Source organism: Mycoplasmopsis agassizii, from assembly GCF_002276225.1.
In the GTDB taxonomy this organism is placed as follows: Bacteria; Bacillota_I; Bacilli_A; order Mycoplasmatales; family Metamycoplasmataceae; genus Mycoplasmopsis_B; species Mycoplasmopsis_B agassizii_A.
Window position 1 is genome coordinate 1 of record NZ_NQNY01000003.1, and the last position, 57,671, is coordinate 57,671.

At 26.6% G+C, this 57,671-nt stretch carries 46 protein-coding genes and 1 pseudogene (1 of these 47 running past the window's edge); 27 read left to right on the forward strand and 20 right to left on the reverse strand.

Annotated features, from left to right (window positions below; all coding sequences use genetic code 4):
* The first annotated feature begins 342 nt into the window (after positions 1–342).
* The 8 genes from CJJ23_RS01095 to CJJ23_RS01130 all read left to right on the forward strand — a co-directional run bounded on the left by CJJ23_RS01095 (position 343) and on the right by CJJ23_RS01130 (position 10,711).
* Positions 343–948 (forward strand): DapH/DapD/GlmU-related protein, encoded by a 606-nt coding sequence (locus tag CJJ23_RS01095; protein WP_095334548.1) that lies wholly within the window; start codon positions 343–345, stop codon positions 946–948.
* A gap of 80 nt (positions 949–1,028) precedes the next feature.
* Positions 1,029–1,319, forward strand: coding sequence for a hypothetical protein (locus tag CJJ23_RS01100; RefSeq protein WP_095334549.1), 291 nt, complete (start codon positions 1,029–1,031; stop codon positions 1,317–1,319).
* An 80-nt stretch (positions 1,320–1,399) separates the two neighbouring features.
* Positions 1,400–2,800 carry a site-specific DNA-methyltransferase gene (locus CJJ23_RS01105; RefSeq protein WP_272937917.1) on the forward strand — a complete coding sequence of 467 codons (1,401 nt, stop codon included), beginning with the start codon at positions 1,400–1,402 and terminating at the stop codon, positions 2,798–2,800.
* Between the two features lie 3 nt (positions 2,801–2,803).
* Positions 2,804–5,161, forward strand: coding sequence for a DEAD/DEAH box helicase family protein (locus tag CJJ23_RS01110; protein ID WP_095334551.1), 2,358 nt, complete (start codon positions 2,804–2,806; stop codon positions 5,159–5,161).
* Positions 5,162–5,253: 92 nt separating this feature from the next.
* Complete coding sequence (locus tag CJJ23_RS01115) at positions 5,254–5,667, forward strand: CinA family protein (RefSeq protein WP_095334552.1); 414 nt, start codon at positions 5,254–5,256, stop codon at positions 5,665–5,667.
* A 419-nt stretch (positions 5,668–6,086) separates the two neighbouring features.
* Positions 6,087–8,438 (forward strand): DUF262 domain-containing protein, encoded by a 2,352-nt coding sequence (locus tag CJJ23_RS01120; RefSeq protein ID WP_095334553.1) that lies wholly within the window; start codon positions 6,087–6,089, stop codon positions 8,436–8,438.
* A gap of 35 nt (positions 8,439–8,473) precedes the next feature.
* Complete coding sequence (locus CJJ23_RS01125; protein ID WP_143823598.1) at positions 8,474–8,821, forward strand: DUF4357 domain-containing protein; 348 nt, start codon at positions 8,474–8,476, stop codon at positions 8,819–8,821.
* Positions 8,822–9,070: 249 nt separating this feature from the next.
* A complete protein-coding gene (locus CJJ23_RS01130) occupies positions 9,071–10,711 on the forward strand; it encodes a hypothetical protein (RefSeq protein WP_095334555.1) in 1,641 nt (546 codons plus the stop codon).
* A gap of 36 nt (positions 10,712–10,747) precedes the next feature.
* Here CJJ23_RS01130 and CJJ23_RS01135 read toward each other — a convergent pair whose 3' ends face one another.
* On the reverse strand, positions 10,748–11,434 hold the full coding sequence (locus CJJ23_RS01135; RefSeq protein WP_095334556.1) for a hypothetical protein: 687 nt from the start codon (positions 11,432–11,434) through the stop codon (positions 10,748–10,750).
* A gap of 187 nt (positions 11,435–11,621) precedes the next feature.
* Here CJJ23_RS01135 and CJJ23_RS01140 point away from each other — a divergent pair, with 187 nt between their 5' ends.
* The 7 genes from CJJ23_RS01140 (at position 11,622) to CJJ23_RS01170 (ending at position 18,934) form a co-directional block, all read left to right on the forward strand.
* Complete coding sequence (locus tag CJJ23_RS01140) at positions 11,622–12,272, forward strand: hypothetical protein (RefSeq protein ID WP_095334557.1); 651 nt, start codon at positions 11,622–11,624, stop codon at positions 12,270–12,272.
* The gene (locus CJJ23_RS01145) at positions 12,272–12,703 is read left to right on the forward strand and encodes a PTS sugar transporter subunit IIA (RefSeq protein ID WP_095334558.1); all 432 of its coding nucleotides are present in this window, start codon (positions 12,272–12,274) and stop codon (positions 12,701–12,703) included. Before CJJ23_RS01140 ends, CJJ23_RS01145 begins: the two co-directional genes overlap by 1 nt.
* A 3-nt stretch (positions 12,704–12,706) precedes the next feature.
* Positions 12,707–14,668, forward strand: coding sequence for a transketolase family protein (locus CJJ23_RS01150; protein ID WP_095334559.1), 1,962 nt, complete (start codon positions 12,707–12,709; stop codon positions 14,666–14,668).
* Between the two features lie 10 nt (positions 14,669–14,678).
* Complete coding sequence (locus tag CJJ23_RS01155; RefSeq protein ID WP_095334560.1) at positions 14,679–14,957, forward strand: PTS sugar transporter subunit IIB; 279 nt, start codon at positions 14,679–14,681, stop codon at positions 14,955–14,957.
* 21 nt (positions 14,958–14,978) lie between these two features.
* Positions 14,979–16,604 (forward strand): PTS ascorbate transporter subunit IIC, encoded by a 1,626-nt coding sequence (locus tag CJJ23_RS01160; protein ID WP_234805540.1) that lies wholly within the window; start codon positions 14,979–14,981, stop codon positions 16,602–16,604.
* Positions 16,605–16,929: 325 nt separating this feature from the next.
* Positions 16,930–17,589 (forward strand): hypothetical protein, encoded by a 660-nt coding sequence (locus CJJ23_RS01165; RefSeq protein ID WP_095334561.1) that lies wholly within the window; start codon positions 16,930–16,932, stop codon positions 17,587–17,589.
* Between the two features lie 115 nt (positions 17,590–17,704).
* Positions 17,705–18,934, forward strand: a complete 1,230-nt coding sequence (locus tag CJJ23_RS01170; protein WP_095334562.1) for a YbhB/YbcL family Raf kinase inhibitor-like protein — start codon at positions 17,705–17,707, stop codon at positions 18,932–18,934.
* A gap of 50 nt (positions 18,935–18,984) precedes the next feature.
* Here the strand turns inward: CJJ23_RS01170 and CJJ23_RS01175 are convergent, their stop codons facing one another.
* The 13 genes from CJJ23_RS01175 to CJJ23_RS01235 all read right to left on the reverse strand — a co-directional run bounded on the left by CJJ23_RS01175 (position 18,985) and on the right by CJJ23_RS01235 (position 37,449).
* The gene (locus tag CJJ23_RS01175) at positions 18,985–25,509 is read right to left on the reverse strand and encodes an MGA_1079 family surface serine endopeptidase (RefSeq protein WP_095334563.1); all 6,525 of its coding nucleotides are present in this window, start codon (positions 25,507–25,509) and stop codon (positions 18,985–18,987) included.
* A 199-nt stretch (positions 25,510–25,708) separates the two neighbouring features.
* Entirely contained in the window at positions 25,709–26,833 is a 1,125-nt protein-coding gene (locus CJJ23_RS01180) for a YhjD/YihY/BrkB family envelope integrity protein (RefSeq protein WP_095334564.1), read from the reverse strand.
* A 251-nt stretch (positions 26,834–27,084) separates the two neighbouring features.
* Positions 27,085–28,206, reverse strand: coding sequence for a YhjD/YihY/BrkB family envelope integrity protein (locus tag CJJ23_RS01185; RefSeq protein ID WP_095334565.1), 1,122 nt, complete (start codon positions 28,204–28,206; stop codon positions 27,085–27,087).
* Between the two features lie 2 nt (positions 28,207–28,208).
* On the reverse strand, positions 28,209–29,633 hold the full coding sequence (gene gatB, locus CJJ23_RS01190) for an Asp-tRNA(Asn)/Glu-tRNA(Gln) amidotransferase subunit GatB (protein ID WP_095334566.1): 1,425 nt from the start codon (positions 29,631–29,633) through the stop codon (positions 28,209–28,211).
* Complete coding sequence (locus CJJ23_RS01195) at positions 29,626–30,954, reverse strand: amidase family protein (RefSeq protein ID WP_095334567.1); 1,329 nt, start codon at positions 30,952–30,954, stop codon at positions 29,626–29,628. The genes gatB and CJJ23_RS01195 overlap by 8 nt, the downstream gene beginning before the upstream one ends.
* The gene (locus tag CJJ23_RS01200) at positions 30,944–31,255 is read right to left on the reverse strand and encodes a hypothetical protein (RefSeq protein ID WP_095334568.1); all 312 of its coding nucleotides are present in this window, start codon (positions 31,253–31,255) and stop codon (positions 30,944–30,946) included. The genes CJJ23_RS01195 and CJJ23_RS01200 overlap by 11 nt, the downstream gene beginning before the upstream one ends.
* A gap of 9 nt (positions 31,256–31,264) precedes the next feature.
* A complete protein-coding gene (locus CJJ23_RS01205) occupies positions 31,265–32,119 on the reverse strand; it encodes an RluA family pseudouridine synthase (protein WP_095334569.1) in 855 nt (284 codons plus the stop codon).
* A complete protein-coding gene (scpB, locus tag CJJ23_RS01210; RefSeq protein ID WP_084232360.1) occupies positions 32,119–32,730 on the reverse strand; it encodes an SMC-Scp complex subunit ScpB in 612 nt (203 codons plus the stop codon). Before scpB ends, CJJ23_RS01205 begins: the two co-directional genes overlap by 1 nt.
* Positions 32,714–33,472, reverse strand: coding sequence for a segregation/condensation protein A (locus CJJ23_RS01215; RefSeq protein ID WP_084232359.1), 759 nt, complete (start codon positions 33,470–33,472; stop codon positions 32,714–32,716). Before CJJ23_RS01215 ends, scpB begins: the two co-directional genes overlap by 17 nt.
* Entirely contained in the window at positions 33,465–34,217 is a 753-nt protein-coding gene (locus tag CJJ23_RS01220) for a lysophospholipid acyltransferase family protein (RefSeq protein WP_084232358.1), read from the reverse strand. Before CJJ23_RS01220 ends, CJJ23_RS01215 begins: the two co-directional genes overlap by 8 nt.
* A gap of 1 nt (position 34,218) precedes the next feature.
* Positions 34,219–34,515, reverse strand: a complete 297-nt coding sequence (locus CJJ23_RS01225; protein WP_095334570.1) for a holo-ACP synthase — start codon at positions 34,513–34,515, stop codon at positions 34,219–34,221.
* Positions 34,516–34,684: 169 nt separating this feature from the next.
* Positions 34,685–36,070: a M17 family metallopeptidase gene (locus CJJ23_RS01230; RefSeq protein ID WP_095334571.1), complete on the reverse strand. Its 1,386-nt coding sequence runs from the start codon at positions 36,068–36,070 to the stop codon at positions 34,685–34,687.
* Positions 36,070–37,449: a M17 family metallopeptidase gene (locus CJJ23_RS01235; protein ID WP_095334572.1), complete on the reverse strand. Its 1,380-nt coding sequence runs from the start codon at positions 37,447–37,449 to the stop codon at positions 36,070–36,072. The genes CJJ23_RS01230 and CJJ23_RS01235 overlap by 1 nt, the downstream gene beginning before the upstream one ends.
* Before the next feature lie 235 nt (positions 37,450–37,684).
* Between CJJ23_RS01235 and ftsY the strand changes: the two genes are divergently transcribed.
* The 5 genes and pseudogenes from ftsY (at position 37,685) to pepF (ending at position 42,551) form a co-directional block, all read left to right on the forward strand.
* Positions 37,685–38,827, forward strand: a complete 1,143-nt coding sequence (gene ftsY, locus CJJ23_RS01240; protein WP_095334573.1) for a signal recognition particle-docking protein FtsY — start codon at positions 37,685–37,687, stop codon at positions 38,825–38,827.
* Positions 38,828–38,932: 105 nt separating this feature from the next.
* Positions 38,933–39,190 (forward strand): annotated as a pseudogene (locus CJJ23_RS05320) (sigma factor-like helix-turn-helix DNA-binding protein); the annotation flags it as partial.
* A gap of 93 nt (positions 39,191–39,283) precedes the next feature.
* On the forward strand, positions 39,284–40,006 hold the full coding sequence (pyrH, locus tag CJJ23_RS01250; protein WP_095279134.1) for a UMP kinase: 723 nt from the start codon (positions 39,284–39,286) through the stop codon (positions 40,004–40,006).
* Between the two features lies 1 nt (position 40,007).
* Entirely contained in the window at positions 40,008–40,565 is a 558-nt protein-coding gene (locus CJJ23_RS01255; protein ID WP_095334574.1) for a ribosome-recycling factor, read from the forward strand.
* 156 nt (positions 40,566–40,721) lie between these two features.
* A complete protein-coding gene (gene pepF, locus CJJ23_RS01260; protein WP_095334575.1) occupies positions 40,722–42,551 on the forward strand; it encodes an oligoendopeptidase F in 1,830 nt (609 codons plus the stop codon).
* A 337-nt stretch (positions 42,552–42,888) separates the two neighbouring features.
* Here the strand turns inward: pepF and CJJ23_RS01265 are convergent, their stop codons facing one another.
* The gene (locus CJJ23_RS01265) at positions 42,889–43,089 is read right to left on the reverse strand and encodes a hypothetical protein (protein WP_143823599.1); all 201 of its coding nucleotides are present in this window, start codon (positions 43,087–43,089) and stop codon (positions 42,889–42,891) included.
* Between the two features lie 413 nt (positions 43,090–43,502).
* Here CJJ23_RS01265 and CJJ23_RS01270 point away from each other — a divergent pair, with 413 nt between their 5' ends.
* The 6 genes from CJJ23_RS01270 to CJJ23_RS01295 all read left to right on the forward strand — a co-directional run bounded on the left by CJJ23_RS01270 (position 43,503) and on the right by CJJ23_RS01295 (position 51,737).
* Complete coding sequence (locus tag CJJ23_RS01270; RefSeq protein ID WP_180737998.1) at positions 43,503–45,194, forward strand: protein kinase domain-containing protein; 1,692 nt, start codon at positions 43,503–43,505, stop codon at positions 45,192–45,194.
* A gap of 36 nt (positions 45,195–45,230) precedes the next feature.
* Positions 45,231–46,799 (forward strand): ABC transporter ATP-binding protein, encoded by a 1,569-nt coding sequence (locus CJJ23_RS01275; RefSeq protein WP_095334578.1) that lies wholly within the window; start codon positions 45,231–45,233, stop codon positions 46,797–46,799.
* Positions 46,777–48,417, forward strand: coding sequence for an ATP-binding cassette domain-containing protein (locus tag CJJ23_RS01280; RefSeq protein ID WP_095334579.1), 1,641 nt, complete (start codon positions 46,777–46,779; stop codon positions 48,415–48,417). Before CJJ23_RS01275 ends, CJJ23_RS01280 begins: the two co-directional genes overlap by 23 nt.
* Before the next feature lie 133 nt (positions 48,418–48,550).
* On the forward strand, positions 48,551–49,240 hold the full coding sequence (locus CJJ23_RS01285) for an ABC transporter ATP-binding protein (RefSeq protein ID WP_095334580.1): 690 nt from the start codon (positions 48,551–48,553) through the stop codon (positions 49,238–49,240).
* 30 nt (positions 49,241–49,270) lie between these two features.
* Positions 49,271–50,119 (forward strand): ATP-binding cassette domain-containing protein, encoded by an 849-nt coding sequence (locus tag CJJ23_RS01290; protein WP_180737999.1) that lies wholly within the window; start codon positions 49,271–49,273, stop codon positions 50,117–50,119.
* Complete coding sequence (locus tag CJJ23_RS01295) at positions 50,097–51,737, forward strand: ATP-binding cassette domain-containing protein (protein WP_095334582.1); 1,641 nt, start codon at positions 50,097–50,099, stop codon at positions 51,735–51,737. Before CJJ23_RS01290 ends, CJJ23_RS01295 begins: the two co-directional genes overlap by 23 nt.
* Before the next feature lie 51 nt (positions 51,738–51,788).
* Here CJJ23_RS01295 and CJJ23_RS01300 read toward each other — a convergent pair whose 3' ends face one another.
* The 3 genes from CJJ23_RS01300 to CJJ23_RS01310 all read right to left on the reverse strand — a co-directional run bounded on the left by CJJ23_RS01300 (position 51,789) and on the right by CJJ23_RS01310 (position 54,423).
* On the reverse strand, positions 51,789–52,160 hold the full coding sequence (locus CJJ23_RS01300) for a hypothetical protein (protein ID WP_095334583.1): 372 nt from the start codon (positions 52,158–52,160) through the stop codon (positions 51,789–51,791).
* A gap of 119 nt (positions 52,161–52,279) precedes the next feature.
* Positions 52,280–53,461 carry an acetate/propionate family kinase gene (locus CJJ23_RS01305; protein WP_095334584.1) on the reverse strand — a complete coding sequence of 394 codons (1,182 nt, stop codon included), beginning with the start codon at positions 53,459–53,461 and terminating at the stop codon, positions 52,280–52,282.
* Entirely contained in the window at positions 53,461–54,423 is a 963-nt protein-coding gene (locus CJJ23_RS01310) for a phosphotransacetylase (protein WP_095334585.1), read from the reverse strand. The genes CJJ23_RS01305 and CJJ23_RS01310 overlap by 1 nt, the downstream gene beginning before the upstream one ends.
* 349 nt (positions 54,424–54,772) lie before the next feature.
* Between CJJ23_RS01310 and CJJ23_RS01315 the strand changes: the two genes are divergently transcribed.
* Positions 54,773–55,273, forward strand: coding sequence for a hypothetical protein (locus CJJ23_RS01315; RefSeq protein ID WP_095334586.1), 501 nt, complete (start codon positions 54,773–54,775; stop codon positions 55,271–55,273).
* Positions 55,274–55,391: 118 nt separating this feature from the next.
* Here the strand turns inward: CJJ23_RS01315 and CJJ23_RS01320 are convergent, their stop codons facing one another.
* Positions 55,392–57,647 carry an MMOB1670 family gliding motility ATPase complex subunit gene (locus CJJ23_RS01320; protein WP_234805541.1) on the reverse strand — a complete coding sequence of 752 codons (2,256 nt, stop codon included), beginning with the start codon at positions 57,645–57,647 and terminating at the stop codon, positions 55,392–55,394.
* On the reverse strand, positions 57,634–57,671 hold the end of the coding sequence (locus CJJ23_RS01325; RefSeq protein WP_095334587.1) for an MMOB1660 family gliding motility ATPase complex subunit. It continues 1,552 nt past the right edge of the window; 38 of the gene's 1,590 nt are visible here — the last part of the coding sequence; its start codon lies beyond the right edge, outside the window; the stop codon is at positions 57,634–57,636. The genes CJJ23_RS01320 and CJJ23_RS01325 overlap by 14 nt, the downstream gene beginning before the upstream one ends.

Consider the following 57,671-nt stretch of genomic DNA (forward strand, 5'->3'; position numbering starts at 1 on the left):
AATAATAAAAATGAACTTTCGAATGAAAGTCCATTAAAATAAAAATGTAAGAGTTGCAGTTATTAGAACACTCTAGGAACTGCTTTCTTAAGCAGTTTTTTATTAACTTAAATTTTGAAGTTTTAAAAAATGGATAAACGAAAAAATTTATAAATTTTAGAATTGAAAATTTTATTTGCTTTTTATTTATAATTTAATTAACACAAGTTAGGAATATAATCATTGATATTGAAAAACATTTTTCAATATCTAAAAATAGTTTTAACCAGCTAGTATCTTGAAATTCTAAACAATATTTAAAACTAAATTTATTAGATTAATTTAAAAACAAAAAGGAAAATTATGAGAGTAACAATTGAAGATGTAATTAATAGTTTTAAAACGGATCAACCTAGTGATTCTAAAATAGAATCATATTTAAGAAAACTACGTAGAGATGCATATATCTTAACTAATGAAATCAATAATAATTATCATACACCTAAAGAATTACAAAATTTAATGAGTCAATTAATAGGTAAAGATATCGATGACAACTTTAGAATTTTTGCACCTTTTTATACAGATTTTGGCAAAAACATTACAATTTATAAGAATGTCTTTATTGATGCAAATTGTCGTTTTCAAGATCAAGGAGGAATCACTATAGGAAGAGGCTCTTATATCGGTAATAATGTTGTTTTAACTACACTTAGTCAAGGTTCATATTCTAAAGATCATAGCAAACATAAATATGCACCAATTGTTTTAAAAGAACACGTTAAAATTGGTGCTAATTCGGTGATTTCAGCAGGTGTTACTTTAGGTAAATGATCAATTGTTGAAGAAGGTTCAGTTGTTACTAAAGATGTTGCTGATTATACAGTTGTTGCAGGTATACCTGCAAGTGTAGTTAGAGTGATTGAACATGATGTAGAAGATTATATTCTTGATGAAGAACAAGAATAAAATAATAGACAAAACTGCTTTTTAAGCAGTTTTTTTAATATACTTAAAGTAATCTAAATCAATGTAAAGAGGTAATTTAAATGACAGTTGAAGAACAAAAACAAATCTATAAAAATAAGATAGATGAAATCGCAAAATCATCTTTTAACAACGAACAAAAAGCAATCGCTAAAGAAATAATTGATAATGCTAGCGCAAAATCACTTGATAAAATTTATCAACTTATTATTCAAAGAGTAAGAACAGGTTTTGTTTTTGATGCAGCACCTGAAATTAATCATAATGCAATTTCAATTATTGAACATAATCCAAATTTATCCATAAATTTGGAAAATAGTATTACTCCACACACACACACACACACAGTTTAATCATTGGCGAAAACTATGATGCCTTAAAAAATCTTTTAATCACCCACGTAGATAATAGCGGTGAAGGATTAATTGACTTAATTTATATTGACCCTCCTTACAATACAGAATCATCTAAAAAAGATGGTAATGATTATAAAGATGATTTTGATTCAAAGCCAAGTAAATTTATTTATAGAGATAAATTTTCAAGAGATGGCTGATTAAATATGATGAACGAAAGATTAAAATTAGCTAAGCAACTTCTTTCCCAAGAAGGGCTAATTTTTATTTCAATCGATGATAATGAACAAGCATATTTAAAAGTTTTAATGGATGAAATTTTTGGTGAAGATAATTTTGTCGAGAATTTCATTTGATATAAAAGCGAACATAAAGGATTATCAAAAACAACTTCAAATATTCATGAATACATTTTATGTTATGCAAAAAATAAATATGTTATTCAGCAACTTAATTATTTTAGAATTAGTAAAAATGGTTATCAGGAAATAAATGATTTTTTAGAAAAGTTAAATCATAAATATTTAAAAGATGATTCTGATCATCAATCATCTTTGAAAAATGCAACTAAAGAATTTAAAGAATATTTAAGATCTAACAAAAATCTTTTGTCAGGAGTTTTAAATTTTAATAACTTTGAAATTGATTCTGAAACTAATAAATTTGTTGTCTATAGTAGAGGTGATGTTGGGGGATTAAAAAGTGAAAATTCTAACTTAATTAAAAATTATGATGTGCTTCATCCTGTTACAAAAAAACCTGTAAGAGTTCCCGAAAATGGTTGGCGCTATAACGAAGAAACTATGCAAGAACATATTAAAAAAGGTAATTTAATTTTTGGAGTCGATGAAACAACTACTCCAAATTTTAAAAGATATTTAAATGAATTTAAAAATGTGACACAAGATTCAGTTTTAAAATTTAAAAGCACAGGAAGTGACACATTAAAGAAAATTCTCACTCCCAAAAATTCAAAAAGTGAAAACTTATTTCCTTATCCAAAACCAGTATCATTAATTAAAAATTTAATTAAACTAATAAGTCGTAAAGATATAACTATTCTAGATTTTTTTGCAGGTTCAGGAACAACTGCACAAGCTGTAATGGAACTTAATCAAGAAGATGATGGTAATCGTAAATTTATTTTAGTAACTAATAATCAAAATAATATAGGTGAAGATATTACTCGAGAAAGAATATATCGAATTATTAAAGGAAAAGGCTCTAATGGTGAAACTATCAAATGAGAATTTAATAAGCAAACTAAATATTTAGAAAATAATTTAGTTAATGTTTTTGAAGTAAAAACTTCAAAATTAACTGTCAATGATTTTGATAAAGCAAGGGAATTAAAAATTAATGCAGAAGAAAATTTTATTAAACTTAACCCTGAATGAAAAAAGAAAAATAATTGAAATATATATTATGAACTATCTTCATTATCTCCTTATAAAGATGAAAATGAAGGAAACGATTAAGCAATGGAATTAACTAGAATTCAAGAAAAAGCAGTTAACCAAATTGTCGATTATTTTAAAATAGATGAAAAAATAAAAGTTGATTTTAAAGCACCTACAGGTAGTGGTAAAACATTAATGGCTGGTCACATAGTTTCTAAAATTTTAGAAAAATATAATTCAACTAATAATTTTACTTTTATTATTGCCACTGTTTCTAGTGGAGATTTACCTGCTGCTTTTGAAAAGAAATTAAGAATATATAAAAAGAATTTTTCTTATTCAAAATTTGAAATAGAACACATACTTTCACCTTCAAAAAATAAAAATTCTGATGCAAATTACAATATCAAACTTGTTGACAACAAGCTATATATTTTTGGAAAAGCATCCTTTGGGAATAATACTTTATTTCAAGATCAGGAAATATTTAAAGACTTTATTAATCAAGTGAAAAACAAAGGTAATAAATTAATTTATATTAGAGATGAGGCACACATTGGTTCAAAAACTAATGCTCAATATAATAAAGAGTTAAAAAAGTTTGAAGAAATAATGGAGCATGATGCTGATTTTATTTTAAAAATGACAGCAACACCAAATAGATCACCAGATGTAAAATTTGTAGAAATAAAACCTTCAGATTTAAATGATATAAATCAAAATGATGGAAAATTTTTACTTAAAAATAATCCACAGTTTATTATTAATCCTAATAAAAATTATGAACAACAAAATCTTTTAATTGAATCACTTTCAAAATTTAAAAAAATTCAAAAAGAATATAAATCTTTAAAAGATGATTTTGGAGAAATCAGACCTGCTTTATTAATTCAAGTTGAAAATGAACCTAATTTAAAAAGTAAACCATTGGAAAATAAAAAACATCATGAAGCAATAGCAAATATTATTAAAACAATTGAAGATTATAATTTGACATGAGTTAAATATTTTGGAGAAAGTAATGTAGATTCAAACGTTAACTTAAAAGCCAATTTTAAGTTAACAGATTTATCAATTCCTAATAGTGAAATAGATGTCATTATTTTCAAAGTAGGAGCAGCAACTGGCTGAGATATACCTAGAGCCTGTATGCTAACTCAATTAAGAGAAGTTATTTCAGAAAAATTAACTATTCAAACAATAGGTAGAATAAAGCGCAATCCTTTAAGTGATCTTTCAAATAATGAAATAACAAATAAATATTATATTTATTCAAATAAGGAAAATGATAAATCAGATTTTGATTATTATCAATATGAAGTAAAAGATCAATTTAAAAATGAAGTTTTACCTGTAATTAAAATTACTAATTATGAAGCACTTGAAAAATCTGGATCATTAAAATTAAAAACTGTTTTAGAAAAAATAAAAATATTTTTAAAAGATAATAAACGCAGAATAATTGCTTATGCAAGTAAGTACTTTTTAGAAAATGAATTTAGAAAATTTTCTAGTTCCTCATCTCATATTTATAATTCTATCAAAAGCCCTTTTCTAGTTCTAAGAGAAATTGAAAGATTAGCAAATTCAAAAAAAGACAAATTTAATTTAATTAGTAAAACTATTTTTGAATCATATGATGAATTTTATAAAACTGATTATTTAAGTAAAGAACTTAAATTTAAATTAGAACATTTACAGTGGGTTATTCTAAATGATTTTTGAAATGAAATTAAAGATATTTTTAAACATCATCAAAAATTTGAGCCCAATTTTAATGTTGAATATAAAACATATGAACCAAATAAGATTTTAGAAGTTAGTGAAAAAAGTAATAATAATTTAGATGTAAAAATTTTTCATGATTCAAAATATTTTTTTAATATTGAATTAAACGGAGAAATGAATAAGGAATTACATTTAGATTCAAAACCCGAAAAAGCAATATTTTATGAAGTTTTAGAAGCTATTGATAAAATAAATAGCAGTAATGAAGACGGCAAAAACAATATTACTTTTTGAGGTAAGAACTTAACAAGTGCAAATATATCGGGTGAATATTTAGATAACGATTATAAAATTAGATATAGTTATTTTGACTTTATGATCAAATGTCCTAACAACATTATTTGATACATTGAAGTTAAATCTGAAAATGATATTAATAAAGATAAAACTAAATTACTACAAAAATATTATAAGAAAATGTTTGAAAATGAATCATCTAGAAATAACAAAAGATTTTCTCATATCATGATTAGCATTGCAAAGACCACTAATTCAAATGAACCAATTAATTACGAACATTTTGCAAATTTTAATAATGGTTATATACCTAAAAAAATACAAAACACAGTAACTAATACTTCATCAATTTTAAAACAACTTTTAGAAATAGATACAAATGGATTAAGTTTTGAAGAAGAAAATTTAATTTAATTTTCTAATAAGAAAACAATTAAATAATTTCAGTTCTAAAAATTATTTAATTGAAACTGATTAAATCAGTCAATTAATTGTATTATAAAGTAATGACCAAAACTAAATATAACTTTACAATTGCCACAATTGAATCAATGACAGGTGGACTTTTAGCTGCTAGAATTACACAAATACCTGGAGCTAGTAAATATTATAAAGGTGGTTTAATTACCTATCAAAATGAAATAAAAGAATTATTTAATATTGATACTTCTAAAGGTGTAATCAATAAAGATGTTGCTTTACAAATGGCAATGGTTACAAAAACAAAATTTAAAGTAGATTTAGCAATTGCAATTACAGGTAATGCTGGACCTTCTGCATTAGATAATCAAAAAGTAGGAAAGGTCTTTATTGCTTTTAATAAAGAAGTTTTTGAAATAGATTTTGAAGGCACAAGAGATTCAATTAGAGAACAAGCTGTAGATTTTGTATTGGATAAATTAAATAGTTGAAATATATAAAATATCTATATTTTTTTCGAAATAGAAATAGAACTTAAAAATATTAATTAAAAATCAAGTTTTCTGAATTTGGTTTTTTTAATTCATCACTATTGATTATCAATATGTGTAGTAAAAACTGAAATTAAAAATTATAAATCTTTTTCGATATAATTCACAAAGTGTAAACTTTTGTAAATTACAAAATATTAATGCAACAAAAGTTATATACAAAATTAAGAGAATAATTTGCAGGGTTTAGTTTTTAGTAATTTTAAAAAAATAATAAGTTGAAATTGCCTAACATTAAGATGTCACCTTGCAAACGAGAATTAAGCTGTTCAATTTAAAAATTTGTTTTTTATAATGCTGTGCACAAATCAGTCAAAAAATCTTGCTTTCTTAAATAAAATTTAAATAAAAAAGGAATTGATAATTATATGAATGCAGAATCAAGAACAATAATGGAATTTATAAAAAATGTAGGTGAACAATTTGTTATACCAGTTTTTCAAAGAAAATATGAGTGGGATAAGAAACAACTAGAACCACTTATGGAAAATCTTAAATCCTTGATTGATGACGAAAGTAATACAAAGACTCATTATTTAGGTACCATAGTTTATTCAAAAAGCGAAGATGGTAAAAAACTTTTTATCGTGGATGGGCAGCAAAGGCTTATAACGTTATTTTTAATCATTCATGCACTATACAAAATTTCGGGTGATAAGAATCTAACATCTTATCTATTAAATAAAATAGATGAGTATCGTGGAGATGATAAGACAAGCAGGTTATCTCTTTATGATCCTGATATCAAGGCGTATGAAACCTTAATGTGAAGAGAGTATGATCAAAGAAATACTGATAACCAAAGTAAAATAATTAGAAATTTTAATTATTTTAAAAACGAGTTGCAAACTCTAATTGAAAAAGTAGGAAGCACTACTAATGTTTTAAATGCATTGAAGCGATTTGTAATTGTTAATATCGAACTAGAAAAAAATAAAGACAACGAACAACAAATATATGAGAGTATCAATGCAAGAGGAAGAAAATTAAGTCAGTCAGACTTATTTCGAAATTTTATTATGATGGACAAGGATAAAGAAGGGCAGGTGGAGATATATAAAAAATATTGAGAAAAATTAGATGAACACTTTACTAACAATTCAAAAGAAATGGAAAAATTTTTAAGATATTATCTTGCTTCAGTTAACTATAGATATCCAAAACAGGATGATGAATTGTACAGCGAGCTTAAAAAATATTGAGAAAAAGAAACTCGATTTGAAAGAGAAAAAGAACACTATGCTTTACGCAAAATCACTAAGTACCTAGATTTATATAAACAATTATATTATGATGATAAATCAAATATTTTAGGCAATATGAAAAGTAAAAAATATAATGAAAGGGAACAGATAATTGAAGACATAAGAAAATTTCAGAATGGAAATTCAGCACCTCTTATTTTATATTTTTATGATTTATACCACAATACAAAAATAAATGATGATTACTTTTATGGAGTTTTAAGCGTAATAAATACCTATCAAATTAGAAGGCATTTTAATGGAAATCATGGTGGTGACAGAGATGCATTTCCTCTTTTTTTAGAAAAAATAAAGAATGTAGTTAAACAAAGAGGAGATGATTACAAAAACATTATAGACATAGTAACTTATGTATTAATCAATAATAACATTGGCACTGCAAAAGCTATTCCTAATAATGATCAAATAATTGGTGTATTAAAAAACAAGTCTTTCAATGTTAATGACGAAAACGATGCAAAATGATTACTTTGAAAGATCGAAAAAATGTTTTACAAAAATCTAAATATATCTTCTCTTGATAAGTGGCAATTAGAGCACTTTGCACCTGTAAAACCAACCGAAGATTGAAAAAAAGAACTTAATGATGGCTTTGAATACATGAACATAATTAGAACAATAGGTAATTTAACACTTTTGGATCCTGAAAAAAATACTATTGCAAGTAATTTAATTTGAAAAGATAAAATTGAAAAATATCAATCAAATGATGATAAGACATTACTTAATATAACAAAAGATTTAGTGTTATCGGTGGAAAAAGATAAAAAATGAAATAAAGACAAAATCAAAGAACGTAGCAATGAACTGATAGCAAGATTTTTGGATATTTATCCATATGTAAAATCAAAGAATAGTTATGAAGTTAACACTATTAGTGACAAAAATAATGTAAAAAATATATTTCGACAAAGTTTGCAAACTAGTCAAGAAAAAAATGTCCAGAAAAGCGTTGTCGAATCATATGATACTAATTTAATTAAAAAACAAACAGAATCAAAAAGTAATATAGTTGATAAGAAGTTATTAATACACGAAGATAGAGTTATTTATTTAAAAAGGAATAATGAGACTATTATAGGTTATTTAACAGATGAAAAAACCCAAAAAATTATAATATTTAGAGGTGCGACAATAGATGAAAACACAGTAATTGAGATTCATAAAAAAGATGATTTAAAAGATTACATAATGTGGACTAAAAATATTTGAAATAAATTACTTAGTGAGAATAAAATTGAAAATAAGAATGGTAAATGGGAATTTGTTGAAGATAGTTTTGCATTGTCTGTCACTCAGGCAACTGTATTAATTAATGGATTTTCATCTCGCGGTGATGGTTGATTTTTATGAAAAGATAAAGATGATGAAACAATAGATAATAAATTTAGAAATAAAAAAATATTAATAATGGATTCCAAACTTGAATTAAAAAAGACAATTTTAAAAATGTAAAAAATAATGAATCATATGTTTTTGACAATAATACTTTGCAAAGTGATGATAGAAAAGTTTATCTAAAGGGTGCATTCGGTTGTTTTACGAAAGAAAAAATGATTATAATTTTAAAAAATTCAGTAATTGATGAGAGTGTGATTAGTAAATTACAGGACCCAAAAGTTAAAAATAAAGCACGAGTTAGAAATATTATTAAAAAAATATATAATTTAATCAGTGATAACAGAATTGCATTAAAAAATGGCAAATATGTATTTTTAGAAAATAGTGTTACACTTGATCCATCAACCTCTGGAGAATTGATACTTGGTAGGGTAAATAACGGAAAAGTAGAATGAAAAAATAATGAAAATAAAACAATAAAGGAACTTTTTTATTAAGATTTTAAAAAGTAAAGAACATATCTAATTAAAAAACTTTTTGAACACTGAAATATCTTATAATGTTTTTTTATTGCATTTATATTCAAAAGTTTCTGACTAGCAGAAACTTTTTTTAATACGATCAGTTGGTTATAAAACTTTTTTCAAATAAATTACAATCTCTACAAACAAATTAAAAAATCTTTTTGGTTTATCCATGTATAATCAAAAAGAAAAAATTTTATTAACTTTTAAAGGAAATAGATTATGAACAACAATCAAAAAGGATACCTATATATACTAAAGAATAAGGGTTGACAAAAAGATTATTTAAAAATTGAATCAGGAAAAACACTACCAGATTTAAAAAGTGAAAAATATTTAAACACTGATAACCCATCAGAATTTTATTTATTTATTACTTTAAGGACAGCAGAATATAAAGATATTGAGTTATTTTTATCAATTTTATTAAGCTTATTCAGAACGAGTCAAAATTCAAATATTTATAAAGTCACAAATGAAACAATTTTAAAAACAATAGATATTCTTTCACAATCTTACCCAAATATTGAATTTCATTTTAGTGATGAATTTTTAACAATGAAAGAAGAATGCCAAAATCAAACTGATTTAATAGAAAATAGTGAAGATGATGAGGATGATGATCAAGAAGAACAAAATTCTGTAGGTACTAAAGCAATAGAAAGAAGTGAACGTTTTGATTTTCATTCAAAAGGTATAAAAACTTGCGATAAAATTCAATATATTTATGATGAATCACTGGAAATAATTGTAGTCTCAGATAGAAAAGTCTATTACAATAATCAACTCTGAACAACATCAGGACTTGCTAAAAAATTATTGAAGAAAAAATCAGCAGATGGTCCTGCCTATTTTAAATTCAACGGAAAAATTTTAAGAGAAATACCAAATAACAATCAAGCAGGCTTATTTAAGAGAACTACTACCAAAGAAATTGAAATTACATATGATAAAACTGATGAATTTGAACAAAATTCAAATAGATTCAATTTTTATTCAAGGGGATTAAAAAATGGTGATTTAATATCTTTTTTACATAACGAATCTATTCAACCAATAGTTATCTCTGAACATCGAGTTAGTTATGAGGAAAATAATTATACTTTAACAGGATTAGTAAGAAAACTATTAAATAATCAAACACAAAAAGGACCAGAATATTTCAAATATAAAGGTGTTTTACTAAATGATTTAGAACAAGTATCTACTAATAAAAATACTAACTATGATTTTTCAAGTACAAGTAGTGATGAAAAAAGTTCATTAAAAGGGGAACAAAGTAATTCGAGTATAAATGCAATAAATACTCAGGCAACAGCCGGACCAAATAATATCAGATCTACAGAATTTGATCTTTATGCAAGAGGTTTAAAAAATGGTGATATCATCACCTTCAAATTTGATGAAAGTAAAAAAGCAAAAGTTGTTTCACAATATCATGTTGAACATGAAAATAGAATAGCAACACCTTCTACGTTTGCAAGAATTTTTCTAACATTAAATGGTTGACAAAACGTTGAAAGAAATGGTTCAGCATATTTTCTTTATAACGGTAAATTTTTAAAAGATCTTGATTTTGTCAGTAACAAAAATAAGAAACCCAAGATAGTATTGAAAGAGAGAATTAATTTTTATATTTTAGGATTAAAAAACGGTGATTTAATAACATTTGTAAAAGATGAAAATATCAAACCAAAAATAGTTTCTTCATTCGAGGTAGAGTGAGATAACAAAATTTGATCAACATCTGGTTTGGCAAAAGAATTATTACCAAGATATGGATATAAAAGATCAGAAAGACAAGGTCCTGCTTATTTTAAAGTAAAAGGTGTATTGCTTTCAGAAATGAAACCAATAAAATAAAGAAAATACGGAGATTTCAACATACCGTATTTTTTCTTACATTCCCCACTTATTTTTAAATGTTATAAATAAGTGGGTTTTTAAAAACTTAATACTTCTACTTAGTTGTTCATGAATGTCTTTAACCACTTCATAATCATCTACACTAGGATCCTTTTCAATATCTAAAATATATTTAGATAAATTATGCTCAGCAATGAACTCTATATTACGAAGTTTTTTAGAATTCATACTAGCATTTGTAAAAGGTATAATAACTTTAACTTGTTCATTTACTTTAAAAGCACTTTTAAATTCATTTGCTGCCTTAATAAATAAATCTAACTCAGGATGAATTAATTTTTCACCCTTTTTTGACATTGTTATAAATGAGCCACTTTTAGTTAAAACATCATGAATGTTTTTTTCTAAAGGATTAGCAATTAAATAAATAGCATTTTTGCCAATTGCTATTTTTTTAATAGCTGCTAAATATGTATAGTTACCAGTGATTACAAAGTTAGTATAGTAACTAGTTAAGACATGTTCTTTAGTTAGTCTAATTAGCATTCTATGTCTTTTATATCTTTTAATTAAATTAGAAGAAGTATAAGAAAATTTAGTCTTTTTAATTACCTTAGTTCAAAGAATTAAAGCAGCAATTATGACAACGAATAAAGCCATAAAAAAATAGACTGCAATATCTCCTGGACTAGTATTATTTGTAAAAATTGTTGTTCCCATATGTGGATAAAATTATAAATTTTTTGTAGTTAAAAGTTTAAAAATTACTAAAATCGGTTAAAAATGTGAGTGTTTTTTCACATTTTTAAGATTTGCAAACAAAAAAAAAAAAAAACGCCCAACCTCTATAATTTGATTATATTAGGAGGGCTTTTGGGCTTATTTTAAGGCTTAATTAGCAAGTTAAATGATTCTTATACCAAGTGTTTCAGCTGCAAAAAACAAGACAAATTTAGATTATCCAAAGGAGCTTGTTGATAGGTTAATCGATTCAGGCTTTAATCATTTTCATCTTGATTTAACCGATGGAACAATCACTTCAGAAAATGACTTATCACTTATAAATTTAAACTATGATGCAGAAGATATAACTTTTGATTACCACATTATGAGTGCTAATCCACTAGCTATTATTATGCAAATTAATGAACGTAAAAACACTTATGTTAATGCGCATTATAAATATTTAAATAATATTCAAAAATACATTGCTTTGCTCAAGTCTAAGAATTTATTTGTAGGAATAACAGTTGAACTAGACGATGACTTTTCAAAAATTAGTAATCATATTGATCAAATAAATTTAATAAATTTTATGTCAGTATCTAAACTAGGTAAAACAAATTTAACATTTGATGAAAATGTTTTTAAAAAAGTTCAGGACTTTAAAAAACATTATCAAAACTATCAAGGCAAAATTATGGTTGATGGCTCGGTTAGAAATATTCATCTAAAAAAATTAAGTGCATTGATTGATTTTTGTATTGTTGGTAGTATCTTGCTTAAAAATGATGATTTTAAAAACAACCTAAAAAATTTAAGAAAGGAATTTATCTAATGGAAAAAGATCTGATCAAAATTTCAGAGCAAAAATTAAATTGAATTGATGCACTAAAAGAAGGAGTTCAACTCTTAGAAAATAAAAAATATTGTCAAATGACATACGCTGATTCAATTATTGATGCAACAAATAAATATGGACCTTACTATGTAATAGCACCACTTTTAGCATTAGCACATGCATTGCCACAAGAAAATGTAAGTAAAGTAGGTTTATCTTTAGTAGTGTACAAAAATATTGTTAATTTTAGTGACAAAACTGAGCACCAAGTAAAACTATTATTCACTCTTTGCACAACAAGACCTAATGATCATATTGATATGCTTCAAAAATTTGTAACAGTATTTAACGAAAACAAAAACTTGACCTCTCAAATAATTAACGCAACTACAGTTGATGAAATTCATCAACTTTTAAAGGAAATTTAAAATATGAAATCAAATAAAAATTTATCAGATAAAAGTATTTCTGCTATTAGAGTCTTATCTGCTCAAATGGTAAATAAAGCCAAAAGTGGACATACAGGAATGCCACTTGGAGCAGCACCAATTATGTATGCTTTATTTAAAAATCATTTTGTTGCGGAACCTTCAACTCCAGATTTTTTAAATCGTGATCGTTTAATTTTAAGTGCAGGACACGGCAGTGCTTTGCTTTACGCAACAATGCATTTAGCAGGATTTGAAGATGCTAATATTGAACAACTAAAAAGATTTAGACAAATAGATTCAACTACTGCAGGACATCCTGAAAATGTTATTTTTAAAGGTATAGATGCATCAACAGGTCCTCTTGGTCAAGGTGTAGCAATAGCTACAGGTATGGCTATAAGTGAATCTAAATTAAATACTCATTTTAAAGATGAAAATTTAATTGATCATCATATTTATTGTATTTTTGGTGATGCATGTTTACAAGAAGGAATTTCTTTTGAAGCATTTTCTTTGGCAGGTAGATATAAATTAAATAAGCTAATTTATATTTATGATAGTAATGATATTCAATCAGATTCAAATGTAGAAAGTTCAACGAACTTTAAAACAAAAGAATATTTTGAAGCTCTTGGATTTAATTATTTTCTTGTAAAAGATGGTGAAGATTATGAACTAATTTCTGAAACAATTAGTCTAGCAAAACAATCAAAAGATAAACCTTCAATTATTGAAGTGAAAACAACTATTGGTTTTAAAACTAAATATGCAGGAACAAATAAAAGTCACTCATTAGTTTTAAATGATGAAGAATTAAGACAACTTGAAAAATATTTAAATTGAAATTATGATCCTTTTAAAATTCCTGAAGAAGTTTATAATGATTTTGAAGATCTAAAAATTCGAGGAAAAAATAAATTAAAAATCTATCAAGAAAATCTTAAAAAATTAAGTTCAGAAAAGCAACATAATTTAAGTCTTTTAGAATCTAAGAAAATTAATTTCAAAGAAGAATGGTTTAGTAAATTAAAGTACGAAAAAGCCCCAATTCGGGGCGTTTCAGGTGATGTTTTACAAATTATAGCAGAGCATAATCAACTAATGTTTGTCTCTTCAGCAGACCTTGCTTCATCTACTAAAATGTGAGTAAATAAAGGCTCTATTTATGATGTTAATAATCGTTTAGGAATTAACTTAAATATGGGTGTTAGAGAATTTGCTATGACTGCAATTAATTCGGGAATTACTTTACATAGTAATATGAAAACAATTAATTCAACCTTTTTAGTATTTAGTGATTATTCAAAAGCAGCACTAAGATTAGCAGCAATTTCTTATTCACCAATTACATCTATTTTCTCTCATGATACAGTTACAGTTGGTTATGATGGTCCAACTCATCAGGCAGTTGAACAACTATGAAGTTTAAGATTAATACCTAATCATGTTTTATTTAGACCTGCTAATTTAACTGAAACAATTCATAGTTTTAACTATGCTTTAAATTCAAAAATTACACCTGTAACAATCGTTACTTCCAGAGCAGATTTTTTACAAAGAGAATTTGGAAATAAAGATGAAATTTATAAAGGTGCTTATTTAATTGAAAAAGATCCTAATTATGATTTGACAATTTTAGCTAGTGGTAGTGAAGTTGATATTACTTTTCAATTAAAAGATTTACTAAAAGATGAAGGTTATATTACTAACATAATTTCAATTCCTTCATGAAATTTATTTAAGCAACAAAGTGTTGAATATCAAAAACAAATTCTAGGAAATAAAAAAGTAATTGCAGTTGAATTTGGCTCGTCTCAGCCTTGATATAAACATGCTGATTTAGTGTTAGGTGTTAATAACTTTGGTTTTAGTGCTTCGCCTAATGATGTAATTAATAAATTGAAACTGCAAGCAAAAGATCTAGTAAAAGAAATTTTAGAATTTCTTAGACTAAAAAAATAAAAGGAGTATTATGAAAAAAATCGTAACAGTTTGTGGCATGGGTTTAGGTTCATCTTTAATAGTTGAGATGAACACTAAAAAAGCCATTAAAACTTTAAATTTAGATGAATCTAAATTTCAAGTAACACATCAAAACTTAAATTCTTATTCACCAAGTCAAGGTTTTGATATTATCATTTGTGGACAGGATCTTTCAGATAGCATTGATCCAGGAAATGGTAAAAAAATAGTTTTAAAGAACTTAATGGATTCTGAAGAATTGATCCAAAAGTTGAAAGAAAATCTTTAAGACATTAATTAGGATATAAAAATGAATCAATCTTTACAAATTGATGCAGGTACGTGATTTTTAACTTTCTTTAAAGATTTCATTGGTACACCTGCAATTTTAATCGGACTATTTGCCTTAATAGGTTCACTACTATTAAGGAAAAAAGGTACAGAAATTATTCTTACTTTATTTAAAACTATCGCTGGCTTTCTAATCCTAGGTGGAGGTGCTGGTGTTTTAGTAGGAAGTTTATCTAACTTTCAAGTTTTATTTGTTGACTTATTCCAAGTCCAAGGTGTGATTCCTAATAATGATGCTTTTGCAGGACAATTATTTGAAATTGCCCCTGCAATTGCTCAACTAGGATCAATCATCATGGTTGTTTCGATGCTCTTTAACTTGTTATTAGCATATACTAGTCGTTATAAATACATTTTCTTAAGTGGTCACGTGTTATTTTACATGTCTTTAATGTTAGCAGGCGTGATGGTTTTAAGTGGTTTTGACTTAAATGTTGCTTCTGATTATGCAACTGCTTTAGTTGCTTCATCAGTAATTATGGCAACCTACATGGTAATTTCTTGTGCAGCAACTTCTAAATATGTACAAAGAATTACAGGTGCTAAAGATATTTCAATGGCACATACAGGAAGTATTGGTTATGTAATGTCAGGGCTAATTGGCGACATGATTTATCGTTCTAAAAAAGGTAAAGTAAAATCAACTGAAGAAATTAAGTTTCCAAAATGATTATCATTTTTTAGAAATACTTTTGCTTCAATGGCAATTACAATGTTAATTGTCTTTGCCATTGTTTACATTCCTCAAGGGATTATGTATCAAACAGGTGTTAAAACTATTACAGCTGCAACTAATGAAGCAACAGCAGCAACTTTAACAAATCTTTTTGGAGCAAGTGCTTCCAAAAACTGATTAGTGCAAAACATTTTAGATGCTTTCACTTTTGCAGCAGGAGTAGAAATCATGCTTTTTGGTGTACGCATGATTATTGGTGAATTAGTGCCTGCTTTCAAAGGAATTTCTGATAAGTGAATCAAGAATTCTAAAGCAGGACTAGATTGCCCAATTGTCTTTCCTTATGCACCAAATGCTGTTTTAATAGGCTTTTTATCCTCGTTTGGAGCAGGTTTAGTCGGCATTGGAATTACAATTGGTTTTGCAGCAGGATCAAGAGTAGTTAATAACGGAGCAATTATCATTGCCCCTGTGATTATTCCAGGGATAGTTGCCCACTTTTTCTTAGGGGCAACATCAGGAGTTTTTGGTAATTCAAAAGGTGGTATTTTAGGAGCAATCATTGGTCCATTTATTCATGGTTTAATAATTACTTTCGTACCAATAATCTTTGTCATGACTGCTTGAAGCCCTTCTTCAACATTAGGTTGAGGAGATAGTGATTATTTAATCGGAATTGTTCCAGGAGTTTTAGGTTATCGAACTTTAGTTGCTTCAAATACCAATATGGCAAGAGGTTTAGTCTTAGGAATACCAATTACAATTTATGTTTTATTATCTTTAGAAGGCTTATTCAAACGCTTTTACATGGATAAAAAAGATTTAACTTATAGAAAAATCTTTTTTAAAAATTCTAAGCTAGTTTCAGCAAATGAAGCACCAACTGAACCTTCAGATTCAGTTGAATAAATTGAACAAAAATCAGCAAATTTACTTGCTGATTTTCTTTTGCCTTAACTTATAAAAACCAAGTAGAATGCAAATTTTTTTGAAAAAAGTTTTTTATGCTTAATTTTATCTAGCAAGAAAAAACTATTAATTATGTTTTAAATAGTTATAAAATATTTATATTTTTATTATTAATATCAAATTTAAACAGATTTTAAAGAAGACAAATTTTTAGGAAAATATTTGAAAAATATTTTCCAAAACTAGTCAAAAATTTTATTGCTATAGAGAAGGGATAAACCTTTTCAAATAATAATCAAATTTAGCAAACTAGTAAAGGAAAGATATGGAAGAAATAATCCTTGTCAAAACCATTAAAGAAGCACAAAAAATCATGACTACCTTCTTCAAAAATCATGAAGATTTTGAAATTGTTAAAAAAGTTTATGAAAATAACGAACACTACTTTATAATAAAATCAAAGACTGAGAAAGATAAAGGAGGAACTATGACTGATGGCAAAATCATAATGAAAATGATTAGTGATTTAACAATAGCGGTTAATGGAATATCAGCAAGATTAGATAAGGTGGAAGAAAGATTAGATAATTTAGAATCTAGGTTAGATAAAGTTGAAAAAAGGATAGATAATTTAGAAGAAACGGTAAATGGCTTAATTAAAAACTTCGAAACATTATCTAATGTTGTTTCAGGATTAATCACAACTGTTACTCAACTATCAAATACTGTCGCTATCTTATCAGATAAGGTTGAAAAGTTAGATAAACGTGTAGATGATCTAACGATTAAAACCGAAGAAGGCTTTAAAAAAGTTTGAAAAGAAATTAACTTTATAAAAATTGAACTAAGTTCTTTAAGAAGTGATTTTAACCTTCATGTACAAGACTTTAATGAATTTAGAATTTCAGTTAATGATCGCCTTGACAGACTTGAAGATGACATGAAATATGTAAAAGGTGTTTTAGTAAGAAACAACCTAAAATAGTTTTTACATTTTAACTACAGATAAATTATTTAAATCATCAGCAAAATATTGTTGATGCTTTTTTTAATTATGTTATAATTACTTTGTCAAGAAAATTGACATAGGAGTTTAATAAATGAAATTAAAAAAATATTTAACTGAATTAACTGTTTATTGAAATAGTGAAAAAGATGAAAGTAGTTGTGGATGTGCCCTTAAAAAGGCTTTAAATAATTGACAACTACCAAGAAGAACTAATTTAAACATTAGTTCTTCATCGATTGAAAATGGTTATTGAAAACCTGAAGCAATTGCTGAATATTTGCATGAGCTTTATCCTAATAGTGAAGGTAAAAGCCCTCATTTAAAATGGGATAAAGTAGATAGTGCAAAAGCATATGCAGTCTTAATTAATGACTGAGAAGCTGCTAATGTAATTGGTACACCTTTTCTACATTGGCTAGTTGCTAATGTAGAAACTAATGAATTAGAACTTAATTCTTCTAAGTTAAATCCTAATTTAGAGCAAGGATTTAATTCGTTAGCTTCATCTAAATTAACAAGAATAACTGATAAAGAAAAAGCAAAAAAAGAAGCCTTAAAGCATGCTAATTATACTGGTCCAGGTGCACCTGATAAAAGCCATAATTATGAAATTAGCGTTTATGCTTTAAGTGAGAAATTAGACCTACCTAAACCTTTTTACTATGCTGATTTGCATCAAGCAATGCACGGTAAAGTTATTGCTTGAGATAGTGTTAGTGCTAAATTAAAACACCCTAATGATATGATAAATTATCATTATTATGAATTTTTTGCACCTAGCAAAAAATATAATTCTGAACAGATAATTATTAAGTCAAAAAGTGTTGATGATGCTAATTATTTAAATTCTATAAACGCTTATAAGGATGATGCACCTAGCTTAGAACTGACTTGAAATAAAATAAAAGATGCTAATTATTATTCATTAGTTTTAATGAATAATGAAGCAAAAGAAGTAACAGATGGTAATCCTTTTATAAACTGATTAGTAACAAATATTGATGAAAATAATCTAGAAGAAAACGCTGGTTTATTAAATAAAAAAATTATTCAAGGTCATTCTAGTGCAACAAGAAATTTTGACTTTAAAGCTTATAATCCACCTTATTTAGATGTTAAAGATTTAGTAAATCATGAAGGTGATCGCTATCATGGACCTACTTCAGAATCTGATGAAACCACTTATACAATTTATCTTTATGCACATCAAGATAAATTAAATCTAAAGCAAGAATTTAAATTAGGGGACTTATCTAGAGAACTTCATGGCAAAGTATTTGCTGAAGGAATTTACTTTTTTAAAGTTAAAAAAGCAAATTAAATTAATTAAAACAAAAATCAACAACTTTTACAGGTTGTTGATTTTTTAAATTATTTGTTCTCTTTATTATTGATTCCTGAATCCAGAGCAACTGTATCAGGGTTTAAAGCATTAGCTCTTAGTACTTGCGACATAATACTATTATCATTTTTTAAGTCAAATAGTGAATTATTATCAGACACAGCACCATAATAATTAAAACTATTAGTAATTAATTTTCATGACTGTAAGAAAGTACGTGGAGCACCTGAGTTAATAATTGAAACAAAGTAGCCTGAGTTATCAAAAACTCCCGTTCCTGAATTACCTGCGTTATGGAAAGTAGGTGTTAAACCATTAGTTGAAAATCCAATTGAAGTATTATTTTGTGATGTACGGTTATAAACATAAGCTGATTGTTTTCCATAAGGAAAGCCACTAAAACTATAATCAATTAACATTGAAGGCATAAACATTGAAACAGGTTCTTCCTTGTTTGCAATTTTTAATGGTTCTAGTTTTTCTCAATCATCTAACCATTTATAGTAACGATATTTACCATCTGCATAAGCTTTTTCTTTAGCAACTTTAATATCAGCAACTACCAGTGCAATATCGACTGCACCGTTTTTATTTGTACCATCAATTGAAGTTTGTTTTAAACTAGTTCCATCTCAAATTTGCTTATAAGGAATGCCACTAACTACATCTAAACCATCTCAATAACTAGTTCCATTATGTCAGTTATTTCCAAAATCATCTGAGTGTCTAACGATGAAAACTGAGCCATTATTACCTAGACCATTTTGCTTCATTTGATCAGCATTTCCTGAGGCCACGTGATGATTAGTAATTAGGTAGTATTTTAATTCATCGCTTTTGTCATCACTTGCTTTTGCTAGCATAGTTCATGAACCCATGTTACCACCAAAGCTTCTTTCTTTGATATCTTTGAATGAATCATAATTATATGATTCATGAGCGTATTCAAGGTTCATTTTGTATCCTTGTGTTCATTTTCAAGTAACATTTTGGTTAAAGTCAAATTCAAAAGCAGTATCGTTATTTTCATAACGTTTGTTGTAAAGAATTAAAGGTACATTTTCTGCAGTGAATGTAACATTATCATAATTAAAGTCATTAGTTGGAATTGTGTTGAAGTTTTCAACTTCAACATTATTTGTATATTCAAGATTGAAAGTTGTTGCGTATTTACCAAAGTAAATTTCTTTACCTATGTTTAATTCATCAAATTTCTTACTTATATTTAAATCTGCATCTAATTGTGTGAAGTTGTTAAAAGTAATTGGTTTTCTAGTTTCTCTACCTCGTGATGAAGTAGTAACTTCTTCTAATTTAGTAATCTTGAATGTGAATTTAATTCCTTCGTCAATTAATTTTGCATTTAGATTAAATGATGCATCATAATATGTCTGACTACTATTACTGAAATTATGTGATCTAAACGATCCTTTCATGTCAACATTTTTTTGTTCTTTTAATTTTTTATAATCTAATTCAACAATAGCACGAGTATTTGGAAGTTGTCTGCTAGTAAAACTCTTATTGTTGTTATTCATCAATTTTACTATTTGATCATAACCCGCATTAACTAGACCACCTAAATTAATTATAACTTTTTGATTATCTACATTGGTTGTTGTATTATCAAAAATTGGTGAATAATATTTACTTAATAATGTAAAAGTTACTTCTTTTTTAGAATTTTCTGCATTTCATAAAGCATCTTTTTTAGATAATTCTAGTCTTCTATTGCGAGCAATTAAACTACTACTTAGTTGTGCTTCACGAAGTGCTTGCTGTGCTGCTTTTTCTTCTAGTTTCGAACGTTCAGGTGTTATACCAGTTCCCGAGGTAAAACCTGTTGTTTCTGTGTTAACTTTATAAAGTTGATCTAGTGCACCTTCTTGACTTTCACCAGAATTAATTGCTTTTAGACCTGAAAGTTTAATTCATTTTGTAGCAGTTTTAGATTTATTACTTGAATCCGTATATTTAAATTTAATTCAGGCAGTACCTGCTTGATCATTTTTATTAGAAATTTCACCAATATAAAATTCTTTAATTGAACCATTTTGATTTGTAAACTTATCATAAATAAAATGGTTGTTAGGTGAAACAAATTTAACTTTGACTGCATTACTTAAAGTTTGTGCATTTAAACTCGAAGGAGTCATATTTGCTAATGCTGTAGTATCAATAGATAAATCTGAAAAAGAAATATTATTTAAATCTTGTTCAATATATTTTAAATCTCTTAATGAATTTGTTAGATTGCTTAAAGTAATTAAATTTGAATGTCATTTAACTTTTGCATTATCTTTTTTAGTAAATCCTAACTTAAAACTTATTTTAGTTTTATCAGGATTACCCCTTCGATCTTTAGGGATTTGTACATCATAATAAGTTACAAAATAATTACTTCTTAAACTATTAATTTGTACTGCTGAAGCAGTATCATTAGTAATTTTCCCAGCAGGTACAGTTCCTGTTGTTTTATTTGGATCATCTTTAAATCCATCATCACCTTTTTTAGCATCAGCAAGAACTTTGTTATTGTATGTATCAGTTTTGTCATCAAAAGTTTTACCCGAATCAGTTGATGCTGCTACTTGACCTGTAAATTTTAAAAAGTATCTTAAATTTTTAGCAGTCATAAATTGAGGTTCTAAATAAGAAAAACCTTCAGTCTTATTTAATTCAAAATCACTTCCATTAATTTGACCTGCATGTTTTTTAATATCAGTTAATTGATTTTTTTCCTGAGTAGTTAAAGATGATTCTGCACTTTCAAAATCACTATCTTTTAATGTCCCTTTTTCATCAACAGGATCTTGTAGCTTTTTAAAGTAATTTAAAGTTACATTCTTAGTGAATAAAGGTTCTGTTGCATTTTCTAGATATGCACCGATTTTAACTTCCATTTTACCACTTAAATCATTAGCAGAAATCTTAGTTGCTTTAATTGTAAAATTACCATTTTTGATTTCTTTGAAAAAATCCATTGGATTTACTTTTGAAGCTAAATGTTGATGATGTAAGTTATTTCAGTCTTTAATTTCAAAGATTTTCATACCTTGTTCAATTAATGCTTTAACTTGATCTTGTTCACCAAAGCTAATACCATCATTAGTTTTGATGATTAAATTATTTTTACCATTATTTGCTAATAATGCTCTTTTATCATCTGATAAAACATAAGTAATTGTTTTCTTGTTACCTGTTCCAATTTTTGCAGATGGATCAAAATAAACGCTAAATGATTTTTGCTTATCTTCAACTAAATTATTAAATAGTTCTGAAATTTTTTCTACAGCTTGAGGACCATCTGGACCATTTTTATATGAAAGATTTAAAGTATTATATTGTCAAGTTAATAATCTAAATTTACTTCTTCCTCTTGTACCTTGATTAAATAATTCTAATAATTTATCTCTTACTTTCGAATCAATTGTTCTTTCTCTAGAAATACCAGTTGATCCGTCAACTAATTCTAGATTATATTTTCTTTCAAGTTTTTCAATTTCAGTTAACAAGAATTTTTCTAAAAATGTAAAGCCTTCAGAGTTAACTAAAATACCTTTTGCATTTCTTGTAAAGTTTCTTTGATTATTAGTTACATAAATTTTAAATGCATCCGAAACTTCAACTTCTTCACCACGTTTTTCAAATCAAGTTGTTTTATTAAAATCACCAATAGTAAAACTTTTTACTTTTGTGTTTTTTGCTTTAACATCAATAGTTAATTTTGAATTACTGAATGATCCAAAATGAAATGAGAAAAAGCCTGTGTTTTTACTTTTAAAATGATCTTTGAAAAAGTTTTTTGTAAACACTTTTTCAATTGCAAAATTATCTTTTAATTTTGCATCATAGTCAAAATATTTAGCTAAATCAGCAGGATTAGTTGAATCAGTATAACTAGTTAATAAAGTATTTAACTGTAATTTAGAAATTCATTCTCTAGTCATTAAAACTTTTGCTGACTTATCTTTTGAATATAAATAGAAAGTTAAAACTGCTTTATCAATATTATTAGGATCTAAAGTAACATCAATAAATTCTGTTTCATTTTCATCTTTATCAGTTAAATCAAAATAAGTTGTTCAATTATTTTGACTAACACTTGCTGAATAAAGTTTAATACCTAAATTAGTTAACTGTGTATCACTAACTTTTTGATTTAATTTATATTTATTTAAATCATTAGCAATTACTTTTAGTTCATCTTCTTTTGGATTTTTAAATCCATCGATTTCAAAATTATAAGTATCACTTGTAATATCTAAATCATCATGATATTTTAATTTCAAATTAATTGCAATTTTGTTATCACTAATTTCTGTAAAAGAAAATTCACTCACAACATTTTTTAGATTTTCATAATCAAAATCTAAATTTAAAAAGTTTTTAATTTGATCACTAGTTAAACTGTTAGAAAATGTTTTAGTTGCTAATTCATTTTTTAAATTTTGATCTTTAAGATCAATTATTTGTTGTTTAACTCATTCAAGTGCTTTAGTTACTTGTGTTTGTTTTTCTTCATCAGTTACATAAACAAAATTGGTAATTTCTACATCATGTTTTTTAGTATTAGAAATTAAATTAGTTAATTCAAGTTGTAGCACTACACTATTTGTTTTAATTTCTAAAATCTTTGCACTTAAAGTAATATCAGTTAAATTTGTATTGGTTGTATCAATATTTAATAGTGCTAAAATATCTGCACTTGTTTGTTGAAGATTAAAAACTAAATTAGGATTTTGATTTTTTAGAGTTTGATCTTTTAGATCAACTGCTAATGATGTTAATCACTCATTTGCTTTTTCTAATTTAGCATTTTCTTGTTGTGATCTTAGATCTTGTGCTGTTAAAAAGCCATTAATTGTTTTTTCAACCTTTGCACTTTGGTTATATTGATCGCTTACTGATAAACTTAGTTTTACTGAACCATCATTTAATTCAACAACTTCAATATCAAGTGCTAAATTATTTGCTTCTAAATTTAAATCAGAACGATTTAAATTTAATAAAGGTAATAAAACACTTGTTAATTGTGAACTATTGAATGTATCTGAAGCAAGTTTTTGTTTTAAAGATGGATCTTTTAAATCAATTGTTAAATTATTTAGTTTAGCAATAACTTTATCAATTTCTAATTTTGATGCATCTAATTTTTCTTGATGTTTAGTTGCTGATTCTGATTTAAATCCACTGATTTGTACAGCAGTTTTTAAACTACTACTTAATGAATTTGTTAAAGTAAATTCAACAGTAACATCTTGATCACCAATTTCTTTTACAATAGCATTTAATGTTAAATCAGATAATTTTTCATTACTTGTATCTAAATTTAGTAAATTTAAAATTTCTTCACTAGTTAATGAAGCAGTAAAAGTTTCTGAAGCAAATTGTGATTTTAGGGCTTGATTTTTTAAATCAATATTTGAATTTTTTAATCAGTTAAATGCTTCATTTAATTTATTTTCAGCTTCTTGAGCAATGTGTTGTTCATTTGTTTTAAAGCCACCAATAGTCTTATTGATGTTTTGTTTTTGTCCATAGATGTCAAAGATTTCAAAATTAATTTGAGCAAGTCCATTACCTATATTTGAAATAGAAATAGTTGCACTTAAATTATTGTTTGTTAAATTTAAACTACTTAAATCAAAATTAATCAAGTCTAAAATTTTAGTTTGATTATCATTAATAGTAAAAACTTCATGAGAAAATTTTGACTTTAAAGATTGATCTTTTAAGTCAATTTGAGTGTCTTGTAATTGTTTAATTACAGCATTAATATTTTGTAATGAAGCAACTCTTTTAGAATTAATTTGAAATTCTTCATCATGTTTAAAGCCACTAATTTGAAAATCATAAACTCTAACTTGGTGGTATTTATCTTCTAAAGTAACTTCTACAGTTGCACTATTATTTGATAAACTAACACTTCTAGTTTTTAGTGTAGTTGTAAAATTCTTAAAAATATTTTGATCTAAATTAAGATCTAAAAGTTCTTTAAGTTGTGAATTGCTTTGACCTATATTAAAAACTTCATTAACAGTTTTTTGCTTTAAAGATTTGTCTTTTAGATCAATTGAAGTTAATCTTAAATATTTAACTGCTTCATTTAACCTTTCTCAACTCTCAGCTTTTTCTTGATTAGTTGTTACAAAGTTTGTAATGTTTTTATTTCTGATAAAAGTTTTTTCAGGATCTTTATTATCAGTAATTGTAAAAATTAAACCAACGATCCCGTTTTGATCATCAACATTTTGAACACGATAATTAACGGTTACATCAGTTAAAAAATCTGAAGGAAAATTTAATGAAACTAAATTAGCAATTTGTTCTTCACTTAATGATGTTTTGAAATTCTCTGATGCAATTTCTTGTAACATGGCTTCATCTTTTAAAGTCACGTAAGTTGTAAAATTATTATCATTTTGAAAATCTTGATAACTCTTATTTGAATTATTTTGTGAAGTTGGTGTACAACTAATTACCACTGCAGTCGCTGCACTTGTTACTGTCAGTGCTGATAAAAAGAAAATATTTTTTTTAATTTTTTTCATATGAATCTATTCCTTAAAAATCGTTGTTTTGATTTATTTTGTAAGTCAATTATTTTAATAATTGCTAATCTCTCTTATAGACTAATTTTTACATATTTTTGCCGTTCCTAAACAAAATATTTTTTATTTTTTATTTTTGAAAACGCCCCAAAAAAGGACTTTTTCGAACTTATGGATATAAAAAAATCCCTCTAGGGACTTACAAAGAAAAATTCTTTTTATTAGTATATTTGCTAACTGTTCTAAGTGAGTGAAATGTTTTATAATAAGCTTCATTTGCAAGCACACCTGCATATAAAAAGTAAGAAAAAAATAAAACAAAAGTACCTGCGAAAAAGATAACAGCCATAAATGACAAGACATTAAAAGTACTTGTTCTGACAATTGCTTGAAATATTAAAGTTAAAATTCAAATCGGAATTAGTGCAACAAAAATACCTGGTTGAATATGTGAAAATCTTAACTTAAATTTAGGAGCAAATTTAAATAAAAATAATAGCATTAGATAATAAAAAATAGCTGTTGTTGGCATAAAGGTCAAATAAAAAATTGATTCATAAACAGGACCATCATATAATTCATCAATTTTACTAATAAAAACTACATAACCGTTTAAAAATAGATTAAGTAAAAAAATTATTACAATAATTATAAAAATTCCTTTAAGCCGATTAACTAAGATGTTACCATAATTGTCATGTTCATAAATATAAGACATTGAATAAATAAGTCTTGAGTATCCACTGGATGAAATTCAGATTAAAGATAAAAGTAAAAGAAGAATCGGTCAAGGACCACCATGCGCATTCTGCAGAATAGCAGAAATTGATAAATGAGTAATGCTTACATCACCAGGAAAAATAAGATTAATGGTATTACTTAGCCCTGGAATAACTCTATCATAAATATTATTTAATAAAATTTCTCCATAGCCTTCGATTAAATTTACAAATAATGTAACTATAAGCACAACTGGTACAAAGGATAACAATAAGTAAAATGAGGTTGCTAAGGGAACAAATGTAAAATCACGTGAACTAAGTTTTGAGTAAGTACGATCTATTAGTTCTGAACGTTTTTGTTTATTTTTAATTTTTGATTTTGAAACAAAAATGCTTAGTGATACTAAAATAATTAATTTAACTACTCTTTCTTTTATATTAAAACCACGATTGATATTATTTATTACTTTACGTTCAACTCATGATTTTTTTAAAAATGAGAATATCCCTTTTTTGTCAGGATCGCCATATCTAGGTGTTCCATAATTTGATCAACCACTGTTAATTTGTTTTCTTTTTCTTCACTTTTTTCATCTATTCATTATTAATCACCGAGTTTTTATTTTAACAACTTTTTATAATTTTAACTAATTTATTATTAAATATCTTTAGCACTAAAAAATTACTAATAAATTGCTTATTTATCAGTATATTCTCATAAATTTAGTATTAATTAAGTTTTAAAACTGATAATGTAAATAAACTTTTGTAATGAGAAAATTTAAAAATCGTGTTTATGCTATTCTTACATCAACTTTTAATTCTATTTAAATAAAAAAAGTCCTTCAAGTACTTATATAGAAAAATTCTTTTTGTTAGTATATTTGCTAACTGTTCTAAGTGAATGAAAGGTTTTATAATAAGCTTCATTTGCAAGCACACCTGCATATAAAAAGTAAGAAAAAAATAAAAGAAAGGTGCTAGCAAAAAATATCACAGCAATAAATGATAATAGGCGAAACGAACTTGTTCTAACAATTGCTTGAAATACTAATGTTAAAATTCAAATAGGAATTAGTGCAACAAAAATACCTGGCTGAATATGTGAAAATCTCAATTTAAATTTAGGTGCAAATTTAAATAAGAATAACAATAAAATATAGTAAAACAAAGCAGTTATTGGCATAAAAGTAAAGTAGAAGATTGCCTCATAAGCCGGTCCATCATATAATTCATCTATTTTACTAATGAAAACTACATAAGCCTCCATGAATAGTGTGAGTAACAAAATTATTGCAATGATTATAAAAATTCCTTTGATTCGATTAATTAAAATATTACCGTAATTATCATGGTCGTAGATGTAAGACATTGAATATATTAATTTTGAATAACCTGCTGATGCCACCCAAGTTAAAGCTATAATTAAAAAAATAATCGAAATAGCTCCTGCAGAAGAAGTTTCAAAAACGACAGAAAGCGATAGATCATTAATATCTATATTTCCAAAAATCGCCCTAATAGTATTACTTAAACCAGGAATTACTCTGTCATAAATATTATTTAATAAAACATCGCCATAACCACCAATAAAATTTACAAGTAAAGTAACAGCAATAGTTACAGGTACGAACGAGAGTAGCAAGTAAAATGAGGTTGCTAAAGGAACAAATGTAAAATCACGTGAACTAAGTTTTGAGTAAGTTCGATCTATTAGTTCTGAACGTTTTTGTTTATTTTTAATTCTCGACTTAGAAACAAATGTGCTTAGTGAGATTAAAATTACTAACTTAACAGCTCTTTCTTTTATATTAAAACCACGGTTGATATTATTAATTAATTTACGATCAACTCATGATCTTTTTAAAAATGAAAAAATCCCTTTTTTATCAGGATCGCCATATCGTGGTGTTCCATAATTTGATCACCCACTGTTAATTTGTTTTCGTTTTCTTCACTTTTTTCATCACTTCATAATTACTTACCAAATTTTAATTTTAACAATTTCTCCAAAATTTTACTACTAATTATTGGGTGAGCTTGAGTAGAGGTTTTTTTCATTAGTAAACCAAGAAGTAATTTATTTACTTTCTCTGGTTTTTCTAAATATTCATTAACGACTTTCTCATTTTGCTTCATTAATTCTAGTAAATAAGATTCAAGAATTTTTTCATCTTTAATTAGAAAATAATTATTGCCTTTAATTATTTCATCTAAATTATCTGCACTGTTAACTAATAAAGGCACTATTGCTTTAAAGTGTTTTGCAGATATTTCTTCATTTGTTAATCTTTTTAGAAGGTCTTCAAGAACAGGTATTTTGATACCTAAGTCAACCACATGTTTTTGTGTTTTATTGGCGAGAGAAACAACTTCAGAAAAAAATAAATTTGCTAATTTATCTCTTTCTGAGTACTTTATGCTGTCAAAATAAGTTGCTAATTTTAAGTCATTAACAAGTGCAGTAATTTGAATTTGATTTAATTTTTCTCTTTCATACCTTGCTTGTTTTTCTCAAGGCAATTCATTAATTTTAATACTATCAATTGTGCTCTGAGAAATTTTAATAGTTGGAATATTTGGATCTCTAAAGTAGCGATAGTCAATCGCATCGCTTTTTGCTCTCATAGTAATAACTTCTTGTTTTGATTCATCAAAACGTTTTGTAACTTGATCAACACTCTTATTTTCTAAATAAGTTTTAGTTTGATTTTGAATTTCTAAATCAATTGCTTTTTTGACATTACTCAAAGAATTTAAGTTTTTAATTTCAACACGATTTCCGTAACCTTGATATCCATAAGGTCTTAAACTAATATTAATATCTGCTCTTAACCCACCACGATCCATTCTTGCTTCAGAAATATCTAAAGCAAGTGCAATCTTACGAATTGTATCAATATAAGCAATTGCTTCATCAGCACTTCTGATAATTGGCTTAGTTACAATTTCAATTAAAGGTACACCTGAACGATTAAAATCGTGCAGAATTTGTGTATCAGTAATTGTTTGTTTTGCAGTATCTTCTTCTAAATGAAATCTTTCAATTTCAATATTTTTTTCTTGACCATTAACATTAATTAGTAATGAACCGTTTTGTGCAATCGGATGAAACTGCTGAGTAATTTGATAACCCTTTGGTAGGTCTGGATAAAAATAATTTTTTCTATCAAGTCTAACAAGAGGATCAATTTCCATTTTTAATGCTTTTGCTAATTTAATTGCTTTAACAATTGCTTGTTTATTTACAAGAGGTAAAGTTCCTGGATAAGCTAAATCAATTGGATGAACATTTGTGTTTGGTTCATCATTGAATCTATTAGGTGCAGGCGAGAACATTTTTGTTTTTGTGTTTAATTCAATATGGATTTCAACACCAATTATAACTTCAAAATTACTCACTTTTTGCTCCTAAAAATTGTTCAAAATATAATGCAATATTTAATAGTTTTTGATCTTCTTTTAACTTAGTATCGATCGCTAAACCAACTGGTAAATTATTAACTTTAATTCATGGAATTACAATTGAAGGAACACCTGATAAATTAGCATTTGTAAGAATTCATTGCATAAAATTTGGTTTCTTACTTTCACCTTCAATTAACGGTGCAACATCATCTGAAGCAGGGTAAACAAAAGCGTCATAATCTTTTAATTTTGTGCTCATATATTCAGTAATTTTTTGTCTCATTTTTTGAGCATTATAAAAGACATCATTAATATGATCAACACTTAAAAATAGACTCCCTAAAGTTAATCTTCTTTGAACCATTTCACCAAAAAAATCACTACGAGAATTTGTAACAATTTCTTCTCAGTTTTTTCCTTTAGTTTTATTTCCAAATTGTAAACCTTTAATATTAGCTAAATTACTTGTTGCTTCAGAATATGAAAGAACATCATAAACTGTTTTAATATGATTTAAAAGTTTTTCATCTAAATCTAAAAATTCAATTTCTATATTTTCTTTTTTTAGTTTTTCAGATAACTCTAAATAATTATTTTTAATGTCTTTTTGTAAATAATTTAAATTACCTAAAAAACCCAGTTTTAGGGGCTTTTGGGCATTAATTCGCTCATCTAAATTAACCTTAATTGAAGTCATATCTTTGTTGTCTTTTTTAAATAAAACTTTAGATAAAACAAAAGCATCATTTACATTATGAGTAAAATAGGCAACTGTATCCATGCTTGATGCATAAGCAAAAAGACCATAACGAGATACTGCTCCATATGTTGGTTTAAAACCTACAAAACCATTATAACCTGCAGGGTTACGAACACTATCTCCTGTATCTGATCCAATGCTAAAAGAGACATCACAATACATGGAAGCAACTGATCCTGATGAAGATCCACCTATAATTCTTTTATCATCTTGAGGATGTTTAATTATTCCATATCCACTGAATAAACCACTGCCTCCTAAACCAAATTCATCAGCATGAACTTTAGCTACTAAAGAAGCACCTTGATTAATTAAAAGATCGTAAATTTCTGCATTATAAAAAGGCTTAAAACCATTTAAAGTTTTGCTACTTGATTGGGTAATATATTCAGCAGTTGCATAGTTATCTTTTAATGTAAAAACAGCTTTTTCTAATAAGCCTGATTTTAGATTTTTTTCATTTTTTGCAAGCACTGAAACCACATTATTTTGATCATCTTTTAATAATTTATATGCCTTATCAAAATCACCTAAAACTGTTAAATTATTCTTCATCATTTTGTCCTTTTGGAAGAACTAAAAAACCATTTTCATGGTCATATGCATTTTCAAAAACTTGTTCTTTTTTTAATAAATTAGATGTATCAATTTCATCTTCTCTTAAGTCTTCAAAATTAATTTCTGGAGCTAACAATTCTTGCTTTCTTGGAAAATCAGAAATGTCATCTGCCATGTTTTCTAGATTATTAAAAATCTCATCATATTCAACCATGATGGATTTTAATGTTTTATCATTTGTTTTAAAGTGAGCTACATGTGCTGTATGTTGTAAAATTTTGCTGCTATCTTTTTTCATTTTTACCTTTTATCATTTTGGAAAATCAATAAATTCCAAATCATTTAAATATTCTAATTCATCTTTTAAATCATGAAATTTAATTATGTGTGAATGTAAATAAACACGTTTATCTTTTTTACCACCGTAGTTAACATCACCAAAAATTGGGTAACCAAGTTTTGATAAGGTAACTCTAATTTGATGTTTTCTACCTGTCACTAATTCAGCATAATGATGAGGTGCTTTATCATATAAAATAGTAATTGCTTCTTTAGTATTGTCTTTTGCTTCATTAAATAATTCTGCTCGCTGTCTTTCAGGATTATAAAAATGATGAAACGTAACTGTCTTAGTTTCACCTTCTTCTAAGAAAGGAATATTTGATTTATAAAGATAAACTTTTTTAATGTTTTCTTGTTGTTTTAATGTTCTTAAAGCATTATAACTTTTTGCATAACAAACTAAACCTGTTGTTTTTTTGTCAAGGCGGCCTATTGATGAAGGCACAAAACTATCTATTTTGACAAATTTTAAATATTTCAAAACTTGATTATCAAGTGAATTAGTGCTATCGTGCATGTCTACGTTATAAGGCTTATTAACAATTAAAATACTTTCATCTTCAAAAATAACGTTGAATTTAACTTCAACGTTTTTGATAAAGGCTTGTCTTTTTTTACCTGCTTCAATGCCATATATTAAAATCAAATCACCTTCAGAAACTGAAAGTTTTTTATCATTTGTTCTAATGCCATTGACTTTAATATCTTTTTCACGAAAAAGTTTTTCAATTCGTGAAATAGGGACATTATTTAAATATTCTTTAACAACTTTAAAAAGGATTCTGCCTTGATCATTTGAGGTTGCATTAATCGTAAACACTATTCTTCTCTTTGAGATTGATATAGTGAGAAATTGCTTTCTTGAGTATTATCCATCTCAACATCTAAAAATTCAAACTCTTGTAAACGTGGTAAATCGTGTAATGATTTAATTTTGAAATAATCATAAAAACGATTTGTAACACCATATAAAATTGGATTACCTGGAGTTGAAGCGATTCCAACTTCTTCAATTAAACCTTTAACTAATAAAGTATTGAAAACTTGATCAGAAGAAACCCCTCTAATTTCAGATACTAATGAGCGAGTAACTGGTTGTTTATAAGCAACAATTCCGACTGTTTCTAAAGCTGCTTTTGATAGTTTTTGAGCGTTGTTAAAACTTACTAACTTACCAATATAATCTTTCATGCTTTCTGCTGTAGCAATTTTAAAAACTTCGTTAAATTCAAAAACTTTTGTTCCTAAATTTAAAGCGTTATATTGTTCTTTAAAATCTCTTAATAATTTTAAGGCTTCTTTTGTGTTGAATTGATCTTCATCATCAGTTGTTGAATCAAAGTTTAAAACTTTTTTAACTTGTTCAACTGATACACCTTCTTCACCTTGTACATAGGCAAGAGCCTCGATAATTCTACTGTAGTTGTTCATATGCTTCTCCTTTTGAAATGTAGATTTTTCCAAATTGTTCATCTTGTCTTAGAACAATTTCTTGTCTTCTAGATAAATCTAGAACAGCCATTAAAGTAATTACAAAATGGCTTAATGAAGGTAGATTAAAAATTTCTTCAAAAGTTAATTCACCTTTTTCTAAAAATAATTTCTTAATATAAATTATTTGATCAGATGGTGTTAATTTAAAATTTTCAAATTTTGCTTGTCTTAATTTAACTGCAAAATTTCTTTCAAACATCTGTCTTAAAACAATCGCAATTTGTACTGGAGATGAATGTCCATCTAATAAGGTTTCATCTTTTTCTAATTCGAATTCTTGAATGTTATCTTGTTTTTTAATAAAGATTGCTTTACGATTAATTTCTTTCAATTTTAAGTCTTCAATTACTTCTTGAAAGGCTTTATATTCAGCTAATCTTTGAAGAATTTTTTGTCGATCAATTTCGACTTCTTCAGGTAGATCTTTAGGGTTTAAAATTAAGGCTGCTTTAATTTGTAAAAGTGTTGCAGCCATTAATAAATAATCACTTGCAAGGTCAATTTGTTGTTCTTGTAAATTATGAATAATTGCTAAATATTGTTCAGCTAATTCAATTAAATTTATTTCTTGAATATCTACTTTTTTATCTTTAACAAGCGAAAAAAGTAGATCAAGTGAACCACTATAATTTCCTATATCAAAAACATATTCAGTTGGTTTTTCTAATTCGTTACTCATGTTTGTCTCCTGTTATAAAGTTTGAAACAATTACTGCTCTAGTGTTTTTCATTAAGTCATCATCACTAAGAGTCATGATGGCATCACTGCGAATTGGTTTTGCAAAAATTATTTCAACCGTGGCTTTTTTATTCTTTGCATCAAGGCCAACATTACTATAATTTATAGTAGTTGGAATGATTGGTAATAAGTTCATCTTTGCGATCCTAAAAGCACCTTTTTTAAACTCACCTATTTGTCCATCTTTACTACGTGTTCCTTCTGGAAAGATAACTCCAATTTTTCTTTCTGATTTGATCATTTCACCAAATGCCTTAACTTTTTTTCAAGCATCTAAATACTTATCACGATCGATGAATTGACCATCTAATAATTTGACCGAATTTCTAATTAAAGATTTTCTTTGAAGTTCAATTTTTGAAACAAAAGAAACTAAATTATGATCAACTGATTTATCATGTGTATCTTTCATCATCGCTTTTAAGATTGCTAAGACATCAACATTATTAACGTGGTTTGCAATAATTAAAGATGGTGCTTTAACTAGGTTTTCCTTGCCTTTGATGACTACATTAATATTATAAATTTTTAAAACTTTACTTGCTGTTTTTAAAATTAAATCATTACGTTTTTGATTAGGCAAAGCATCAGGAAAACGTCGGTGTTTACGGGCTGTTAGCGCAATTTTGATCATGCTAACTAGAATTCATGGTGAATAAAAAATCAATTTTAAGTATGGGGGCATATTACTCCTTTTTTAAGGCAATTGCGATCACATAATTATCTTCATGTGAAATTGAAATTGCAAACCCTGGAAATGTTCATTGCTTATTTTTTTTAACAAGTTCAATTTCTTTAAAAGAAAAATAATTGTTATCTGCTTTATAAATAGCTTCTTTGATTGCTCAAGTTCTTGCTAAAAATAAAGGTTGATTTTCACTGATTAAAAACTCTTCATATTCTCTCTTAGATAAAATTCGTTGAGCAAATTTTAAACCAATATTTTCAAAGCGTTTTACATTTGTTAAATCAATGCCAAGCATATAAAAATTATACATTTTTTTAATTATTTAATAATGTATTAAATAAGAATTTAAATTGCTTTTTTGAGCAAGAAAATTCTAAAAAATTGCCTTATCTTTTTAATTTTTAGGTTGATAAAAATTAAAAAATAGACAGTCATAAAACTGTCTATAAATTTAATATTTTGGTTTAACTAATTTTTAAATAGTTGTAAATTGTTTTTACCATGACACCAGTAAAATCATTTCCTTTTTTACCAGTACCTGCAATATCAATATGAATGTGTTTTACTTTTTTAGCAAATTCATGAACGAATAATGCTGCTGAAATTGAACCACCCATGTAGGTTGCATCTGAGTTAACTAAATCAGCCACAGTTGATTTTTTAGTATCTTTGAAAAAGACATCATCGAGAGGTAATTCTCAAACCATTTCACGAATTTCTTTTGCTGCTTTAGCAAAGGTTTTTGAAAGTGATTTTTCACTAGCAAAAAATCCAGTGTAAGTATCACCTAGTGCAACTTTAATAGCACCTGTTAAAGTTGCTACATCAACAATTTCAGTTGCTTTTAATTCTTCAATTGCATAAGTAATTGCATCTGCTAAAATTAAACGTCCTTCAGCATCTGTATTAGTAATTTCAACAGAAATTCCTGACTTAGAAACAACGACTGAATCAGGTAACATCGCATCATTTGCCAAGCGGTTATCTGTTAAAGGTAACACTGCTGCAAAGTTTTTATTTAACTTCAATCTTGAAGCAGCAATTACTGAAAATAAAGCAATTGCTGAACCTGACATATCGTATTTCATGTTCTTAATGTAACCACTAGGCTTTAGGTTATAGCCACCACTATCGAAGGTAATTCCTTTACCAACAATTACTTGTTTTTCTTCTGATTCAGGATTACCTTTGTATTCAACTACGACAACACGTGGTTCATACATTGAACCTTGATTAACTGCTAGTAATAGGTTCATATCTTGTGCTTTGATTTCTGCTTTATCAAGTACTTTAACTTCCAAATTATAACCTGCATTTTGTGCTCAAGTTTTGTATTGCTCTGCTAAGTATTCACTGTTTGCAACGTTAGGTGGTGTTTCTTGGAAGTTACGTGTATGGTGTCTAGCATGAGATAAACGCACTGCTTCTGCATAAACATCATCTAAATTATCTTCTGTTTTAATTAATAAAGTAGGTTCGTATTTATTTTCATTTGCTAGTGCCTTTTCATCAACTTTACGTTTTGATCATAGTTTACCTTTAGTGTAAGCATAAGTTAAAACTGCTTCTTGATAAACATCAATTAAGCTAACTTCATTAGTAACAAAAGAAGCAACATCAATTTGATATTTACGGCTTAATAATGAATATAGTTTTAAGAAGGTTTTTTCAAGTTTGAAAAAATCAAATTCTCCTCTTTTACCTACATATAAATAAGCGTTATTTGCTGCTAAAAATTCAGTAATAACACCTTCACGTTTAACAACTTTTGCAGGTAAATGATCATCTTCAAAAGCAGCAATTAATAAAACGTTTTCATCACGTTCTTTAGAATGTCTTTGTAAAATCATTAGTTAGCTCCTTTTGCTTTTAAGTAGTAAAATAGAGGTCGCATCATCGCTGCTGTTCCTAGGTCACCTTTATCTGCTGTCCCTGCAATATCTAAGTGCATGAATGAAACATTTTTAGCAAATTGTCTTAAGAAAATTGCTGCAGAATTTGATCCACCTAGCCCTGAATAGTCAGTGTTATATAAATCCGCTAGTTTTGAACCTTTCATGTTAATTAAGTAATTATCATGAAGTGGCATTCTTCAAACTTTTTCATGTGCTTTTTTGGTTGCTTTAGCAAGTAATTTATAATTTTCTGTATTTGAAGATCATACACCTGTGTATTCTCTACCGAATGTATAAAGAATTGCTCCTGTTAAAGTTGCGATGTCGATTACTTCAGTTGCTTTTTCTTTTTCGATTGCATAAGTCAATCCATCTGCTAAAACTAAACGTCCTTCAGCATCTGTATTGTTGATTTCAACAGTAATTCCGCTCATTGAAGTAACGATTGAATCAGGTAATGAAGCATCTCCATTAATTCTATTATCAGTTAGCATTGCAACTGCAACAGCGTTAACTTTAGCATTAGTTTCACTAAGCGCCATGATTGTTGAACAAGCAATGGCTGCTCCTGACATATCAAATTTCATGCCGTTCATGTACTTATCAGGTTTTAAGTTATAACCACCACTATCGAAGGTAATTCCTTTACCTACGATGGCAATTTTTTCTTTTGATTCAGGGTTACCTAAATAAGTTAAAACAACAACACGAGGTTCGAACATGCTTCCTTTATTTACTGATAAATAAAGACTCATGTTATTTTTAATTGCTTCTTGGCGACCTAAAACTTTGACATCAACTTTTGCGTGTTTTTGTGCTTCAGCTACAATTTGATCAGCAATTCATTCACTGTTAGCAATATTTGGTGGAAAGTTTTGTAATCTTTTTGTAAAGTTTTTTAAGTGCTTGAACTTTGCTCAAACTAATAATTTTTCTTTGTAATCAACAATATTTTTTAAATATACTGAAGCCTTTACATAAGATTTTTTAAATAATGATTTAGCATTATAAATTTCTGTTCCATCATGATCAAGTGCTAAAAAGATTTCTTTTAATAATTCTTTTTCAGCATTTTCATCTTTTACATATGGAGTAAAACTTGCGATATCTACTTGAAAATCATAACGATTTTTAAGTAGATAAGCATGGACAAAATCAGCCACTTGTTTAGCTGTAGTTTTTTCTTTGTCACTTAAATATAAATAAGCAATGTTTTCATCTAAATATTCTGTTACATAACCATCTGTTTCAACTAAATTAGTTTTTACTAGGTCATTTTTATAAGCAGCTTTTAGAACTAAACTTGCATTTAATTTATCTGAATATAATTCCATTTAATTTCTCTTTCTAAAGTTTTAAATAATTTTAATTATTTTTAATTATATTAAATTTGTACTAAATTAGATTTATTTAATTGAAGGTTTTTCTGCCTAGAAATTAAGTATTAAAACAAGCAAAATTAATTGCTTTATGCTATCTTATTAATAAGAGTTTAAAAACTAATTTAAGACAATTTTAAATTATTTTAAAATTGTCAACAGTAAAACTAACTAGCCAAAAGAGGTAGCAATGGGATTTTTTAAAAAGTTAAAAGAAAAAATTTTTCGCATCAAAACTGATGATGAAAAAAAACTAGAAAAAGAAGATAAACTAGAAGAAAAAAAAGCAAAGAAATTAACTGAAGCTGAAACAAAAGAAATTAAAAAACTTCAAGAAGTTGAAGCAAAAATTGAACAAACTAAATTAGTTGAAATTGAAAAAGCAACTAAAGTAGAAAAATTTGTTACAGGTTTAGCAAAATCAAATAGCAATTTTTCTAAAGCCTTATTAGATCTAAATGCTTCAACAATTAAAATTGATGAAACTTATTTTGAAAGTTTAGAAGAAATTTTAATTATGTCAGATGTTAGTTTAAAACTGACAAATGTAATTATTCACGAAATTAAAGAAACAATTAAAAGACAAGGTATTAGTGATAAAAATTTAATTTCTGAAATTATTGTCGATAAGATGTTTTTACTTTATGCTAATCAAGATAATTTATCAACTGAATTAAATTTTCAAGATGGTCGCTTAAATGTTTTTATGATGGTCGGAGTTAATGGTAGTGGTAAAACTACTTCAATTGCTAAAATTGCTGCTAAATTTATTAAGCAAAACAAAAAAGTTTTAATCGCTGCTGCTGATACTTTTAGAGCGGCAGCTGCTGAGCAACTAAGCATCTGAGCAAAAAGAGTGGGAGCAGACATTGTAACTGCAAAAAAGGAAAATCAAGATCCTGCTTCTGTAGTTTACGAAACTTTAGAAAAAGCCAAAAAAGAAAACTATGACTTAGTTATTATCGATACAGCAGGGCGTTTACAAAATAAAGTGAACCTAATGAATGAACTTGAAAAACTAAATCGTATAGTGGAAAAATTTATTGAGCGCGAAATTGATGAAGCACTTTTAGTGCTTGATGCAACAACAGGACAAAATGGTATTAGTCAGGCAAAAGCGTTTAAAGAAGTTACTAAATTAAGTGGTATTATTTTAACTAAAATGGATGGAACATCTAAAGGTGGAATTGTTTTAACAATTAAAGATGAATTTGATATTCATGTCAAATTTATTGGTGTTGGTGAAAAAATTGATGACCTAACAGAGTTTGATCTAGATAAATTCATCTACGCAATGGCAAAAGATGTAATCGAAACTAGTGATTTAACTTAAAATTTTTTACAAGCAAATCTTGCTTGTAATTTTTGATTTTAAAACAGTGGCTTTTTTGTAATTTTTAAAACTATTATGTATAAAATAAATAACAGTGGAGACTTGATGAAAACAGAAAATTCTAAATTATCAAAAACTAAAACTACTTTAGTCAGAAAAGATAGTAATTTTCAGGATGAAGATATTCAAAGAAGTCTTTTTGAAAAGTATCATAAGCTACTTTCAAAATCACAGCAAAATATCTTAACACTAATTTTATTTGAAGATTTTTCTTATTCAGAAGTTGCTGATGAATTAAATATTTCTAAAGCAGCAGTTGCTGATGCTTATAAAAAAGGTCTTGCTAGATTAATTGAAATTGAAACAGCAATTAAAGATAGCGAAGCAACTTTTAATAAAGAGCAAGAAAATCAAACATCAAGTAATCATCTAGATTCAAAAATAGGAAAGCATTTTATGTATAAGCGTATATTAATAAAATTATCTGGTGAAGCATTAGCCAATAAAGAACAGAGTTTGCAAATTGACTATAAATTAGTTAAAAAAATTGCCTTGCAACTTAAACAACTAGTTGATGAAGACATTCAAGTTTCAGTTGTAATTGGAGGTGGCAACTTCTGAAGAGGCGCTAGTGCTGAAAAAAACGGTATCCCACGTAACCGAGCTGATTATATCGGAATGTTAGCAACTGTTATGAATGCTTTGGCATTACAATCAGGTTTTGAACAACAAGGTTTAAAAGCACGTGTACAATCTTCTTTAAATATTGATTCACGTGTAGCCGAAAATTACATTAATGAAAAATCAATTAAATATTTGGAAAATAATGAAATTGTAATTTTTGCAGGCGGTACAGGTAGACCTTATTTTACAACTGATACAGCATCAACATTATTTGCAAGTGAAATTAAAGCAGATGCTATTTTAATGGGTAAAAATAATGTTGACGGTATTTATAGTGCAGACCCTAATATTGATAAAAGTGCGATTCACTATGACACCATTACATATGATCAAGTTATTCGTGATAACTTAAAAGTAATGGATATAACTGCAATCAGCATGGCTCGAGATAATAATTTAGATTTAGTTGTTTTTAATTTATTAGAAGATGAATCAATTATTAAAGCAGTTAAAGGTGAAATAAAATTAACACGCGTTGTAAAGGATAAAAAATAAGATGTTTGATTTTGATGAAATTAGTTTAGAAATCGAAATGGCTGCTGAAGAAAAAATAAAACATTTTGAAATTCAGCTTTCTAAAATTTCTACAGGAGCAGCCAACCCTGCTTTATTAAGAAATGTTAAAGTCATGTATTATGATGAATTAACACCACTTGAAACTATCGCTGCAATTTCAGTTCCTGAAGCAATGCAACTTTTAATTAAACCTTTTGATGTTTCATCTACCAAAGACATTATGGTCGGTTTAAATAAAAGTGGTTTAGATATTAATCCTTCAAATGAAGGGGATAAAATCAGAATTACTTTTCAACCCTTAACTACACAAAGAAAAAAAGAACTAGTTAAAACTGTTCATAAATTTGCTGAAGAAGCAAAAATTGCAATTCGTTTAATTAGGCAAAATGCAAATAATAAAATTACAAAAGCTGCAGATGTTTTAAGTAAAGATGTAGTTGAAGATTATAAAAATGATGTCCAGCTTTTTACAGAAAAGATGACTGGTAAAATTAACCAAATTGCTGCTGAAAAAGAAGCACAATTAATGAAGGTTTAAACATTAAAAATTATTTTTAAAAAGTGATGATTATGCCGATAAACAGGCACTTTTAGGTTACTTTTGAAGTAATAAAAAATTTAAAATTAATACTATTTAAATTTAAAATTTATTTAAAATCAAATTACTAAATTTTAAAAAGAAAAGGAAAAAAATATGCAATATAAAAAACGTGAAGACGTACCTGAAAAATACAAATATGATCTGAGTACAATTTTAGAAAATAAAACAATTGAAGATCTTTTTCAAGAATTAGAAAAACTTCAAAAAGATTTATTAAAAGAAAGAGATACACATTTAGATTCACTAGATAATTTAGTGGAGCATTACAAACTATGAGATAAATGAAGTATCTTAGGAGAAAGAATTTATAACTACATAAGTAATAATTTATCAGTTAATGTAGTTGATCCTGAATTTAATAAATTACAGCAAAAGTTCTTTATTTCATTTTATTCATTTAAAGAACAATGAGGAGATGAAGAAAAAAGATTACTTGATAAAACTGATCAATTAAAAGAATGAATTAAAGATGATCGTTTAAAAAATTATGCTAAGTCTTTAGAATTCACTATTAAAAATAAAGAATATCGTTTAACTGATTCAGTTGAAGAATATTTGAATAATACAGAATTTGGTAAAACAAATTTAAGTGAAATTTTTAGTGTCTTATCTAATTCAGAACTTGATTATGGTTTTGCAACAAATAAAGATGGTTCACGTAAAGTAAAAATTACTTTAGGAAATCGTTCTACTTTACTTGAAGATGAAGATGAAGAAATTCGAAGAACTACATTATTAAATTATAATCATGGTTATGCTAAACATCGCCAAACATTTGCAAGATTATTAATTTCACACTTTAAAAAAGTTTCATCAGAAAGTTTAATTAGAGGTTTTAAATCTAGTGTTGAATCTTATTTATTCTCTGATCAAATTGATGAAAGATTAGTTTTAAACCTATATCAAAGTGTTGAAAAAAATACACCTATTTTACAAAAGTATTGAAAAGCATATGCTGATTTTTTTAAATCAAAATACAATAAAGAATTAAAAATGTGAGATACATTATTGCCTATTGCTGAAGTAGAAAATAAATATACAGTTGAAGAAGCACAAGAATTAATTTTAAAAGCAATGAAGCCTTTTGGTGAAGAATATATTTCCGTTTTAGAAAAAGCATTCAAAGAACGTTGAATCGACTATATGCCTGTTGAAAATAAAAGAAGTGGAGCTTATTCAATCGGTGGTTCATATGGACTTGAGAAAAAATATATCATGATGAACTTCAACGGAAAACTACGTGAAGTAAAAACTTTAGCACATGAACTAGGTCACTCAATGCATTCATATTTTAGCGATAAAAGTTTACCTTATTCACTAGCTTCATACCCTATTTTCTTAGCAGAAATTGCTTCAATTTTTAACGAGTTAATGCTTGACTATTATCTATATGAAAATACTGATGATATTCAAACTAAATTATATTTACTTAGTGAATCAATTAACGATTTTCAAGGAACAGTTTTTAGACAAGTACACTTTAGTAACTTTGAATACGATCTATATAAATTAGTAGATAATCGTTCACCTTTAGCAGGTTTTGAAGATATTCAAGCTATCTACAAAAAACTAGGTGAAAAATATAAACTAAATGATATTGAAGATCCTTTCCCAGTAGAAGAACAAGCAATTTATTCAGCAATTGTTCCACATTATTACTATAACTTCTATGTTTATAAGTATGCTATTGGTTATATAGTTGCTAATGTCTTCTTTAATAAATTTAAAAATGAAGGGGCACAAGCTTTACAAACTTATATTAATAATTTCTTATCAAAAGGTGGAAGTAAATGACCTGCAGAAATCCTAAAAGATGCAGGTGTTGATCTATATGATTCAGCAATTTATGAAAAAGCTTTTGAAATACTAAATGATAAAGTTGAAAAATTTATTGAACTAGGTAAAAAAGTTTATTCAAAATAATTTAATCAAATATGCCATTCGGCATATTTTTTTATTGCTTAGATTCAGGAAATAAAAAAAGCACAAATTCCCTTGTGCTTTGAGATTATCATCTGAAGAAGCTACATAAACAAATAAATGTTAAGGCTTGGCAGACGTCTAATTCAGTGAATTAGAACCAACTTCATCGAAGTTAGCTAATTAATTTATACCATAAATATGTTGCTTTTCGCAAAACAAATTAAAAAAAGAAGCACAAGCAACAATAGCTGCTTGGCTTCTAAATTACGTTATTCATGTTAATATTTATACGAAAATAAACTTAAAATAACGATTTTATAAATTTTTTGAGTGCAGACTATCATGAAAATTGATTAGAATTTAATTCTAAATTTTCAAAATTTTCTACACTAGATCCATTAATGACTACTCTACAGATTATTGTTCATTTAACATTCGCTGCAGTTTGCAATAATGAATCGTCATCTAAAAATTCAGCATTTAAAACATTTTCGAAATCAAAAGTTACTTCTTCAAATTGTTCTAATGTTTTGTTCATAAAATAACCTACTTTCATAATTTAGTTGCTACTATTTTATATAATTTTCAAAAAAATTTTTTGCAAAAATAATTTTTTTTAGTATTATCTTTTTTATGAAAGTAAAAAGATTAACAAGTTTTAGTTTTTTAAACATGTTACATCACAAATTTAAATGTGATGATTCTTTTTATTGCTCTTCAAAAATTTTTAGTTATACAGATAAAAAAATTTTCGGATGAAAAATACATATTTCATCACTTGAAAAAAATTCTGATGAAATATTGAAAAAAGTTTACTTGTATTGTTTGAAATATAAATTGACCTTTAAATTTATTTCTAGTCATGAAAATTTATTTATTACTTTAACAAGAGTTTATAACAATGAGCAACAGGGAAAATTTATAACTATTTATTTCCCCAATAAGAATACTATGGAATTACATTATAAAAATCTTAGCAAAATTTTTAGATATTATAAAGGTCCATTAATTATCACCGATATGCGAAAAGGTTTTAGTAATATTGTTCAATACAGATTTTCAAGATTTAATTTTGAGAATAAAAACCAAAAAAATAATATTGGAAATTATTCACTAAAAAACTTTTTCTTTTCAGAAAATAATCTATTAAAATTAGAATTATTCAAATATAAATTTATAAAAATGATAAGTGAAAACAATTCAGGTTTTACTGCAATTGTAGAAAAAGATAAAGAAAAATTCATTCTCAAATGCATTAAACCTCATATCAAGGTTAAAGAAGGCTTATCATATAAAATGATTGCTAAAAATGAAATTAGTAATCTTGAGTTATTAAAAAATAGTGGTTTTGTACCAATAATAAAAGAATATTTTTATTACAAAAATCACACTTTTATTATTAGAGAATACATAAATGGTTCTACTTTAGAATCGCAAAAATTAATGTTTTATTATGGACTAAAAAACAATGATAAAACAAGAACAAATAATGTTATTAGATTAATTAAAAACTTATTTAATACAATAAAAAAACTTCACAAGATGTCAATTATTTATAATGATTTTCATCCTGATAATTTTATTTATGACATTAAAAATAATAAACTTTGATTTATCGATTTTGATGCATCATATAAAATTGAAAATAAATTAAAAATTGATAACATACATTTTAATTTACCTCTAGCTCATATTAATAAAAAAGATTATGAAGCAGACATAATTAAATTAAGTGTTATGATAATTGGCTTATTAACTAGCGCTAACAAATTGGCAGAAGAAGATAATCAAACTTCATATTTAGATTATTTTAAATATGTTTCTGACAAGAGAAAAATACCAAAACAATTAGTTATAATTATAATATCAATTATCGAAAATCCAAATTGAAATAATGTTGCTTTACAACTTGCAAAATTAAATTTGAAGTTTTTAAAAGATGAATATAAAGATGCAAGTAATTGAAATTCTTTTGTTATTGAAACTCATAATTCATTAACAAAAGAAATAAATGATTCTAAATCTTTAATAAGTAACATGCCTGATGAAATTCATCTAAAATTAATTTTTCACCCTATTTATCAAAACTCATTTTGAGCTAACCATGAACATGTTGAAAAGTGATTGGTTAATAAAATGCCTTTTTATAAATTTATTGATTTATATTTTATTGAAAAAAACAAGAAGGAAGCAATTAAGCTTTTAAATGATATGCTTGTGATTTCAAATGGTATATTCTACGTGAAAAACGAAAACTATTTTAGCCCCAATTTACAAGATGGAACATCACTACTTGCACTTGTTTTATTCGAAATTTATAAACTAGACAAAAATGAAGGAATCCTCATATTAATTGAAATTTTATTTAATTCAATTAATAATCCAATTCAACCAAAAATTATTTTTATGCACGGCTCTGCAGGAGCGATGCACGTTGTACTAAAACTTAACAGTATAATTAAAAAAAATATCTCAGATGATTTAAAGGATTTTTTAATTTTGACAGCAATGTCAATTTGCAAAAATTCTAATACATTAAAAATTTGAGATTACAAAAATACAATTTTAAATAATAAATTTATGCTAGGAATTCCAGGTGTTTTATACATTTTTGATGAAGCGTTTTCTTATTTAAAATTTTAAAATATTAAATTTACAATTACATAACGAAAGGAAAATATGAAATATTTTTTTAAAAATAAACTGCTTTTTTGATCAACTATTTTAACAATAATTATAACAGTTACTTCAGGACCTGTTGCCTTATATTTTTTAGGAAGAGTTGTTCAAACATATGTTTTTGCAGGTGGTCAACTAGTTAATCAATATGAAGCAAACGTAGATATTATTGTTTTTTTCACTTTGACAGCATCTGCTGTTGTATTTGGGGCACTGTGAGCTTATTTAAGAATTAATCTTATAAATAGATGTATTTTTTATTTAAGGGAAGATATATCTTCAAAAATTTCAAATATATCAGTTAAAAAATTGTCAGATAGTTCTTCATTAAGTGCTATTTATACAAACAATGTTGAACAAGTAAAGGAAACATTTTTCAGAGAATTTTTAAGCTTAATTAATTACAGTGCAACTTTTATTGTTTCCATAGTATTGATGTCAGTTATATGAATTCATTTATTATGAATTTCTGTAATAGTTATTTTGTTAGGTCTTCTTATAACAATCTTGACACAAGGAATTGCTCAAAAATCTCATTTACTTTATCAGCAAAGTGAATCAAAATATGTTTCGGAATCAAATAAAATTTTCAACAGTCATAGAACATTTTGATTCAATTCAAAACAAAACTTTTTTAAGACTTATCTCTTAAAATCTTTCACCAATTTTAAAAAAGGTGCGTACAGATCATTTAATTTTGAATTAGGTGTTGATTCTATTATTAATGCTTTAGTTGTGCTTGTACAGTTTTCAACTCTAATTGCTTCAATTTTAGTTTTCTATTTTATAAAAGGACAATTTGAAGCAGGATTTCTAGTGTCAATCCTTGGTTTATCAGGAACATTAATTAGTACATTTTCAATGACATTGAATAGTGTATTTTCAGTAAAAGCAGGTGTAGTCTTATTTAAAGTTTTTGATATTGAACAAGAACCTGAATTAGAAGATCTAAAAACAAAAATAAGAAACATTAAAGTTGCAAATTTAACTTTTAATAATGGTGAAAGAGATATTTTCAAAAATGCTAATTTCGCTTTTGAAACAAAAAAGAAATACCTTGTAAAAGGTGCTAGTGGAAGTGGTAAAAGTTTATTATTAAAATTCATTTTAGGAATGAACGAAAATGAAGAATCAAATATTTTAGTTAATGATCAAAATTTAAAACAACTATCAAAAAATGATTTCTTAAAACAGTTATCTTATTTAACAAATGATGCATTTTTATTTGATGAAAGTGTTATAAATAATATTTTAGTAGAAGCTAAATTCGATAAAAATCGTTTACAAACTATTTGTAACATTTTAGAAATTAGTGACAAATTATTAAAAACAACTAACATAGCCAAATTATCTTCAGGAGAAAAACAAAAAATTTCTTTAGCTAGAGAACTATATAAAAATAAAAAAATCTTAGTAATTGATGAGGCATTTTCAAACTTAGATAGAAATGTCAAAATTAAATTAAATGATTTTTTAACAAAGCAAAAAGATTTAACATTAATCGTTATTGCACACCATTTAGAAGAAGAAATTGAAAGGGGATTTGATGAAATTATTGCCATATCATAGAAATGCACTTTATTATTTAAAAGTAAATTTCTGATACTCATTTATTACTTTTTTAACTGTATCAATTGCTGCATCATTGGGGGCAATTTCTCCTCTTTTTCTAACACAATTATTGACCGAGATTTTAGCATCTCCAAATGATTTTAATCAACAAGTTATTATTTGATTAGTAGTTTCAATTTTAGGTTGACTTTTTTTTGTAATTTTTATAACTATTAGTCAGGTTATGATTAGAAAATTAAGAATTAAAATGCAAAAATCAATTAAAGATGATTTTCAAAACTATATCTCAAAAATTTCTGCAAATGATTTTAAAAAAATTGGTAATGAAACATTCTTCAACTGATTTAATACTGATATAGTTAATCTTGCAAAATCATATACAAGTTTTTATGATATCGTTAATGCATTAGTCGCAATTATTTCAATCGTTTTAACATTTGTATTTCTTCCTTCATCTAACGTGATAATTGCAGGAGCTTTTATTCTAGGTTTATTTGTAATTTCAGTTGTTCCATTTTTCTTTACTAAAATGAATAAAAGAGAAGTTGCTAATCAGTCAAAAACATATGATAAATTTTTTATCAATGTTTCAAAACTTTTAGAAAACTTAAAATATTTAAAAATTAATTTTTATTTAGATAAAGTAATTAATAAAGTTAGTGCTTCAAATCACGCTTTATTTAAAGCGGATATTAAAAAAGATTATGTTACATTAATATCTGATACAGTTGCCAATATTACTTATTTAGTTTACTTAGTTTTATTTATGGGTTTAGTATTAGGATTAATTTATATAGGAAATACAACTAGTAATTTACCTGCATATTTAATTCCAGGGATTGCCTTAATGTCAACAGTTGATAATATATTTAGAAGCGGTAAAAGCGAAGTTTTAACATTATCAAATACATATATCCAAATTAAAAGTCGTGTTGCAATTATTAATAAATGAAAAGAAGAATTTTCAAAACTTGAAATTCATGATGAAGCAAATAAGATTGAAATTAAAAGTATTAGTTTTGCAAATTTCAAATCTCCTTTTGTTAAAACAAATAAATATTCAGAGTTTAATTTTAAACTAGATGATCAAGTTAGAAAAATTTTAATTTTAGGAAAAAACGGAATTGGTAAGTCAACTATTTTAAATTCAATTTTAAAAATAAATGAAGAGTATTCAGGTTCAATTAAAATTAATGATCAAGATATTTCAAAAATTTCACCTGAAACAATTTATAAAAGTTTAAGCTATATTGATTCTCATAACGTAGTTTTTGATATTTCAATTGATGAAAATATTGCTCTTGATTTTGAAAGTCAAAATCAAAATAAAATAACTGTTGTAAAAACAGTTGCAAAGATAGATTTTGAATTAGAAAAAGATCAACTTGCTAGCAGTTTATCAACTGGACAAATTCAACGAATTGATATTGCTAGAAACTTATATAGGGGTAATAAAATTTTATTACTAGATGAAGCTTTTGCTAATATCGATAAAAAAAGAGCAATTGAAATTGAAGAATCATTATTAGCAAACAAAGAAATAAGAATGATTAATATTAGTCATAATATTTCAGATGAATTAGCTGATAAATATGATTTAGTTTTAAAACTATAAAATTATTATTTGTAAACTTCTTTTCAGAATATGAAAAGAAGTTTTTTATAAAATTTAAAACAACTCTAATTCATTTAAAAATTAAATAAAAAATATTTTTAATTAAGTATCATTTTATAAAGAAAGGAGAATGATGAAATACTTTTTAAAAAACAAATTACTGTTTTTCTTATTAATTATTGTATTTATAATCAATGCAACAACATCGCCTTTAAGTCTTTACTTTGCAGGAAAAATGGTGCAAACATATGTTTTTTTTAATTCTCAAATAGTTGACCAAGCAACTTCTAATTTGAACATAATTCTTTTCTTTGTAACTCTATCTATTAATACTGCTTCAATTTTAAGCAAGCGATATCTTAAAATAATTTTATTAAGAAGATGTACATTCAACCTTAGAGAAGATGTTTCAAAAGGGATATCTAGAATTTCGCTAAAAAAACTTGGAGAAAAACTTGAACTAAATTCTCTATACACAAATAATATTGAGCAAGTTTATAATTCATACTTTAATGAATTTACTAATTTTATATTTTATTCATTATTGTTTATTTCATCTTTAGTAGTTGTTTCAATTATTTGAATTCACTTACTTTGAATATCTATGATAATTGTTACTCTAGGTTTTTTAGTAAATAGACTATCTAAAAAATATACTGAAAAAGGATATTTACTAGAGCAAAAAAGTGAATCAGAATATGTAAGTAATGCAAGTAAATCATTTAACAGTTATAAAACTTTTTGACTAGCAAACAATAGAAGTTTTTTTGTTCAATACTTATCTAGAATATTTAGTATATTTCAAAAGAAAAAATACCATTAAATGAACAACATAATGATAATGGTTACGTTTGTGAACATAACAATTTTTATTATTCAGTTTTCCGTTTTAATTGCATCAGTTTTAGTTTTTTATTATATCCCAGGACAATTAGAAGCAGGTCTATTATTATCAATTGTTGGTTTATCAGGATCAATTGTTTTTTCATTTTTTTCGGCATTGAGTAGTGGAATTTCATTTAAATCAAGTAAAGTATTACTAGAAAAATTTAAGGTCGAACAAGAACCTATATTGGCTAAATTTAGTAGTGAAATTCAAACAATTAAGATAACCAAATTAACTTTTAATAATAATGAGAAACCTGTTTTTTCAAACGCTAATTTTGCGTTTGAAAAGAATAAAAAATATTTGATCAAGGGCTCAAGTGGAAGTGGTAAAAGTTTATTAATTAAATTTATTTTAGGTATTAATGAAAATCAAGATTCAAATATTTTTATCAACAATATTAATACAAAAGATATTTCAAAAGATGATTATATAAAACAAATTTCTTACTTAACTAACAAGGCATTTTTATTCAATGATAATGTTATAAATAACATTATTTTAGATAAAGAGCTTGATCAAAATAGACTGCAAAGTTTATGCAATGTTTTAGAAATAAATGATGCTTTATTAAAAACAGAAAATACTGAAAAATTATCCTCAGGCGAAAAACAAAAAATTGCTTTGGCTAGAGAAATATATAAAGGCAATAAAATTTTAATTGCTGATGAAGCATTTTCAAATCTAGATAAAAGTGTAAAAATTAAATTAAGTGATTTTTTAACTAAGCAAAATGATCTTACTTTATTTGTTATTGCCCATCATTTGGATGATGAAATAGAAAGGGGGTTTGATGAAATTATTGAACTATCATAGAAGTGCTCTTTATTATTTAAAAGCAAATTTTTGGCTATCATTTTTTGTATTAATATTTACAATTCTTTCAGCAATTTTAGTTTCATTAACTTCACTTTTTATAGACCAACTTCTAAGTGAAATAGTTAACTCACCAAATGAATTTACACTCAGCATCAAAATCTGATTAATAGTTGCTGTGCTTTTAGCATTTTTGAGAATTGTATTTATATTAACAAGAATTTGAATTAAGCAAAAACTAGGAGTAAGAATTCAAGAAACTATTAAAAGTGATTTTCAAAATTATGCTTCAAAGTTATCTTTCAATAACTTTAAAAAAATAGGTAGTGAAAAAATCTTTAACTGATTTAATACAGATGCGATAGCTTTATCAAAAATATATCTTACTTATTTTGATATCGTTGAATCTGTCATACAAATTTTATCTTTGGTAATTGGTTTTAGTTTACTGCCTGCAAGTAGTGTAATTCTAGCATCTGCATTTGTTTTAGGACTAGCAATTATTTCATCAGTTCCCTTTTTATTTACAAAAATGACTAAAAAATATGTTTTAAATCACTCAAAAGTATTTGATAGATTTTTTATCAATGTTTCAAAACTAGTGGATAACCTTGCTTATTTAAGACTTAACTTTTACATCGATAAAATTGTGCAGAAAATAACTGCATCGAATAAAAATTTATATCATTCAGAGGTTAAAAAAGAATCAGTTCTTTTATTATCAGATGCAGTTTCAGATTTAGTTTTTTTAATTTATATTTCCCTTTTAATAGGACTAACATTAGGCTTAGTTTATATAGGAAATACTTCAAATAGTTTACCACTATTTTTAGTACCAAGCGTTGTCATAATTACTTCTCTTAATTACAGCTTTGATATTGGAAAATACAGCGTTTTAATGATATCTAATTCAATAGTTCAATTAAAATCTAGGGTAGCAATTATTAATAAATGAAAAGAAGAATTTGATCAAATTACACTTGAAGATGAAGCCCAAAAACTTGAAATTAATAGTATTAGTTTTAATAACTTCAAATCGCCTCACGTTAAAACAACTAAGCACTCTAAATTAAATTTTGCCTTAAACGATAGGGTTAAAAAGATTTTAATTCAAGGTCGAAACGGAATCGGTAAATCAACTATTTTAAATTCATTATTAAAGTTTAATAATGATTATTCAGGTCAAATTAAAATCAATAATAATGATATTTCTAAAATAGATACATCATCAATTTACAATAGTTTAAATTATATTGATTCGCATAATATAGTTTTAGATTTATCAATTGATGAAAACATTGCAATGAGTTATAATAATTTAGATAACGCTAAATTATCAAAAGTAAAATCAATTTCTAAAATTGATTTTGAACTTGCTGATCATCAAAATATCGAGGAGCTTTCAACTGGACAAAAACAAAGAATCGATATTGCTAGAAACTTATATAGAGATAATAAAATATTATTATTAGATGAAGCGTTTGCTAATATTGATAGAGAACGGGCAATTGAAATTGAAAAATCTTTATTAGAAAATAAAGATCTTAAAATGATTAATATTAGTCATAATGTTTCAGATGAGTTTGCTGATAAATATGATTTAGTTTTAAAATTATAATATTAAAAATAGAAGCATTTTCACGCGCTTCTATTTTATTTTGCATTAATTTTATCACTCGAATTTTTTGCCAGATTTTGTGACAACAACAGTTTTACCTGTTTTATTGTCTCTAACAATTCGACAAACATGAGTGAAATGTTTTTTACGTTTAGGCTCAGGTGAATCTGAATCTGCTTCAATTTCTTCATCTGTAGTATCAAACATAGTGTTTTCAAATTCTTCTTCGAATCCATCTGCGATATCATCAAAGATTTCACTTTGTTGTCCATACTTTTGTGATAGTTTTCTAAAAAGTTTAGACAGTTTTATTGAATTTTCTTCTGATGAATCTTCATCATTAAAATCTAAATCTCAATCAAATTCAACATCTAATTTTTCTAATTGTTTAAGATTTTTAAATAATTTATTTCACTTTGACATATTTCTTAAATAACCTTTCTTTTGCTAAATTTTAATTTATTTGCAAAATAATTTGTAATCTTTTTTAGTTAATTTCATTCAGAAATACAAACGAAAAAACTATTTTTATTTCTTAAAAATTAACCTAATTCAATTGCATCACGTGCAATTACATATTCTTCATTTGTAGGTACAACATAAACAGCAATTGAACTATCTTTGGTTGAAATTAAACGTGGTTCTGATGAGCGAATTGCGTTTAATTCAGGATCTAATTTAATGTAAACTAAATTAATTTTTTCAATAATTGCTTGTCTAGTTGAAGCTGAATTTTCACCTACTCCTGCAGTAAAAGTAATAGCATCAATATTTGGTCCTATTTTGTTCAAATAGTTAATTAAATAATCAGCAGTTTTTTGTGCATATAAATCAAGTGCAAATTCAGCATCCTTGTTACCTGCTTTAGCAGCTTCTTGCACATCACGCATATCGCTTGAAACTTGTGATACACCTTTTAATCCTGATTCTTTATTTAAAATATTTGTTGCTTGTTCAGCACTAATATTTTTTGCTTTAACAACAAAATCAACGATTGCAGGATCAACATCACCACTACGTGTTCCCATCATTACACCTGCTAGAGGTGTTAGTCCCATTGAAGTGTCTATTGATTTAGAATCTTTAATTGCTGCTAAAGAAGCACCATTACCAATATGGCAATTTACGATATTTACTTTGTCTTTTTTCAGTAATTTCTGCATTACTTCTGTAATGAATAAGTGGCTGGTTCCGTGGAAACCAAATTTTCTAATTCCTAATTCTTCAGTTCATGACTTTGGAATAGGGTAAACATAATTAACTTTATCTAAAGTAGAGTGAAAAGCAGTGTCATAAGTTGCTGATAATTTAGCATGTGGCATTAACTTTTTAAACGCTTCAATTGATTGTAAAGCACCTGGGTTATGTAGTGGTGCAAAAGGGATATAATCACGAATAATTTTTTCAACTTCATCAGTAATAACTGTTGATTTAGTTAAAGTAGGACCACCTGAAACAACTCTAAAACCAATGTGAGTAATTTCTTCATTATCTTTAACTAGTTCAATTGCTTTTCATAGTTTTAAAAAAGCTTCAACAGTTTCTTCATGGTTTTTTAAAGGTAATTCTAGTTCATGTTTTTCTTTAAATTTAAAAGTAATGTGGCTCATTTCTAGACCGATACGTTCTGCTAAACCACTAGCAATTACTTCAAAGTTGTTTGTTTCTAAAAGAGCAACTTTCATTGATGAAGAACCAGCATTAATAACTAAAACTTTTGACATTATTTAGTTCCTTTTGCTTGAATTGCTGTAATAAAAATTGTGTTAACTAAATCAGTTAAACTAGCACCACGACTTAGATCATTAACTGGCATTGCTGCACCAGTAACAATTGGTCCATAGGCTTCTCAATTACCCATTCTTTGAGCAATTTTATAACCAATATTTCCTGCATTAATATCAGGAAAAATGAAGATATTTGCAGGTTCATTAAATTCAGGGTTTTTGTATTTTTTAGCTAAAACTTCTTTATCGAAAGCAGCATCAAATTGAATTTCACCTAGTGCCAAGCGATGTGGATTTTCTAAATTAAAGAATTTAGTTGCTTCGCTAACTTTTTTACTTTCTTCAGTTACGGCTGAACCTTGAGTTGAAAATGATAAGAAAGCAGGGCGTGGTTTAATGTTTCATACCTCTAAAAAGTTAGCTGTGTTATTAGCAATTTCCACTAACTGTGCTGATGTAGGATTAACATTGATTGAAATATCTGTAAAAGTATAAACTTCTTCACCTTTTACCATCAGCATTAATGAAGAAATAGTTTTTGTGCCACTGCGTGGTCCTATTACTTTAAAAACTGAGCGTAAAATGTCAGCACTAGTATAAACTAGTCCACCAACTACACCATCAAACATCCCTGATTTTAAGAGCATCATTGCATAGTAAGGGCGAGTTTTTAAAGCAGCACGCACTGCTTCTTCAGTTTCTTTACCTTTTCTAATTTCTAATAAGCGTGTTACAAAACCTTCATATTGGCTTTTGTTAGCGTGAATGTTAATAGTTTTAACATCTAGGTTAGGAATATCTTTTTCTACTAATAAAGTAACTTCGACTTTATCATGGTCTTTTAAAATTTTTGCCGCTTCTAGTGCACGGCTATCGTCACCATCAACAATTAGGATCTTTTTAACACCTTCAATTGCTGAGAGACTTTTTTCTATAAATGGAGCAGGTTTAAATGCCATAATTCCTCTTTTCTAATTTTTATTTAATTATATAACTATCTAGCACAGAAATTGCTTTTTTTCATATCTTTATTTAAGGGTGTTAAAAAATGGAGTTAATAGTAGTCAAAACTACTATTAAATTACTTTGTTAGTTCATTTTAAAGATGAACTAACAAAAATTAGCGAACTAGATTTGTTAATTCAGTCTTAATTGTGGTTATAATTAAAGGGTGAGATATTAAATGAATAAGCGTTTTTAGTTAAGTAGTTACTAATATTAGAAAATAGAAATAGCAAAATAAGCAGCCATAAAAATAGAACTAGAAAATTATTTAAGCTCACAAATTTAGAAAAAAATAAGGAATTAATGATTGAACCCAAAAACGAACTAATTAATGAAACAAAAAATGAAGATATAGCAGCTAAAATGTGTAGTAATATTAAAAAAGCATTTAGCAAGAAAAGAAGCGTAAGAATTTTAAAAAACATCAACAACGAAGTTGATGATGAAATTGAACTACAAGTTCATTTAAGATCAAAAAAGTTACCTAAAACAGGAGGCGGTGGAGTGAAAAGAAAACCAAAACTTAAATACGCTACTGAAGATTATGTAGAAAATGCTCTTTCAGGCCTAAAAGCCGAAATGATTGACTTAATCGTTGAATCTGAAGAAAGAAGTAAGATTTACGTGAAGCAAGCCATTGATGAAGCAATTGCTCCTATTAATGAAAAGGTTAATGCACTTGAAAATAAAGTCGATAACCTTGAAAATAAAGTCGATTCAATTGAAAAAAGAGTAACTGTAATTGAAAAAACTTTATCTGCCATTCTTGATTTAATTGCTGAAATTAATAAAAAAATCAAATAGTTTATAACTTAATAAGTAAACAAAAGCACCTTTTTATAGGTGCTTTTCTTATTTTTTTAACGCTTTAACTTCGCTTTAAGAAATAAAAAAACTTCCCTTGAGGAAGTTTAATTTTAAATTAAAGCACTGAAGATTCAAGTGTAGCAGTTGCATCTGCATTAACATCGCTATCAATTTCAGCAGTTGCTTGATAGTCATTTCATTTTTCAATAACTGTATCAATTGTTCCTACATATGAAAAGTAGTGTTCTGGAATTTCGTTTAATTCACCACTTAGAATTTTTCTAATTCCTTTAATAGATTCTTTTAAAGGAACGAAAACTCCTTTTTGTCCTGTGAATTTTTCACTAACAACAAATGGTTGTGTCAAGAATTGGCGTAAACGACGTCCAATTCTAACGGTGTTTTTATCAGCATCTGTTAGTGAATCAAATCCTAAGATGTTAATAATATCTTCTAGAGATTTATTTTTTTCTAAGATCTGAATTGTTTCTTTAGCAGTATCAATGTGGGTTTTTGAAGTAAACTTAGTTGATAATAACTTTGAAGATGAAGCAAGTGGGTCAACTGCAGGGTAAAATCCTTCAGCAGCTAACTTACGGCTTAGAATAATAGTTGAATCAAAGTGAGCAAAGGCTGCGACAGCAGCTGGATCGGTGAAATCATCAGCTGGAATATACATCGCTTGAATTGAAGTAATATCTCCATCAACATTTGAATTAATACGTTCTTGCAACTTACCAATTTGAGTAACTAAGTAAGGTTGATATCCAACGGCTGAAGGAGTTTTTTCTAGTAAAGAAGAAACCTCTGAACCAGCTTGTAAGTAACGGAAGATGTTATCGATAAATAATAACACGTTTTTCCCTAGGTTGTTTCTGAAGTATTCAGCAACTTTTACACCAGTAAATCCTGATTGTAAACGTAGTCCAGGTGATTCATTCATTTGTCCAAAAATGAAGGTAGTTTTATCAATGAAACCTAACTCTTTAGCTTCTTGTCATAACTCGTGACCTTCACGAATACGTTCTCCAATTCCTGAAAAGACACTAACTCCATCGTGGTGCTTAATGAAAGTATTGATTAACTCTTGCACAACAACTGTTTTACCAACACCTGCTCCGCCAAGTAGTCCTGTTTTACCTCCTAAAGCAATCGGTAGTAAAACGTCAATAACTTTAATTCCTGTTTCAAGAATTTCTGTTTTAGGATAAACTTTGTAACGATCCTTAGCAACCTTAGCATCATTAATTAGTGGTGCATATTTTTCTCCACTGATTAAGTGAGTAGGATCATCTAAGATACGACCAACTGGGTCAATGATACGACCTAGAATTGCTTCTGAAATAGGTAATGAATAAGGTTGGTTTTTACTTTTTGCAAATGAACCAATTTTGATTCCTGCTTCAAGTCCTAGCACAAACCCTGTGATTAAATCTTCTGATAAAATCTCAGCAACTTCTAATAAACGAACTTCGTTGTTGTCGACTTCAATTTCAAAAACTGAACCAATAAAAGGTAATTCTGTTTTCTTGCTTAGTTGAATTTTGTAAACTTGAGATTTAACTTCAACAACGTAACCTTCGATCACGTAGTTTTTGTTTTTAAGAGCAACTAAACGGTTTTTAGCAATAAAACGTTTTCTTGGTTTTAAGACTTCATCAACCTTTTTCAAGAATTCTTTTGAATATTGTTTTGCCGCAATTGCTTTCATTAAAGTAACACGGTCTTTTGATTCTAAAGCACTAATATTATAAATTCTTGCTAGAACACGTAACTGATCAATTGTAAATAATCATAGTTGTTCTGGTGAATAAACTTTGTAGTAAGTAGCACGTTTATAGTCAGTGTCACTGAAAGGTAAATATTCTTCTTCAGTATCTTTAGCTAAAGGATTTACATCACCTTGAGCAGCAATTTCTTGAGTTTTTTCTGCTTTAGATTTACGTCCACGTTTTTTGATTTCTTGAGTAGATTCAGCAACAACATCAAATTCTAAAGTTGTAGTTTTAGTTTTATCTGAAACCTTAACTTCTTTAGTTTTAGTTGTTTTAACTAAAGTAGTTTCACTTGTTTTACTTAGTTTTGCTTCTTTAGTTTTTGTACTTACTTTTGATTTAGGTGCTTTTGATGCTTTTTCTGCTTCAACAAATTTTAGATCTTCAATCGCACGCTCTTCTTCGGACATTTTGTCACGATTTTCTAATCATTGTTTAATAGATACTTTATTAACTTCATCATAAGCTAAAATGTTTTCAATTAATTTATCTTTTTTAGTTCCTTTACGAACTTTAATCCCATTACGAGTAGCACCCATTTTTAGGGTGTTGTAGTATAAACTTTCGTAGTATTCTTTGTGATTAGTTGTACTCATATGCGATTCCTTTCTCTAGACCAC